Raw genomic sequence first — 57671 nt, 5'->3', positions numbered from 1 at the left:
GGCGCCGCGGGCCGCAAGACGCTGGCCCCAGCTCATCGACGGGCGCCGTGGTGCGAGAACGCTTCACGCAGGCATGCAACCTGCGGCCGTGGTGTCCGTCGTGGGCGTGGCCACGCGCATGGCGTGACCACGCCCCACGGCGCGGGTGCGCTCACTCGCACGCGGGCAGCGGATCCGGGCACGAACCCGGTCGCGGCAGCGTCATCGCGCAGCCGGCCACGTCCTCGAAGTCGTTGGTGACACCAAAGTCGACCGCGGCGCCTTCGTAGCCGAGCACGAACCCGTGACCCGCAGCGTGGGCGATGACGGTGTCGGTCACGAACGCGTTCGGCGGCGGCTGGGTCATGATCACGGCGCCCTCGTAGGCATCGATGTCGCTGCAGCTGAGCAGGATGCAGCCACAGTCGGCGCCGGTGTACTCGATGCGCGCGTGGGCGATCGCGGTGCGCGGGTCGACCACGCCCCCGAACCACAGACCGACCCAGTCACCGGGTGCAGGGGCCAAGGCGGCGGAGGTGAACACGATCGGTCGCTCGCTGGTGCCGACGGCCGACAGCGCGCCCGTGGCCGCGAAGTCGCCGGTGGCGAACTCGACCGCGAACTCCGTGCCGGGGAAGAACCGCAGCGTGACGCCTGGCTCGATCGTCAGCAGCACGGGCGGCGCGATGCGGTCGCCCCCGCCGACCACCAGACGATCGTTGCTCGCGTTGCCGACGCGATACGGCACGCCGCGGTCGTGGATCGTGCCAGACACCTGCAGGGGATCGAGGGGGTCGACGAAGATCTCGTCGATGGCGTTGCCGGTGAACGAACCCTCGGGGAGCGAGTCGAGCGCGTGCTCGTCGAGCTCGAGCGGGAACGGGTGCGCGTCGGATCCACAGTCGCGCACGACCAGCGCGGTCGAGCCCGGCGCGAACGCGGTCTTGCGCATCAGCGAGACCCCAGCGCCGGCGGAGTCCTCGATCGTGACGTGGTCGACGAACAGGCCCTGCGCGAGCGGCAGCGTGCCGGTGCCCGCCGCCGCGATGGTTGCGCCAGACGGATCGGTCGCGCCGCCGCCGGTCAACGTGACGTACGCGAGGCGTGCGTCGCCGGGCGCCGCGATGAAGATGCGGCCCCACGGCGCAGGACCGGCGGGCTCGAAGCGAATCGGTCGATCGACGGTGCCCTCGGCGACGAGATGACCGCTGTTGGGCGTACCCGGGAACGCCACGTCGAGCTCGACGTCGGCGGCGAGCCGCACCACCGCGCACGGCTCGATCTCGAGGGTCGCACCCGATCGAATCGCGAGGCTCGCGTCGACGAAATGCGGGCCATCCTCGGCGCGCCACACGGTGTCGACGTCGATGTTCTCGGCGTGTCGAACGCCTGGGCCGGTCTGCGCCGGGCACTGCAGCACGTCGCCGGAGTCGGAGCTCGAGCCGTCGTCGTCGTCGGAGGTGCTGCCGGCCTCGCCGCCTTCGTCGGGCGGGTCACTGCAGGCAGGCAACGCGAGGGAGCACAACAGGCACAGGATCGTAGAGGTACGCATGGTCGTGGTCTTTCTTTCGTGGGCGCGCGAGGGGTTCACTTCATCGCCGGCATGGTCGCCATGCGGCTCCAAGTCATGTCCGTCCCCGCCTGGCAGGCGGGCTTGGTGGGATCGGGGTTGCTCCAACCACCGCTGATGTCGCGGGCCTGGTAGCCGACACGCGGCGCTCCGCCGGGCGTCAGCGCCAGCGACGGGCTGTGCAGGAACCATGCGCCGACGTTGCAGTTCTCCCACAGGAAGATCTCGTCGGGCTTCATCTCGCTGCCCGACTCGACGGCATCGCTCGTCCACTCCGCCTCGGCGGCGTTGCACGGCTCGTCGTCGCAGCTCGCGATCGCGATGTTGTAGTCCAAGGTGTAGACGAAGCGCGGGTGGTCGTCGGCATCGAGCGCGAGGTCGACACCGGGGCCCAGCTCGTCGTCGTCGCTCAGGATGGTGCCGTTCCACTGCGCGGTGGCGCAGTCGTCGTCGCAGCTGGTGTACACGAGGTTGCGGTGGCCCGACTCGTCCTCGCCGAGCAGGACGATGCGGGGCGCCCCCGACTCGGTGGTCGCCAACGCGATGCTCGGGGCGATCGACACCGCGTCGGTCTCGCTCGAGAACGCGGGGTAGATCGACTGCGCGTGCCAGCTCGCCGGGTCGTCACAGTCGTCGAGGCACTCGGCGTACGCGCCCATGTCGACGGTCCCCGCGGGGTCGGCGACCATCGCCACGGTGGCGACGCGGGCGTGGCCGTCGGCGTCGATCTCGAGCTGCGACGAGCGCCAGATCTGATCGCTGATCTGGACCGCGTTCCAGCTCGCCGGATCCGTGCAAGCGTCGTCACAGCCGACGTACCACGTCGCGGGGGTGTCCTGGCCGATGCCGAGATACGCCACGTAGGTGTGCATCAAGAACCGCGGATGGCCGGCGGGATCGAGCGCGAACGCTTCGCCGGTGACCTCGCGCTCGTTGTCGTGCTTCAAGATCTCGCTCGTGGTCCACGCGCTCGCCTCGGTGCAGTCGCCCGTGCAGGTGGCGTGGATCACACTCGCGAACGTCGACAGCAGCACCTGGGGTCGACCGTCGGCGTGCAGGGCGATCATCGCGTTCGCCACCGTGGTGTCGGTGGGCAGTCGCACGACCTCGACGTCGTCGGTGCCGGCACAGCCCGCGCCGCAGTAGGCGTAGTAGGCATCGCCGCCGGCGTACGCGGGATAGACCGCATGGGTCGCGCCGTCGCGATCGACCACGACGGTCGGCGCGCTGGTGTTGTCGGGCTCGCCGGTGGGCAGGAAGAAGGGGTGGACGTCGCGCTGCGCGTGCTCGCCGGCATCACCGGCGGCGTCGCCGACGGGTTCGCAGGCGACGAGGATCGAGGCGGCCAGGAGGGCGTTCGTCTTCATTGCCCGCTTGGTGTGCGTGCTCGACCGCGTCCGTCTCGCTCCGCCTCCGGGGGGCCCGTCGGCTCGCTCACGCACGCGGGGTGAAGGTCGCCGCGGCGACCGACCATGGCCGGCGCGGCTCGGGCCTTGCGCGCGCACACTCGCGCCCGCGGATCCGGCATCATCCGCGCCCCGTGATCGCCGGTGCGCTCCTGTTCGTCGTCGCGGCCGAGCTGCCGCTCGAGTGGACCGCGCCCGCAGCGTGCCCGACCCGCGCCGACGTCGAGGCCCACGCCCGCGCGTACCTGGGGCGCGAGCTCGCGGCCGACGACGCCGTGCTGCGCGCGCGCGCGACCATCGTGCCGAGCGAGGCCACGGGTGGCTTTCGACTCGAGCTCGAGCTCGAGGCTGGCAGCGGCGCCGAGCACTTCGCCGTCGAGGACGACGACTGTGGGGTGCTCGCCGAGGTGGTCGGGCTCAAGCTCGCGCTGGCGATCGACGCGATCGACGTCGTCGAGGCACCGCCGCCCCCTGCACCACCCGTGGCATCGGTGGTCTCGCCGCCGCCGCTTCCGGTCCCCGCGAAGCCACCCGCCGAGGTCGCAGCGGTCGCGCCCTCACCCGCACGACGACACGCGATCGTGCCGCTCACGATCGGCGTGCGTTGGGGCGTCGCGCCCAGCTTCGGACCGGTGCTCGCGCTCGGCGTCGGGATCGGCGCTCGACGCTGGCGCGCATGGGCGCAGGGCAGCAGCGATCTACCTCGCACCGTTGCGCTCGGCGACGGCGATCGACGGCTGCGACTCGACGCCACCACCGGCGCCGTCGGTGCGCGCGGCTGCATCGTCGCGCCGGGGCGGCGCATCGCACTCGCCGCGTGCGGTGGCGCCGACGCGGGCGTGATGCGGGGCCGTGCACGCGACGTCGCGCACGCGCGCACGAGCCATGAGCCGTGGGTCGCCGCGGTGATCGGCCTGGGCTTCGAGTGGTGGGTGCACCCCGCGCTCGCGGTCACGGCGCGCGCGGGCCTGCTCGCCAACGTGGTGCGACCCGGCTTCCGACTGACGGTCGGCGCCGATCTCTACCGCACGCCCGCCGCCGCCGCCGAGCTCGCCATGGGGCTGCAGATGCGCCTTCCGAGCCCGCGCAGTGGGCTTTCGCGAAAAAAGCTCCGGCCCCGCGACGGATCCGGCCGAGGCCGCACATGACGAGCTCGGTGCCCGACGCCGCCACTGCGCTCGCTTCGCCCGTCACCGCCGATGTCGCCGGCGTGCCGACGTTGACCGAGCTGTTTCGCACCCACCATCCGTTCGTGTGGCGCATGGTTCGACACCTCGGGATCCCGCCGTCGTCACTCGATGACGCCACGCAGGAGGTCTTCGTGATCGCCGGACGCAAGCTGCCCGAGCTCCCCTCGCTGGCGCAGCCACGCGCGTGGCTGTTCGGCATCGCGCGCGGGCTCGCGGCGAACTGGCGCCGCTCGAGTGAGCGTCGTCGTGCACGTGAGGACGCGTGGGTACAGGCCGAGCCGAGTCCGCTGGCCCAACCCGATCGCGAGCTCGAGCGGCGCCAGGCCGCGGCGAGCGTCGAGACGTTCCTCGCCGAGCTCGGTGAGCCCTTCGCAACCACGCTCGTGCTCGTCGACGTCGAGGGACTCTCGGCGCCCGAGGTGGCCGAGGCCACCGGCGCCGCGCTCAACACCGTGTACTCGCGCCTCCGCACCGCGCGGCAGCGCTTCGATCGTTTCGTCGAGTCACTCGACGCGGGGGCACCATGAGCGTCGATGGCGAGCTCGGTTCGAAGGCAAAGCAGATGCTCGCGGACTTTCGCGGCGAGCACTCGCCGCCCGTGGGGGCCGCGGATGCGATGCTCGCGGGGATCCAGGCGCGGCTCGCCGAGCCCGCGCCGCTCGATACCGGGCCCGGCAGCGCTTCGCGCCTCGCACGTCTGCGAGGGTGGGTGATCGTTGGTGGCCTCGCCATCGCGGGCACGTGGGCGGGCGTGGCGGCACGCGGCGACGAGGTGACCTCGACGGCCGCGCCCAGCCGCGTCGAGAACGTCGAGGCTCCCGAGGAGCCCGCGCGCACGATCGCGGCGCCACCGCTCGCGGCACGGACGAACGCCGAGGTGCCAACGCAGGCAGCGGCGGCAGCGTCGCCGGCACCATCGAGTGCGACGCCCGCTCCCGCCGTGGACCCGAGTCCCGAGGCGAGCCCGCGCCGCGCCGCGCCGCGCCGCGCGACCCTCGAGCCCGCCGCCGCCGCGCCCGTCGACGGCGCGACCCTCAAGGAAGAGCTCGCGCTGCTGCGCCGCGCCCAGCAAGCGATCGCGCGGGACGATGCCGCGGGTGCACGCGCAGCGCTCGACGAGCACGAGCAGCGCTTCGCCGACGGCAAGCTCGCGGGCGAGCGCGAGGCGACCCGCATCCTGGTGGTGTGCGCCGAGGATCCGATCCGTGGTCGCGCGGCGCTCGATCGCTACCTTTCTTCGCACCCGCGCTCGCCCTACGTCGAGCGTCTGCGCACGAGCTGTGGCGCGAAGGATTCGAACGCCGATGCACTCGACACCGGCGATGCTCCCCACTGACGCCACCGTTTCGATGTCGCGCGCTGCCACCCTTCTCGTGCTCTTCGCCGTCGCGTGCTCACCGACCGCCGGTGTGGTCGGTGACGACGGCTTCGCTTCGCTCAGCGGCGACACCTTCGCCGACGGCAGCACCACCGCCGTCGCCAGCACCAGCAGCAGCAGCGGCGGTTCGACGAGCACTGGCAGCACCACCAGCGACGACGAGGGCGTCGAGACCACCGCGGCGCCGAACTTCGACGTCGGTGCGTTCGACCTGCCGATGCTGCCGCCCGGCACCTGCGAGTGCGCGCCGCATACGGACCTCATCCTACTGTTGTCGGCGGGCGGGGACCTGCTGTCGTTCGATCCCGAGAGCCTCGCGTTCGAGACCCTGGTGCCCACGATCATGGACGAGACCGGCGACCCGGTCGTGATGCCCTACTCGATCGCGGTGTCGCGCTCGGGTCGCGCGTGGGTGCAGCGCAACCTCGCGCCGGGCGTCTTGCCTGGCACGATGGCGCTGTGCTCGCTCGACATCAACCAAGGCGGCGAGTGCGAGTACGCCGACGGCTTCGGTCTGTTCGGCTGGGACATCAACGGCACCACCCCCGGCGAGCTGGGGCTCGGCAACTACGGCACCGCGTTCGTGACCCGCGATGAAGCGGTCGAAGGCGAGCCCTGCGAGGACCTGTTCCTGCACAGCTACCGCACCGAGGACGAAGAGGGCGACGCGATCGGTGACCTCGCGCGCATGGACTTCGACACCATGCGCCTGGTCGAGCTCGCCGCGACCGACTACGGCCGCGCCGAGCTCACCGGCACCGGCGATGGGCGCCTGTTCGCGTTCGGCGGCGCCGCGCCGGCCAAGCTGGTCGAGTACGACAAGGCCACCGGCGCACCGATCGAGACCGTCGCGCTCGACGGCCTCGAGCTGACCAACGCGTGGGCGGTCGCCTTCTGGGGCGGCGACTTCTACTTCTTCACGGGCTCCGACACGACGCCGGGCGTCTCGAAGGTCAGCCGCTACGACTACGACGGCGACCTCTCGCTCGATGTCATCGTCGACGCGACCCCGACTCCGATCGTCGGCGCCGGCACATCGACCTGCGTGGCCACCGGCCCGCAGGGCTGAGGTGCGGGGCCGCGTGCGTGACGTCGAAGGCATCGGCGTTGGCGTTGGTGATCCCCAAGGACCCACCGCCCGGTATGACGGTGCGCGTGGGCGCGGCGCTACGGCTTCGCGCGGGCGCCCTGTCGCTGCGCCATCGCCCGCTCGAAGCGCGCGACCGTCGATGCGATGAGCGGCCGATAAAGCCGCCGCAGCAACCACCCCGGCACCCACTGCCCGCGCTCCTCGAGGGCCACGCGCGCCCGCGGATGCACCATGAAGCGCAGGCCGAAGGGTCGATAGTTGGCGTCGCTGCGCCAGAACTCGATCCGATCGAGGTGCTTCACGCTCTTGTAGCCGTAGTGTGCCGGCGCCACCAGGCGCAGCGGCGCGCCGTGCTCGACCGACAGCGGCGCACCATCGAGGCGATCGGCCAAGAGCACGTCGTCGGCGAGCAGGTCCTCGAGCGGCAGGCTGGTGCGCGCGCCGTCTTGCGCGCGCAGCACGACGAAGGTGGCGTCCGCGGCCGGCTGGGCCTGCGGCACCACGATGCGCTCGAAGAACTCCGCGAAGCGCACGCCGGACCACGCGAGTGAGCGCCGCGTCCACGTCGTCACGCAGTGGAAATCCGAGACCTGCGTCACCCGCTCGAGGCCCGCCATCGCGTCGTCGAGCGCGAGCGGTACCTCGACGTCACCCGAGATCCGCAGCCGCGGCGCGTCGATCGAGGCCGGGAATCGCTCCGCGAACGGCGTCAGCCCGAAGCGCGGGAAGTCGGGGCGCTCGCGCTGCCCGGGAGGGAGCTCGGTCATGCGCGGGAGACGAGTCACGACCGGCCGATGCTACCGCCGCCGGCCGCAATCTCAGTAGAAGCCCTCGCGCCGCGCGTAGCGGGCGGCTCGCTCCTCGTCGTACTTCGCGGCATCGAACGCCGGGTCGGCCTGCAGCAGCTGCAAGATCTCGCCGCTGCTCGGCAAGATTGCACGCTCGACGAAGCCCGCCGGGTCCCACAGCGACGCGCCGATCGACGCCTTGGAGCAGTGGGTGAACGCGGCCTCGATGTCCACGAGGATCCCGAGCGCCGGCACCTTGCCCTCGACCGCACAAGGGCGCGAGCAGGTCGCGATCGGTGGTGATGGTCGCGCGCCCGTTGACGCGGAAGGTATCGCCGACCCCGGGGATCACAACCACGCCAGCGGGTAGTCGTCGTAGCTGAACGGAACCTCCGAGACTACACGATCGATCGACTCACCTTCCGGCCACACCATGTCCCGGTAGATGCGCTTCGAATCCAAGAGAATCGCGAAACCCTCTTGCAGTAATCCGTTCGTGCTCGGAAGCGCAGTCCCATGGATCGCGTGTGCCAACTCGTGCTCGTGCACGAGCGAATCATCGCTGGTGATGAGCGATCCCCCAGAGACACACCGCGTTCGTCCGACACCAGTGACCGAGAGCTGTTCCGCAGGTGGCATCAGCCACTCGAATCGAACGAACCGTCGATCCGGTGGCTCTTCGCCCAAGAGCGCCATGCCGGATTCGATGAAGCGGTCGAAGTACGCCGCCGTCCCGCCGCAGATCGGCTCGTCGCGCAGCGTCGCGATCTCCACATACCGCCCCCGCGCCACCACCGGCAACGATCCATCCGCCGGCGAACACCCGCAGGCGATCGCCAGCACCAAGCCGGATCCCCAGCCATTCGCAGCAACCGTCGTCCGCCCCCGACGCACGCCGCCGACGTACCACGAACACGCGGCGTCCTCAGCGGCGCTCGTCCACCGGGCGCGCGACCACGCGCGCCCCAGCTACAGCCCGACCAGCACGTCGGCCTGCCGTTCCAATCGCACGAACGTCCGCACGAACTGCCGCATCGCGGCCCCCACGACCGATTCGACGTCGTCCGCCATCCCGCGGTCGATCCACCGCACCAATCGCACCTGGCTCATCGCGGTCGCGGTGCGGGCACACAGCTCGGGGTCGTCGGGCTCGAGCAGGCCCTCGGCCATGCCGCTGCGAAAGCCCGCGATGAGCATCTGCAGCCCGGCCTCCCAGGCGCGGGTCTGCTCGGGCGTGCGCAGCTCGTCGGTGGTGCCCCACGGCACGTGCTCGCGAAGCTGCATCTTCAGGAAGTTCGGGTGCTCGATGTGGAAGCGCAGGTAGCCCTCGATGCCGAGGCGCAGGCGATCGAAGCTGGTGCGCGCGGCCATCACCGCGGTGCCGACCTCGCGCATCAGGATCGCGAGACGATCCTCCTGCACCGCGCGAAAGACCTCCCACTTGCCGGGGAACGCCGCGTAGAAGGTGGCCAGGGAGACGCCCGCCCGCCGCGCGATCGACTGCACCTTCACGCCGTCGTACCCCGCCGCCGCGAACTCGACCTCGGCGGCCTCCACGAGCGCCGAGCGGTAGAGCTCCCGACGGGCCTGCAGCATGCGGGCACGCCCATCGGAGGCCTCGTTGCGAGCCGAGCTTGACACGGTCTGGCGAGCAGAATACGAGATTCCCGTTCCAGAATCCAGATTCTGCCCCGCTGACGCGGCGTCGAATCAGGCCTGGACGGGCCCACTTCGGGCCCAGGAGCACGAGCACCATGGACCACTTCAGCGGTCACGCCTCCGCCCCACCACCGGACTTCGAGCACGCCAAGAACCGCCGCCAGAAGGCGCGCGCGTCGGGCCTCGATCCCAACTACTGGTACGCGGCGCTGCAGAGCAAGCACTTGTTGCCCGGCGCACACACCGAGGTGAAGTTCCTCGGCCGCTCCATCGCGGTCTTCCGCGGCGACGACGGCCGCCTGCGCGCGGTCGAGAACCGCTGCGCCCACCGCCACGTCAAGCTCACAGAGGGCCAGGTGGTCGGCTGCCGGCTGGTGTGCCCGTACCACGGCTGGTCCTACGACGGCGAGGGCAAGGCCGAGATCCCCCACGACCTGTTCGGGCACAAGGCACCCAACATCCGCATCGATTCGGTGCCGGTGCGCGAGCGTTACGGCCTCATCTTCGTGTTCCCGGGCGACCCGGCGCTCGCCACCACCCGCGACATCCCCTCGATTCCCGAGCTCGAGGGCGACCGGCCCTGGCCCCACGCCTTCGTGCAATTCGATTCACCGGGCCACTTCTCGATGTTGCTCGAGAACGTCTCGGATTTCACGCACGGATTCCTCCATCGCAAGTACCAGCCCTTCGCGGGCACCGATCTACTGCGGTGCGAGACCGTCGGTGATCGCGTCGAGCTCGAGTACCGCTCGAAGATCGCCGCCGGCCGATTGCAGGATTGGTTCATCGATCGGTCCGAGTCGGGCTGCGATCACATGCTGGCTTGCTACGACTACCCGTATCACTGGTCGAATACGGACAATCGCATCAAGCACTTCCTCTTCACGTTGCCGTGGGACGGCAGCAACAATCGACACATCTTCATCTTCTATCTCCGCCCCGACGTGATCCGCGTCCCCAAGCTCGGCTGGAAACTGCCCTATTGGTTGGTCAGTCGGATGATGCGGGCGCAACGCGTGCTGACGCTGCAGCCATTGTTGGGCCAGGACGTGTGGGTCATCGGCCACGAACAGCGCGGTTGGGAGCAGTTCTGGGACAAGCCCGCGCCCGAGCTCTCGCCGGTGGTGAAGGCGTTCCAGGACCTGACGATTCGCAAGTGGGAAGAACATCTGGCCACCCGTGCGCCGAGGGCACACGCGGGGGCCGAAGCGGGCTGCGGCAACGTGGTCCCGGCCAGGGAGTTGATCCGATGAGCGCCGCCGACAACGTCGTCGACATCCGTGCCGCCGACGGCCGCACGATCCGTTGCTTCGATCCCGCCGCCCGGGCGCCGCTGGGCACCGTGCCGGTCGACACGCCCGAGCAGGTGAAGGCCGCCATCGAGCGGGCCCGCGCCGCGCAGATCGGCTGGGCCGAGACCGACTTCGCCAAGCGCCGCGCGGTGCTCGGACGCATGATCGACCACCTGCTGTCGCACGCGCACGAGCTGGTCGACGTGGTCGTGAAGGACGCCGGCAAGACCCGCGAGAACGCGCTGGTCGGCGAGATCTGGCCGGTGCTCGAGAAGCTGCGCTGGACCATCGCCAACGGCGAGAAGTGGCTGTCACCGGAGCCGGTGAGCTCGGGCGTGCTCGTGCACAAGCGGGCGCGCCTCGAGTTCCACCCGCTCGGGGTCGTCGGCGCGATCATCCCGTGGAACTATCCGCTGCAGAACATCTTGAACCCGCTGGTGCCGGCGCTCATGGCCGGCAACGCAGTGGTGATCAAGCCCTCGGAGTGGGTGGCGTGGTCGGCCGAGCGCGTGGTGGAGATCGCCCGCGACGCGCTGCGGGCCGAGGGCTGCTCGCCCGAGCTCGTGCAGCTGGTGCAGGGCTACGGCGAGACCGGCCAGGCGCTGATCGAGAACGGCATCGATTCGCTCATCTTCATCGGCTCGGTGCACAACGGCCAGCGGGTGCTGGCGTCGGCCGCCAAGGCGCTGATCCCGGTGACGCTCGAGCTCGGCGGCAAGGATCCGCTCATCGTCTGCGACGACGCGCACATCGAGCAGGCCGCCCACGCCGCGATGGCCGGCTGCTTCATCAACGCCGGCCAGAACTGCGTCGCCTGCGAGCGCATCCTGGTGTTCGACACGGTCTACGACCGCTTCGCCGACACCGTCGGCGCGCTGGCCCGCAGCCTGGTCCAGGGCGACCCCAAGCAGGGCGTGGTCGACGTCGGCGCGATGGTGACCCCGCTGCAGCTCGGCATCGTCGAGCGCCTGGTCGACGACGCGGTTGCCAAGGGCGCGCGCGTGCTCGCCGGGGGCAAGCGCGTGCTCGCCGAGCAGGGCGATTTCTTCGCCCCGACGGTGCTGGCCGACGTCACGCCCGAGATGGACATCATGCAGCAGGAGACCTTCGGGCCCGTGATGCTGCTGTCGCGCGTGCGCGACGAGCACGAGGCGGTCGCGGTCGCCAACGGCACCGGCTTCGCGCTGGGCTCGGCGGTGTTCAGCCGCGACCACGCCAAGGCGCGTCGCATCGCGTCGCGCCTGCAGGCCGGCATGACCGCGATCAACGACTTCGGCGGCGTGACGTACATGGCCCAGGATCTGACCTTCGGCGGCGTGAAGCAGTCGGGCTTCGGGCGCATGAACGGCCGCGACGGCCTGCGCTCGTTCTGCAACGTCAAGGCGGTGCTCGACGATCGCTTCCCGGTTCACTTCCCGAGCAAGGTGTTCCCGGTCGCCGACGGCGATTTCGATCGCATGCTCGGCGTCGTGAAGCTGCTCTACGGCCGCAGCCTGCGCCAGCGCGTGGGCGCGGCGGTCGAGCTCATCCGCGGCGCGTTCGGCCGCAAGTCGGGCAAGCAGGCACAGCCGTGAACGAGCGCTTCGACTACGTGGTGCTGGGCGGTGGCTCGGCGGGATGTGTGGTGGCCGGGCGACTGGCGCACGAGAGCGACGCGAAGGTCCTCGTGCTCGAGGCCGGCCCCGCGGCCGAGGCCTATCCCGAGACGCTGTCGGCCGACGGCTACAAGTACGCGTTCGCGAACGACCGCGTGATGTGGGAGCGTTTCACGGTGCCGCAGCGGCACAGCGAGGGTCAGCGCTTCTTCGTCGGCACCGGCTCGGTGTCGGGTGGTAGTGGCTCGGTCAACGGCATGGTCTACACCCGCGGCGCCAAGCAGGACTACGCCGAGTGGCCGCAGGGCTGGCGCTGGGACGACGTGGTGCCGGACTTCGAGCGGCTCGAGGCGCGCCTGCGTCCGCGTCGACGCGCGCCGACCCGCTGGACCGAGGCCTGCATCTCGGCCGCGGTCGCGTGCGGCATGGAGCGCCGCGAGGATCTCAACGACGGCATGCTCTCGAACGTCGTCGGCTACGAGTGGATGACCTACGAGGGCGGCGACCGCCGCAGCTCGTACGTCGCGTTCGTGAAGGAGCCGGGCCCGCGCGACAACCTGGTGTTCCGCAACGGCGCCCGCGTGCACCGCATCGTGTTCGACGAGCGCAAGCGGGCGGTCGCGGTCGAGTACGAGCACGACGGCGTGAACGCCCGCGTCGAGGTCGACCGCGAGGTGGTGCTGTGCGCCGGCGCGCTCGAGACCCCCAAGCTGCTGATGCTCTCCGGCATCGGCCCCGATCAGGCGCTGCGCGCGGCCGGCATTTCGCCGGTGCACACCGCCGCCGCGATCGGACAGAACCTGCACGACCACCCCAATGTGCCGCTCTTCTTCGTGTCGCGCGGTCTGGTCGATTGTCAGTACCCGCAGCTGTACAGCTTCTATCGCACGCGTCCGCAGGCCGACCTGCCGCCGGGCCAGAGCGACACCTGTTACGTGTTCTGGCCCGCCCCGAGCGCCATGAAGCAGGCCATGCAGCGCATGCTGCCGGGCAAGGTGTTGCCGGCGTCGATGTACGACGGCCCGCTCAAGCAGGCGATCCGCTCGGGCCTCGACCTCGCGTTCGGCATCGGTGCGACCAACCGCATCGTCGAGCACCTCTACGGCATCGTGGTGATCCTCGGCAAGCCCAAGAGCCGCGGCAGCGTACGCCTGGGCAGCGGCGATCCGCGGACCCCGGTGGTCGTCGATCCGGCGTACTTCTCGGACCCCGAAGACATGGACACGATGGTCGACGGCATCGCGTTCGCACGGCGCCTCAGCAAGGCCGGTGGCCTCGGGGCCTGGCGCAGCCAGGAGTTGATGCCGGGCGCGTGGAATCAGAGCCGCGAGGCGCTGGCGAAGTGGGTCGGCAAGAATGCGATCACGACGTACCACTTCGCCGGCACCGCACGCATGGGCGAGTCGCCTTCGGCGGCCGTCGACACGCGACTGCGACTGCGCGGCGTGACCGGGGTACGCATCGCCGATGCCTCGGCGGTGCCGTTCACCCCGGTGTCGGCGATGAACGCCCCGAGCATGCTGGTGGGCTACCGCGCCGCGGGCTACTGCCTCGACGAGCGCGGGTAGCCGCAGGACGCGGCCCTTGCCGCGGCGTGATGCGACGGCGGCCCCCCGCGGCGAGGAGTGTGCCGTCGCCTCGGGCCCGCGCTAACATGCTGATCGCATGCCCTCGTCGGACGATCGCGCAGCCTTCCGCCGCACCCACTGGGAGGGCGCGCCGATCGAGGCGGGCGCCCCGAAGCGCGATCTGTACGCGAGCCTGTCACCGGCGCAGCGCCTCGCTGCACTCGCAGCGCTGAATCGCCGCGCGTGGCTCGCAGCCGGGCACGCCACGCCGCCCCCGCTGCCCCGCGCCGACTGGCCCGGCGAGGTGTTCGAGATCGGTGACCGAGGACGCGGTGGCTGATCTCGACCTGCCCGGCGACTACGTCGACCTCCTGCGCGCGTTCGTCGACGCCGGCGTCGACGCTGATAGACTGGTGATGTGACGATCTTGCGGTGGGCGTGGACCTCGGGCGCACTCGCGCTCGTCGTGTCGGCCTGCGGGCCCACCGTCGGCGACCCGGCGAACTCCGGCGGCGACGGGGAGGGCTCGACGGCCGACGGCAGCGCATCGTCCGACGATCACACCGGCGGTGGCCCCGGCGCGGGTGGCCCGAGTTGTGGTGACGGCGTGATCGACCCCGGCGAGAGCTGCGACGAGCGCGGTGCGACGCCTTCGTGCAACGAGTACTGCCGCGTACCCGGCTCGCTGCTGCAGGAGACGACGGGCCCCGGCTGTGGTGGCAAGGACGTGCGCGGTGACGCCAACGGTGACGTCGTGGTGCACGGATACGGCTGCATCACCGGCACCAATGCGCTGTCCGTCCAGCTGACGCGCCTCGATGCCCGCGGTGAGGTGCTGTGGACGCAGGCGTGGACCGACCCCGAGACCTCGTACGCGAGCGGGCAGGCGCTCGCACTCGATGCGGCCGGCAACGCGTTCGTCGTCGGCACTGCGCGCGGTGGCAACATCACCAGCTCCGAGCTCGGCTATGCGTGGACCCGCAAGCACGCCGCCGACGGGACGCTGCTGTGGATGGATGTCCACGTGCGCTCGGCTGGACTCGCCACCGATGCCTTCGACGTCGCCACCGACGGTGGCGGCCATGCACTGGTGGCGGGCGCCACCGCCGACGTCGCGTGGCTGCGCAAGCTCGACGCCGACGGCGAGTTGGTATGGGAACTCGAGCGCGACCTCGAAAACGGCCTTGCGCACACCACCCACGTCGCATCGAACGAGGCGGGCACCATCGCGCTCGCGATGAACCGACAGCCCGCGGATCTCGGCTGGGTCACCGGCGTCACCGCCTACGCCGGCGACGGTGCTGCGGTCTGGGATGCGACACTCGATCACCTCGTCGGCGGTCGCGACCTGCCCAGCGCACTCGCGATGGCAAGCGATGGCACCCTCGCGGTGCTCGGCGAGTTCGAGAGCCCGACGTCGCACCGCAACACCGTGTTCGTGCACACCCTCACCGGCGACGGCGCGACCGCGTGGTCGTGGGAGCACGACACGCCGGCCGACGACTGCGGCGTCGCCATCGACGGCGGCGGCAGCGTCTTCGCGCTGTGGGCCGACACCGGCGACGACGGCGAGCGTCTCGTGCTCGCCCGCTTCGCACCGGACGGCGCGCTCGCGTGGCAATCCACGATCGCCGGCCCCGGCGACATCGGACTCAACTGCGGCGTCGGCCTCGACGCCGACCAGAACCCCGTCGTGGCGGCGACCCCCTCGCCCTCACAGACGTGGGTGGCTTGGTTCGCGCGATAGCGCGGTCGAACGCGGGTACGTGGGATCACTTCGAGCGCCAGGGGCTCACCGGACCACGCACTCGTCATTGCGCTCGACGAACTCGAGCAGGAGCGAAAGCGACGGCGACTCTTCCGCGGTCGCCGTCGTCTCCAGCACCACCGCATAGTCACCTGCCGGCACGCAGATGTTTCCGTAGTCGACGTCGTCGCCGTCCTTGGGGTCGACCGGTAGCGGGATCAGACCAAAGTCGAAGTGGGTCGGCGTGTCGCCGTAGTTCATGCAGCTCTGGCCGCACGTTCGCGTTTCGACGTTCCACGGCATCGTTCCGCCCTTCGTTTCCACTACGATGTGGTACCAGGCGCTCTGCTGCACGTGCAGCCGGAACGTCTGCCGTCGCCGGCCGTCGACGACGCCGAAGACCTCCGCGTCGCCGCACGCCAGCTGCTGCTCGATCACCGTCGGCATCCCCTCGTCGGCCCCCGAGAGCTCGATGAACTCGCCGAGACAATCGAAGTTCGTGTCACGAAACATCGCGCCATCGCAGGCGTCCGGGTAGTCGCTCTCGTAGCGCTGCACCACGGTCTGCAGCGGCTCGCCGAGCGCGTCGGCGAAGACCTCCTGCGTCCGCGGCCAGTCGTCGTTCCAGTCGGACGTCGCACGGAGTGCAACGAGCGCGTCTTCGCCGTAGGCGTAGCGAACGAACGACGCGAAGTGTCCGGCGCGGCCGTAGAGCTCAGGGGGTATGAGCTTTCCACTGCCGAAGTCCCGCAGCATGTTCGTGACGTCGCCCTCCAGTGGGTAGGTCCCCGCCGGCGCTCGCCCGTAGAGTTCCGCGATCCCTTCTTCGACGGGACTCTGCGCGGGCACTGCGGTGCCGCGCGCAGCATGGGTGAGCTCATGCGGGGACACGACCACTTGCGAGAAGGCTTCGGGAGCGCCCGCACAGGCCGAGTATGGCCCGCAGAACTCTTCAATCTCGTCTTCGTCGACCCAGTACGTGCTCACGAACGCATCGGGATTCCCGAACACCCCGCCCACGTAGCCGACGAATCGATCCGCCCACGGCAGCGTCCCCGCACAAACCTCATCGAGTGAGTGCTCCGTACCCAATTCGAGGTGCTCACCGCTCCACACGACGGGCGGTCGAACCGGCGCCGCCGAACCGCCCGGCTCGTCCGGACCGCACGCCGCGACGAGTTGGACGCACCAGAGCCATCTCCACCGCCTCGACGCGCGTCGCCTCTCTGCTCTCATGGCGCCCAGACAATCGCCGGCACATCGACCTCCCAGTGTCCGCCTGTCACGTCGTCGTATTGCAACGTGAACGCTCGACTGCCGAGGCAGCCAGCAGCTGCGCTGCTCGGACAGCCGCTCGCCCCCCGTTTCACCTTGTAGAACGACACCGGGTTCTTGTTGGTCGCGACCACCGAACTACCTGCGCCGTCGATCTCGGCTCCCAGTATGAACGAAACGGCGCCCGCCGCACGCGTGTAGTATGTCGAGCCGCTCTTGGGGAAAGTCGATGCCGCACCCAGCTGAAGCTGGAAGGCAGCGACCTCGGACGTAACCGACGACGTCCCAGCGGTGATCGGTGCCGCCTCCACCATTGCCCACTCAGCAATCGACAGCTCAGTGGCGCTGACGAATGTGTAGGTAAGAGAGGATGCCTCGCTAAACTCCCCTGCAGCGTAAATCACCTCGCCCTGCCAGAGCGGTCCGACGAGCGTCGCTGGGGCATCTACTAGCGGAGAGACGAGACCGCCTCCGTCTCCGGGGGTTGCGCCGGTCGGCAGATCACCATCATTTCCCTGGCCACTGAAGCAAGCGACCACTCCTTCCTCGGGGAGTGGATCAAAGGCAACCGGTTGGACGTTGGAGACCAGGCTGAATTCGATGTCTCGCAGGCCCATTCCGAGCAGGCTATACATTCGTGGAACCTTCCACTTTGGGTGATGAAATGCGGGCCCGAACTGAGCACCGCAGAAGTCCTCGTTCTCACACAGACCGCCGCTCTGGCAGGTCGGATGCTCCGAGTCATCCGCGTACCACAGAGAATCGAAGCAGTGCTGCACCAGGTCTTGCTTGATGTCCTTTCCGGCCACATTCATGACGCCCGCACCGGTCCCGATCCCCTGGTCGCTACTATGGGTCTGGATCAGCGGCCCGACCGCTTTGCAGGCCTGCATGAGGAGATCGACATAGCAGGCACGGTGGATCTCCATCGCGCAAGTGTTCGCCACGTCCTCAGGTTGATCACTGCAACATGCCATGACCAAGGGATGTTCGTACGAACTGTCGTTCACCGCATTGACGTTGATGTTGATGGCGTGGTCAAACGGACTCCCAAACGTCGGGACGAAAGTCATATCTATTCCAATGTCAAATTCAGCGTCGCACTGAAACCTCTTAGCGGGCAGGACCTCAGGCCACTGCGGATCCACGAGACAGAAGCCAGGCTCAGGCGTGCCTCCGCTCTCGTCCGCGCCGGACGGACCGGATGAGCCGTCGGCACCCGGGGTCACTGTGATCACCCCGCCGGTCGTGTCGAGGTGTGACTGCTCGTCCTCATGCACGCACGCGAGCGTGACGAACAGAGAACCGAGAACCGAGAACCGAGAACCGAGAACCGAGAACCGAGAACCGAGAACCGAGAACCGAGAACCGAGAACCGAGAACCGAGAACCGAGAACCGAGAACCGAGAACCGAGAACCGAGAACCGAGAACCGAGAACCGAGAACCGATGAAGCGACTTCCTGTGCTGTTCACACGACCAAGCTACAGGGCCGGTGTAGTCCTGTCCACGCAAATGTGACCCGCGTGAGCGCGCCGCGCCCGACGCCGCACGGGCCATTCGGACACCTGGACCCTGACGGCCTCTCTACCCTCGCCAACGCGTCAAGTGACGGGCCCATCGTGCCCATCGTGACGCGCACGCGGGCGTCAGGCATCCCGCCCCAGCCCCCCGATCAAGGTTCGATGTACCGCCACACCCCCGAGGCCCACATCGTGCCGACGAAGATCTGGTGCTCGCCGTCGCTGGTCACGGCGATGTGATTCGCACCGATGATGAGCTCCGGTGGCACCGCGGGCGTGGTCCAGTCGTCGCCGGCCAGCGAGGCGGTGCTGAAGCTGGCGCCCAGATCGCACTGCGAGCAGGCCCAGCCCCACATCGAGTACACGCGGGTCGGCGAGCCCCACACGATACCGACGTTGGGATCGAACACCCGCGTGAAGCTCTCGCCGAAGTCGGTGCTGCGATAGACGCCGCTGCCCGGCCCCGCGACACCGCCGGCGTAGACGAGGTCGCCCTGCTGGAAGATCTGCGCGTTGCCGTGGCCGTGCTGCAGGCCCTCGATGCCCGATGGGATCGACCAGCTCGCGCCGCCATCGCGGGTCACGGTCGCGCTGCCACCGTCCTGCGCGATCGCGAACCATGTGCCGCGGGTGCCCTCGGCGTCGCCGCTGTCGAGGAAGAACGGGTACCAGGACTTGCCGCCCGCCGGGAAGCCGGGGCCATCGACGTAGGCCCACGTGACGCCACCGTCGGTCGACTCGACGATGCCGTCGGCCTCGTGCAGGCCACTCACCAGGTGATCGTCGTCGTACGGATCGAGCGCGATCGAGTACAGCTCGGCGGGAAAATCGAACGGCAGCTCCTCGAAGCTCACGCCGCCGTCGGTCGAGCGCAGCGTGACCTGATAGCCAGCGACCCAGATCGTCGCCGGCTCGGTGCCCGCGACCGCGAGGATGAGGCCCATCGGCACGTAGCCGATGCTGTCGTTGATGCGGGTCCAGGTGTTGCCGTAGTCGCTCGACTTCCATAGGCCGTCGCCACCACCGCCCATGTACAAGTCGCTGGGGTGCTTCGGATCGACGACCACCGGCCCGGGCCCGAAGTCGAGCGGCGCGAGGTCGGGCGGCGTGACCTCGATCCACTCGCCGGGAGGACAGGTGCCCGCGGCGATGCACGGATCGGGCGGAAGGGGCTCACCACCGCTGCTGCTGCCGTCGTCGCTGCCCGCGGTCTCGCCGGTCGCGTCGCCGCCGGAGGCCGAGCTCGGGCCCGAGCTGCCCGCGGTGCTCGAGGCCCCGGTGGCGGTGCCCGCCGTCGTCGACGACGCGGCGGTGCCCGAGCCCTCGGCCGAGCCGCTGCTGTCGCCCGACTCGCCCGCCGCGGGCGCCTCGCCGCAGCCGTGCACGAGGGCGAGACCGAACAGGATCGAGGGCACGCGGGGCAACGAGGGCATGGTGGCAGGGTGATGCACCGGCAGCCGCCGATCTGTGACGCGATCGTGCGTGGCCGATCGCCCCCACCCGGCTAACGCAGCGAGGCGCGGTCAGGGCGGTGTTATGGCCCGTCACTATCGCTGTGTCGAGGTACTAGCGACGCTTGCGACCCTTGCGGCGCTTCTTGGTCGATCGCCGCACCGCGTCACCGCACTCGGGATCGCCCTCGCCACAGGCGAAGCGCACGTGCATGTGATCGTCGTGCCCGCCCCAGGCGCGCAACAACGCCTTCTTCTGCGCGCGCGCATTGGGTGCCAGCACCGAGAAGATCGCCGGCAGCCGCGAGGGCTCGACTCGGCCCATCGCGTACGGCAGCAGCTGCCGCTGCACCTGCGTGGCCATGAAGATCGACTCGACGGCGCCGCTAGCAACCAGGCGCTCGACCAAGCCCCAGGTCGCGGCCGCGTCGAGCGTGTCGAACGTGGCCACGGTGAAGCGATGGGCCGCGGGTGCCGTGCGCAGCACGTAGCCGACGTCGACGTCGCGCCCGCTGCAGTGCGACTTGTGGGGTCGCACGCGGCCGCCGGCCCGGCGCGAGAACTCGCCCAGCAGCACCGGCTGTGCCTCGGGGAAGCGCTCGCGCCACTCCCCCAGCGCCCCGGCCAGCGCCGACACGGTGCCGCGCGTGGCCCACGTGCGCGGGCGATAGCCCCGCAACACCCAGCCCTCGCCCTCGGGGAACGCGGCGGCGTGCTGGATGCGTCCGCGGTTGGGCGAACCCATCGAGCGTGACGGCGCGTCGGGATCGTGGCGGTACACCAGCACGCGCTGGCCGGGCTCGACACCGGCGTCGAGCTCGGGCGCGAGCGCGTGCAGCTCGTCGGTGGTGAGCCCGAAGCGCAGCGCCAGCTGCCGGCTCGACTCGCGGCGCGGCGCGGTCCAGTGCACCGCGTCGAGCACCACGGTCGCGCGCGGCTCGAACGGCACCACCGCGAAGCCGCGGGCCACCGTCGGCGCGGGCTCGTGCTCGAGCGACACCGCCGCGATCGTCGGCGTGTCGGTGAACGCCGCGCTCGAACCGAACGACCACGTCGCGGCCAGCGCGAGCGCGTGCATGCCGACGAACCGCACGACGACACGCTACCGACTTTCGCGGCGCGATGGGGCCACACGAACGGTCGCACCGCCGCGGGCACACGATCGTTTCGCGATCCGCTGCACAGCCTCGGCAGCTCGACTGCACCCGCCGTGATGCCGGTGACCGCCCGTGCGGCGGCCCCCGCGACCCGATCGCGTGACCGTCGCCCGATGTCGTGCCCGCAGGCGTTCGAGCGCAGACCCGGGCAGCCCCGCGATCGCGTCGGGAGCGGACCGGAGGCCCTGGTACGCTGGCGCCCGCTAGACCCGCCATGGCGCGCACCGACTCCGACTTCGCCGACGACGTGACCGTACAGGGCACGCTCGGCGCTGGCACCGGCCCCCGCCTGAGCACCGACGACGTGCTACCGCGGGGCGCGAGCGTAGGTCGCTACCTGGTGCTGCAGTGCATCGGCGTCGGTGGCATGGGCGTGGTCTACCTCGCGCTCGACCCCGATCTCGGCCGCAAGGTCGCGCTCAAGCTCGTGCGCGGCGAGGCGCGGGTCGAGGGCACGGACGGCATCGACGCGACCCCGCGCAGCACCGGCGGCCTCCGCCTGCTGCGCGAGGCCCAGGCGATGGCGCGGCTGCGGCACGCCAACGTCATCACCGTCTACGACGTCGGCACCCGGGGCCAAGACGTGTTCATCGCGATGGAGTACCTCGATGGCGGCACGCTGCGGCAGTGGCTCGAGGCCGCGCCGCGAACGCTCGCGAAGATCCTCGGGGTCTTCCGCGAGGCCGCCGCGGGGCTCGCGGCGGCCCACGCCGGTGGCCTCGTGCACCGCGACTTCAAGCCCGACAACGTGTTGCTCGGCACCGATGGCCGCGTGTGCGTGGTCGACTTCGGCATCTCGCGCGCCGCCGACGAGGCCGAGCTCACCGAGGTCTCCGGTGGCGGCATCGCGTCCGACGAGCTGCGACTGACGCGGACCGGCGCCATGATCGGCACCCCGGCGTACATGGCCCCCGAGCAGCACGCCGGTCGCGTGGCCGATGCCCGCAGCGATCAGTTCGCGCTGTGCGTCGCGCTCTACGAGGCGCTCTACCGTCAGCGACCGTTCGCCGGCGAGACCCAGGCCCACCTCGCGGCCAACGTGATCGAGGGCCACCTGCGCAGACCACCCGAGGGGCACGGCGTGCCCGCGTGGCTGTGGCCAGTCGTCGCGCGCGGGCTCGCGGTCGATCCGAGCCGTCGTTACGCCGACGTCGCGGCGCTGTTGGCCGCGCTCGGCGATGATCCGGCGCGCCGACGTCGGCGGTGGTGGTACGCCGGGGTCGCGGTCGCGCTGACGGCCGGCGCCGCGCTCGGGGTGACGGCGCTGGTGCGCCGGCAGGAGGGGCTGTGCTCGGGCGCCGCGGCCAGCTTCGCCGAGATCTGGAACGACGACGCCCGCGCGCGCGGCGAGCAGGCCTTCCGCGCGAGCGGCCGCGCCCACGCGCCGCAGGCCTGGACGGAGGCCGAGGCCGCGCTCGACAGCACCGCCCACGCGTGGATCGACAGCCACACCGAGGCCTGTCGCGCGACCACGCTGCGCGGCGAGCAATCGCAGGCGCTGCTCGACCGCCGCATGGTCTGCTTCGAGCGCCGGCGCGCCGAGGTCGCGTCGGTGATCGACGTGCTCGTCACCGCCGATGCGGGCGTGGTCGATCACACCGGCGAGCTGCTGGGCCAGATCGGCGACGTCGCCGGCTGCAACGACGCCGCCATGCTGCTCGCCGACGAGACCTCGGCGCCCTCCGACCCGGCCGAGGCCGCCGCGATCCGGGCCGAGATTGCCCGCGCACGCGCGCTGCGGATCGCCGCGCGCGACCAGGCGGTCGCCGACATCACCGACGCACTGCACGCGAGGGTCGACCGCCTCGACGATGCTGCCGTGCGGGCCGAGTGGCTGCACCTGCACGCGACCGTGCGGTCGGATCACGGCGACACCGCCGCGGCCACGCCGGCGCTGTACGAGGCCGCGAAGCTGGCGGCGGCCTCACACCACACCGCGCTCGAGCCCGCGATCTGGCTCTCGCTGGTGCGTCTGGTCGGTACGCTCGAGGATCGTCCACTCGAGCTGCCACCACTGGTCGAGGCCGCCAGCGTCGCGGTCGTGCGGGCCGGCGATCGTCCCGCCGATCGCGGTGCGCTCGCCACCGTGGTCGGCATGCAAGCGCTGATGCGCGGGCAGTTCGGCGACGGCGAGCAGCAGCTGCGCACCGCGGTGGCTCTGCTCACGCAGGTCCACGGCGCAGACGGGCTCGACACCCTCGAGGCCCGCGAGTTGCTCGCACTGTGCCTGCACGGCCAGCAGCGCTACGACGAGGCCGCGACGATGCTGACGGCGGTCGCCGACGACGTCGAGCGCACGCTCGGCGCGACCCATCCGCGCCTGGGCACGATCGTCGCCAACCTCGCGCGCGTGCAGGCGGCCAAGGGTGATCTCGAGGGCGCCCGTGCGACCTACGAGCGCGCGCTCGTGGTGCTCTCGGCGGGCTTCGGCGCCGATCATCAGGTCGTCGCAACCGGCCACGCCAACCTCGCCACCACGCTGCGCAAGCTCGGCCGCTACGACGAGGCCGCCATCGAGATCGATCGCGCATTGGCGATCGAGCGGGTGCGCTTCGGCGAGCAGAGCCCACGCATCGCCGACAACATCCACGGTCGCGCCCAGATCGCGCTCATGCGCGGTCGCCCGGCCGAGGCCCTGCCCGACTACCGCGCCGCGTTGCGGATGTGGCAGCAGACCCTGGGCGCCGACGACCCCCGTCTGGCCTACGCGCTGGTCGGCATCGGCAAGGCGGAGCTGGCCGTCGGCGGCAGCGTCGATGTCGCCGGCCTCGAGCGCGCGCTGGCGCTGCGCTCGTCCACACCCGACGTGAGCGCCGACGATCTGGCCGAGACCCGCTTCGTGCTGGCGCAGGCGCTGCGTCGCAACGGACGCGAGCCCGAGCGCAGCCGCGAGCTCGCGACGCAGGCGATGGCCGCGTACCTCGAGCTGCACGACGACGCCCGCGTGCGTGCGATCGAAGGCTGGCTCGCCGCCGCGAAGTGACGCGGCAATGTGCTGCCGGACGATCGAATGGCCACCTCGCTCGGCCCACTTCGGGGCGGCCCAGGATCGGCCGCGATCGTGGCCACGTGCCCCGGCCCGCCCCACGAACCGGGCGTGACTGCCCTCGAAGTGGTTCGCTCCGGTTCGCGACCGACCCTCGACGAGTCGTTCGCGCTCGCTCTGCAGGAGTGCTACGCGCGGCACGGCGTGCAGGAATTCGTGCCGCCGGTCGCCCATGACGAGCACCCGCTGGTGCGGTTGGTGATCGTGCGCGACGACAACGGCGTGCTGTTGGGCGGCGGCCGCGTGCACGCCCACCACGCTCGGCTCGGGTTCCCCGCCGAGACCACGCTGCGACACTTCCCGGAGCCGCGCGCGTGGGTGCGTTCGCTCGGCCAGGACGGCTCGGCCGAGCTCTCCGCGCTGTGGGTCCGCAGCAACTCGGGCGGCATCGCGCGTCTGGTGGTGCAGGCCTGCATCGCGACCGCGATCGCGCTCGGCAAGCGCACCGTGTTCACGCTCTCCCACGAGCGCTTCGGGGGCGTGCTCGCGACCGCCGGCATGATGCCCGTCGGCGCCTGCCCCGAGCTGCCGTTGCCCGGCCCCGGCTGGCGCGCGCGCCTGTTCGCTGCCGAGCTGCCGGGCTGCGCCCGCGCAAGCCGCTTCGATCGCGAGATCATCTCGACCATTGCGGCGCAGGTCTCCCGCGGCGCCGAGCACATGCTGCTCAACCAGCTCACGTCGATCGAGCAGGGCTACACCGGCTGGACCGTCCGGCGCACGACCACGCGGATGCGCGGGGTCGCGTGAGCCGCCGCGGCGACCGAGCTACTCCTGCGCCGTCGCGACCGCGTCCACCATCGGCGCCCCTGCGTCCGCCACGCGTGCGCGCTCGAGACTGAGGTCGGCCACGAGGTTGTCGAGCTCGATGCCGAGCTCGAGACGTCGGGTCTCGAGATCGCTGATCTCGGCCGCCGCGGTGTCGAGGTTGTCGCCGAGCGTGCGCATGCGCTTGGCGAGGTGGCCCGACAGCGCCTGCGCGCGGCCGACCTTGCGTAGGGCCACGAGCTGCTCGGAGAGCTCGCCGACCCGCAGGCGCAGGGTCTCGACGGCCGCGCGCCGGGTCGCCAGCGTGTCGTCGATCGCGACCACCCGCCGCTGCGCCGCGAGGATCGCCTCCAGCTCGCCGCGCAGGTCGGCGTCGAGCTTGCCATGGTCGAGGAAGACCTGCACCGCGGTCAGGCCGGTGGCCTGATGGAGATCGATCGCGGTGGTGATCGGCATCGACTCCTCGATCACCAGCTTGACGGTGCGGCCGCGGGCGACCGACACCGGCAGCAGCAAGTCGCCCTGCATCCGCTCGAGGTCCGCAGGTGCGTCGCGCAGCGTCCAGCCGGTCGCCACCCGGTGGCGCACGAACACCCGCGCATCGGCGTGCCCCCGATTGCTGACCTCGAGCTCGGTCCGACGGATGCGCTGGGTCTGGGTGGTCGCGATGCCACGCTCGACCTTCGTGAGTTGCTCGATCTCCTCGCGGGTCGCCACGGTGGGCTCGATCACCAGCGATCGGTCGACGCCGAACGGCACCAATGCGGCGGCCTTGGGCGGGATCGGCTCGGTCAGACCCTCGCCGAGGAACTGCTTGCCGGCGTAGACGGTGATGGGCCCGCTGTCGAGGGTGTTGTTGGTGGGGTTGGTCAGGCGCACCGCGTTGAAGGCGTAGCGCTGCGAGCCACGCTCCGACACCGGGTCATAGAGATACGTGCGCTCGGCCTGGGTCTGACCGTCGAACAACGTCACCATCGCGGAGTGCCCGGCCTTGATCGTCATCGGCGCGTCGGCAATGAAGTGCGCGACGCCCCGCGGCCCGTCGTCGCGATCGGCCTCGCGGGCCTGCACCGGCCGCGACGGCTCGTCGACCGCGATCACGCGCACGAGCTGCTGCGCGCCGGCGACCTCGCGGTGACCGACGACGTCGATGCGATCGGCGGCGATGCCCGATGCGATCATGCGATCGCGCAGCGTGTTGGCGCGACGCAGACCGGCCTCGTCGTCGCCGGCCTCGCCCGGCAACGCCCAGCCTTCGATGCGGACGCGCTGCGTGTTGCCGGCCAAGCCGGCGACGACGGACTCGAGGCCGCTACGGGGTGGCGCGGCCACGCCCGCGGCCGCGCCCGCGACCCCACCCACGGTGCCGCCCGCGACGCCGGCGGCCTGCCCCGACTTGCTGCCGGACTTGCCGCGACGTCGGGCCTTGCCACGGCGCGGCGCATCGACGTTGGCGCCCGCGACGGCGTAGTCGGCCTCGGCGGCGGTGCTGCCCGCGAGCGTGAGCGCGCGGCTCTCGACCACCGACGTGAAATCGCGACCACCGATGGCGCCGGCCGGGAGGTTGCGGAACTCGTCGGTCGCGACGGCGAGCGCGTCGACCTCGTCGCCCGACAGCCCCGCCAGCAGGCGCACGTTGCCGCCGTCGACCGCGTAGGGACTGCCGCCCTGCGGCGGTGCGGCGGCGACCTTGGTGCCGCCATCGATGGTCTCGCGCTCGACCAGCTGCACGCTGTGCAGGTCGTAACGAAACGACATCGCCGAGGTCGAACCGACCCCGACGATCACGTTGCGCCAGCTCTCGTCGGAGACGTTGTCGACCACGGCCCACGACTGCAGGCGTGCATGTCCGTGGTCGTCGAGCATCACGCGGTACGAGGGCTTCCACGCCGGACTCTCGGTGACGTAGGCGATGCGAACGTCACGGCGCCCCTTGGGCAGCTCGATGGTCATCGCGACATTCCCGTTGGCGCCGCCGCCGGTGGTCGGATACGAGATCGGCAGCGGCTTGTCGGTCTTGGCGTCGATGACCGTCAGCGACTTGAGGAAGTCGTCGACGCGTGCGGCCGGCACCTGCAGCGTCAGCTCGTCCTCCACGAACGCACGGCGCTCGAAGTACGCCACGCCGTTGCGATAGATGATGACGCGACCGAGCGCAGCGTCCGGCACCTCGACAGCGGGCTTTTGCCGCACGCAGCCGGGCGCCGCAACGATGGCGAGCGCCATCAGGGCCGTGATCGTGATCGCGTGGGTTCGCTGCTTCGACATCGACGAGCTCGCTTCCACCCCGGGGGGCTTGGGGCGACCTCGTAACGACCGCACGCGACGCCGCTGACACCGGCGTCGCGCAAGTGCACTAGCAGTTCGTCATGGAGCGCAGTCAGCAGGGGCGGCCGACGCCGGTCACTGCGCGGCTTCGTGGTCGAGGTTCGCCGGCACCGAGACGAGCACCGCGCGGTCGATCATGCCCTGGTCGGCGAAGAACTCGTAGGCCGCCTGCACCGCCTCGCGGATGCTGGTCGGGCGCCAGCCGAGCTCGCCCTGGGCACGCGACGTGTCGGCGCGGCGCTGCATGGTGAGGATGCGGATCGAGCCCGGCGTGAGGCGCTGCGGCACGTTGGGGAAGAACCGCGACAGCGCGCCGGAGTACACGCTCGAGACCGCCGACATGAGCCCCGCGGGGATCTTGAGCGGGCGACTGCGCGGGCCCACGCACTCGCGCCACATCTCGATGAGATCGCCCAGCGTGTGGAAGTGCGTCGCGAACACGTACTTGTGCCCGCGACGACCGCGGGCCATCGCCGCGACGTGGCCCTCGGCGATGTCGCGCCCGGCCACGAACTCGAAGCCACCCGGCACCCACGCGCGGACCTTGCCCTTGGCGAAGTCACACATCGTGCGGCCCATGCGAGAGGGGAAGTAGTCCCACGCGCCGATGCACGAGCACGAGGTCGCGATCACGGCGTCGAGCCCGTCGGCCACGACCTTGAGCATCTCGTGCTCGGCCAGCGCCTTGCTGCGGGCGTAGGGCATCACGCCGGAGTCGTAGGGCCAGTGCGGCATCTCGTCGGTGCTGGGCTTGCTCGGGTCGTCGGGATCGTAGCCGACCGCCGAGAACGAACCGGTGAGCACTGCACGCTGCACGCCGTTGGCGTGCGCCGCCCGCATGACGTTGCGCGCACCCAGCACGTTGATCGAGAAGATGTCCTTGAACTCGTTGGCGCTGGGGCTGAGGATCGAGATCTTCGCGGCCACGTGGTAGACGCGGTTGCAGCCCGCGATCACGCGGGTCATCGCGTCCTCGTCGCGGATGTCGCCCTCGACGAGCTCGACCGGCAGGCCCTCGAACGCGCGCCGATCACCGCCGGGCTCGACCAGGCAGCGGATGTCCTCGCCGTCCTGCAACAGGCGCCGCACCAGGTGTGCGCCGACGTGGCCGGAGCCGCCGGTGACGAACACCTTGCCGCTGCGCACGCCGATGATCTCGGGGTTCGTCGGGCTCTCGTGGGTTGCGCTCATGGTCGATCGTCTTTCGTCCAGGGGCCGTCGGCACCCCCGGCGAGAAGGGGGTTACCACCGACGGCGCAGCGCTGTCCATGCATGGCCTGTCGCGCCGCGCCGGCCCTGCTATACCCCTGCCCGGCCGCGACGTCGGTCACCGCACGATGCACGCGCCCGACATCGACCACGCCGCGCGGCTGCTCGCCGCCGGCGGCCTGGTCGCGTTCCCCACCGAGACCGTCTACGGGCTCGGCGCCGACGCGAGCCTGCCGACCGCGGTCGCGCGCGTGTTCGCGGTCAAGCGACGTCCGGTCGATCACCCGCTCATCATCCACCTCGCCGACGCCGACGCGCTGTCGCGATGGGCCGCCGACGTGCCCGCAGCGGCGCAGACCCTCGCCGGCGCGCTGTGGCCGGGCCCGCTCACGCTCGTGCTGCGCAAGGCCGAGCACGTCGGCATGCATGTCACCGGCGGACTGTCGACGGTGGGCCTGCGGGTGCCCGCGCATCCCGTCGCGCTCGCGCTGCTGCGTGCGCACGGTGGTGGCATCGCAGCGCCGTCGGCCAATCGCTTCGGCAGCGTCAGCCCCACCACCGCCGCCCATGTGCGACGCGACCTCGGCGACGACATCGATCTCGTGCTCGACGGCGGCCCCTGCGAGGTCGGCATCGAGTCGACCATCGTCGACCTCTCGCGCGGCGACGACGACCCGGTGATCCTCCGCCCCGGTGGCGTCTCGCGCGAGCGCATCGAGGCGTTGCTCGGTCGCGCGGTGCCGGTGCGCGAGGGCGGCGAGGTCCGCAGTCCCGGGCAGCTGCCCTCGCACTACGCCCCCACCGCCCGCGTGATCGTCACCAGCCCGGCACGGCTCGCGGCGACCGTGGCGGAACAGCTCCGGGTGAACCCCGAGGCGAAGCTCGGCGTGATCGCGGCCGCCGAAGGTGTCACACCGCCGCGATGGACGCGGGGCGAGCACGGTGTGGCCGTGCGCATCGAGCTCGATCCCCACGTCGAGCTGGCGCGGCACCTCTACGGCTGCCTGCGTCAGCTGGACGACGAGCACTGCACGGTGATCGTCGCGACGCTGCCGCCGCCGGCGGAGCTCGGCCTGGCGATCGCCGACCGCATGCGCCGCGCCGCAGGGCCGCGCGACGGTGACGGTCGCGACGCTTGACCACACTCGCCTGCCCCGCTTAGAACCTGCCGGCGCCATGACGACCTTGTTCGATCCGCACGAGCTGCACGCACTGGCCACGGGCTGCCTCGAACGCCCGATCGACGAGATCCTGCCGCTGTTGCACACGCGCCTGCGCGAGCGCTACGGCAAGCACATCCATCCCAATCCACCGTGGATGTTCAACAACGCCGGCGGTGCGATGGGCAGCATGTGGGTGCTGCACATGTCGATGACGGAGTACCTCATCGTGTTCGGCTCCGCGATCGGCACCGAGGGTCACACCGGTCGCTTCCTCGCCGACGACTGGTTCGTGATCCTCGACGGCGAGCAGTGGGCCTTCGATGCCGGCTCGCTGTCGCGACAGGAGTTCAAGCCCGGCGACATGCACCACCTGCCCCGCGGCACCGCCCGCGGCTATCGCATCCCGGATCACTGCTGGGCGCTCGAGTACGCCCGCGGCTTCATCCCCGGCATGCTGCCGTTCGGGCTCGCCGACGGGCTCAGCTCCACGCTCGACGTGCGGACCCTCGGTCAGACCATCGGCCACGCCGCCAAGTCGATCACCGGCGAGTTGCTGCGCGGCAAGCTGTAGCGGCGCCGCCGCGCCCGCCGGTCAAGCCGAGGCGCCGCGCGGACGATGGTGCCCGGCATGAACGTCACGGGTGCGGGCGCGTTCGCGAGCGCGAGCGCAGGACTGGCACGGGCCAGCGCGCGGTTCGACGCGGCTGCGACGCGCATGACGACCGCGGCCGTCGACGACGACGGCGATCTGGTGGGCGCGAGCATCGACCAACACCTCGCCCGGGCAGACATGCAGGCCCAGATCGCGGTCGTGCACGCCGTCGATGAGATGACGGGCACACTCATCGACACGTTCGCGTGAGGCCACGCGCATCGGCGGACGGCGGCGGCGTGCTCGATGCCGGCGCCAGGCTTGGCATACTCCGGCGCCGAGATGTCCCGCAACGATGACGGGCGCCGCTTCGAGGCGCGCGACCTCCTGCTCTATCCGTGGTCGGTCGTGGTCTGGGGCGTAGGCCTCGGCTGGCTGGGATTCCTCGCCGTGTCGGCGATGCCGATCACGCTGTTCGTGCCATTCGAGCGGTTCCAGAACCTGTGGATCCACCCCGGCATCGGCGCGATCCTGCGGCTCGCCGGCTGCCGCGTCCGCATCACGATCGACCCGCGCTTCCGGGGTCGGCGCGGCGTGATGTTCGTGCAGAACCACGTCAGCATGATGGATGCGTACGCTGCGTGCGCGGCGATCCCCGTGCCGCTGTGCGGCCTCGAGAACGCATCGCACCTGCTGGTGCCCGGCTACGGCTGGATGATGCGCATGGCCAACGCGGTGCCGGTGACCCGCGGCAGCGGCCGCTTCGCGAAGATCGCCGAGGCGATCCGCGAGCGGGTCTCGCGTGGCATCTCGGTGCTGACCTTCCCCGAGGCGCACCGGACCACCGACGGCAAGCTGCAGCCATTCAAGCGTGGCGTGTTCCAGATCGCCCGCGACGCCGGCATCCCGGTGGTGCCGCTGGCGGTGCGCGGGCTCTACGAGGTGCTGCCCAAGGGTCGCTTCCTCGTGCGCCCGCACGACGTCGAGATCTACCTCGGCCCGCCGCTCGAGACCGAGGGCCTCGACGACGAGGCCCTCGATCGGCTGTCGGCGCGGGTCGGTGAGATCATCACCGGCTGGCTCGAGCACCGCGAAGTGGCGAGCGACGCCGACGTCCCAGCCGGTCAGTACGGCGCGCAGCAGGCGTAGAGGACCTCGGACGGCACGTCGTCGCCGATGACGATCCCGCGAAAGTCGAAGCTGCCGACGATGTCGACGCCTTGCGACCCTCCATAGACCGACGTCGCCCCAGCGTTGCACGAGCCGCGGCCCGCGACGCCGAACAGCCCCGGGGCCAGCACCTCGTTGCGCGTGACGTCGGCGACGCAGTCGCTCGCGATCCACCACATCGACGGATCGGTGCCGGTGGTGTCGGTGCCGAAGTCGTCGAGCAGGTACACCTGGGCGGGCACGGCGTCGCCCGTCATCGCGGGATCGACCTCGAGCTCGATCAACACCGCGAGCGCGGCGTCGACGTCCTGGAACATCAGCCACGTCGAGCCTGCGCTGGTGCTACCCGCCAGCGCACCGCAGCTGGCCAGCCACGGCGACGCGTCCCAGTCGAGCGTCGCGTCGAGCCCACCGCGCAGGGTCATCGTCAGCTGCGAGGGCTCGCTGTCCTCGAAGCAGGCGCCGCCGTCCCAGCCATCGTCACCGACGCCGTCGTCGGCACCGGCATCGACCTCGAGCTGCCAGTCGCCGGCGTCGAGGCAGCGCGGGTCGCCGCACGAGACGGGGATCTCGGTGTCGTCGCTGCCGCTGTCGATGCGACGCGTGAGCGACTCCCCCCCGGGCAGGTACACCGTCACGTCGACGATCGATTGCTTGCGCGCGGGCAGACAGAACTCGCCGTCGGCGCCCGACACCGCCGAGGCGTCGCCGAGGTAGTCGACGCCGTTGCCGATCACGTACGCACCGGCGATCCCGACCCCGTTGCGGTCGCGCACGTGGCCCGACACACAGGTGGCCTCGAGCGGCTGATCGCAGTTCCACGGCGACAGGTGGCCGATGGTGCCGACGTAGACCCCACGTGCGAGGTCGAGCGTCGCGACGCCCTCCTCGGTCCAGACCCCGGCGCCTTCGTCGAACCCCCACAGCGCGATGGTCTCGGGCGGTGACGCGGTGGCGCCGTCGGACTCGGCGGGCAGCGGGAACTCGACCGTCACGCCCATGCCCGGCGCAATCGTGAGGTCGGTATCACCCTGCCGCACCGTCACGTCGACCACGCCGAAGCTCTCGAGCTGCACGGTGCCACCGGCGCTCGTGCGCGCACGGCCGTCACCCGGATACGCGGCCAGCTCGGCCGGCACGGCCGGATCGAGCGGCGTCAGATGGATGTCGACCATGCCGGTGATCGGCTGGCCGGCCCGATCGACGAACGCATGCGGCGGGGCGTCGAGGCTGGCGCCGCGATCGCCCTGCACGCGACCACCGGCGTCGGCGTCGAACGGGATCGCGGGTGCCTGCGCGCGCAGCTGTACGCGCAGAGCCGTGGCGGCGTCGGCCACCTGCACCCGCTCGAGGCCCCGCACGAAGCCCGGAGCCTCGAACGCGAGCACGACGATCGCGTCGGCTGCGGCCATCACCGTGAAGCGACCCGAGGCGTCGGTGCGGCCCCGCTCGACACCGTCTTGCATGACCGCCACGCCGGCCACCGCGTCGCCATCGCCGTCGACGACGCGGCCCTCGATGCGCGGGCCACCGTGGGCGGCGGCGGTGTCCGCCGCGGGTACCGTGCACGCGCTCGACGTGATCGCGACCATCGCGAGCGACACGCACGCCAACGCGCCGTGGAAGACGTCGAGACCGACCGAACACCTGGACCGGGATGAGCGCTGCATGGCCGCCGCAGACGGTGGGTTCGCCCCCCGCCATTCACCACGCATGGCCTCGGGACCGCCGATCGGCCGCAAAATGCAGTGGATGCTGTAGCGCCCGTGGGGCTCGCCCGACCCGGCCCACTACAGCACCTGCTGCAATCCCCTGGGCACCCGGGTTACCATGCCCGTCCACGATTCCGACCGACGCCGACGCGGACGGTCGCACCGGAAAAGAGTCCCCATGGCCCAGCTCGTCGATCGCATCGCCGCCCTCCAGGACTACAAGAGGTACGAGGACCTGCACTGGCAGGGTTCCTTCGAGGAGTATCTCGAGCTCGTGCGCAAGAACCCTCGCGTGGCCCGCACGGCCCACGAGCGGCTCTACGACATGATCATCAGCTACGGCAGCGAGGAGTACGTCGACAACAAGAAGAAGGTCACGCACTACTGCTTCTTCGACGACGAGACCCACGGTGGCCGCGACGCGATCTTCGGCCTCGACATCCCGCTGATGCGCCTGGTCGCGGTGCTCAAGGCCGCGGCCATGCGCTACGGCACCGAGAAGCGCATCCTGCTGCTGCACGGCCCGGTCGGCTCGGCCAAGAGCACCATCGTGCGCCTGCTGAAGCAGGGCATCGAGGAGTACAGCCGCACCCCCGAGGGCGCGCTGTTCACCTACGAGTGGGTGCTGCCGCCCGAGCTGCGCTACCTGACCGCCGGCAACGAGATCTTCCCGTCGTCGATGCACGAGGAGCCGCTCAAGCTGATCCCGCCGGAGTGGCGCGAGAACGCCATCACCGAGCTCGGGCTCGAGCGCGACGGCTATCGCCCGCACATCCGCGGCGAGCTCAACCCGGCGTGTCGCTACATCTTCGCGGACCTGCTCAAGCACTACAAAGGTGACTGGGGCAAGGTCGTCAAGCACATCCGCGTCAAGCGCCTGCTCATCAGCGAGCAAGACCGCATCGGCATCGGCACGTTCCAGCCCAAGGACGAGAAGAACCAGGACTCGACCGAGCTCACCGGCGAGATCAACTACCGCCGCATCGCCGAGTACGGCAGCGACTCCGATCCGCGCGCGTTCAACTTCGACGGCGAGTTCAACGTCGCCAACCGCGGCATCATCGAGTTCGTCGAGATCTTGAAGCTCGACGTGGCGTTCCTCTACGACCTGCTGGGCGCGACCCAGGAGCAGAAGATCAAGCCCAAGAAGTTCGCGCAGACCGACATCGACGAGGTCATCATCGGTCACACCAACGAGGCCGAGTACCAGCGCCTGCTCGAGAACCGCTTCATGGAGGCGCTGCGTGACCGTACGGTGAAGATCGACATCCCGTACATCACCAAGCTGTCCGAAGAGCGGAAGATCTACACCAAGGACTACAACCCCAAGAAGGTCCGCGGCCGCTTCATCGCGCCGCACACCCTCGAGATGGCGGCGATGTGGGCCGTGCTCACCCGCCTCGAGGAGCCCAAGAAGCACCAGCTCTCGCTGCTGCAGAAGCTCAAGCTCTACGACGGCAAGACCCTGCCCGGCTTCACGCAGGACACCGTGAAGGAGCTGCGCAAGGAGGCCAACCGCGAGGGCATGGACGGCATCAGCGCCCGCTACGTGCAGGACAAGATCGCCAACTGCCTGGTCAGCGACCGCGGTCAGATGAGCATCAACCCGTTCATGGTCATGAACGAGCTCGACTCGGGCCTGCGCAGCCACAGCCTCATCACCAACGAGGACGACCGCAAGCGCTACACCGAGCTGCTCGCAGTGGTGAAGCAGGAGTACGAGGACATCGTGAAGAACGAGGTCCAGCGGGCGATCAGTGCCGACGACGAGGCGATCTCGCGCCTGTGCGGCAACTACATCGACAACGTCAAGGCCTATACCCAGCGCGAGAAGGTCAAGAACCCGTACACCGGCCAGGACGAGGAGCCCGACGAGCGACTCATGCGGTCGATCGAGACCAAGATCGACATCCCGGAGAGCCGCAAGGACGACTTCCGGCGCGAGATCATGAACTACATCGGCGCGCTGGCCATCGAGGGCAAGCAGTTCGACTTCCGCACCAACGAGCGCTTGTACAAGGCCCTCGAGCTCAAGCTGTTCGAGGATCAGAAGGACAGCATCAAGCTCACGAGCCTGGTGTCGAACGTGGTCGACAAGGAAGCCCAGGAGAAGATCGAGGTCGTGAAGCAGCGCCTGATGCGCGACTACGGCTACGACGAGATCAGCGCCACCGACGTGCTGACCTACGTCGCGTCGATCTTCGCCCGCGGCGAGATCAAGGGCGACTAGCACCGTCCGCGCGCGCGGCCGGACCCATCCGGGCCGCGCGCCCCGGTTCTCGCTCAAGGCGCGCGCCGGTGCGGGCGATGTGCGGGCAGGATCCCGCCGCCGCCCGGGCGGCGCTCGCGATGGCGCTCGTCCCCGACAAGACCCTGCACCGCATCTGGCGGGCCCTGCCCGCACAGTTCAGCTCGGTGGTCGGCGAGGAGGCGAAGCTCGGCGAGCCCACGCTCGCGCGCAGCTGGGAGCCTGGCGGCGCCCGCTACTTCGCCGAGCTCGAGCTGGTCGAGCCCCGCGTGGGCAAGCTCTACATGGTGTTCGAGCTGCCGCTGGCGATCGCCTGCGCCGGGCGGCTGATGGTCCGCCCGCCCGGGGCCATCCGCGACAACGTCGCGTCGTCGACCTTCGACGGCGACGATCTCGACGCGATGGGCGAGTGCGTGAACACGTTCTGCGCCGCGGTCAACGACGGCGTGCGCTCGAGCCTCGGCGACGAGTACCGGGTGGTGTTCCGGGTCGGCTCCCGCGAGCCGCCGGATCTCGCCGCGCTGGGCCCCATCGGTGTTGCGACGGCGCGCCTGGACCTCGGCGGACTGGCCCACGGCGCGCTCGAGTTCCTGGTGCCCGAGTCGACGCTGCCGTGGGTCACCGACGACGGCAGTGACGCGGCGGACGACGACGACGACGACGACGACGACGACGACGACGACGACGACGACGACGACGCGGCAGCCGGCGCGGATGCGCCTGGCGGCGGCAAGGGCGAGCGCAAGCGCAAGCGCAAGCGCAAGGGCAAGCGCAAGGGCAAGCGCGGCGGCGGCGGCGAGGCCGGCGAGGGCACCGACGAGGGCCCACTGCTCACGCCCGAGGAGCTCGCCGCGATCCGTCAGGCGACCCAGAGCAGCGTGCGCGGACCGACCATGATCGTGGCGCCGCGCGAGAGCGAGCGCGAGCGCTGGCGTGAGGAGCTGGCCGACACCGGCATCGAGATCGACTTCGTCGCCGACCACCACCAGCTGCTCGCGGCGTGCCGCGAGCGGGCGATCGACGTGGTGGTCATCGACGCCGACGCCTGCCCCTCGGGCGGGCTCACGCTGCTGGCCGCGATCCGTGGCCGCGCCGATGCACCGTCGCGAAGGGTGGTGGTGGCCTCGCAGCCCACGCGACGCCACCTCGTCGCCTGCCTCGGCGGAGGTGCCAGCGAGTACCTGTGTCGTCCACTCGACCCCGCCGCGATCGCCCGCCTGGCAGGTGGGTGATCGCCCTGGCGAACGAGGGTCGGCGTGACGGCCTCGCCGCGACGCACGGGCGCACGCCGAACGCGAAGAAGCGCCCGCCGCGGGCCTCCCGAGCCGCCCGCGTGCGCGGGGGCGAGGGAGGCCAGCGACGGACGCCGGCAGACCTGGCCGTCGAACCGACGGACTGCTTCGCAGCCCGTCGTGAAGCTCGCGGGCCCCTAGGCCGCGCGCAGCGGCGCGAGGGCCTTCTCGAAGTCCTCGGCCTTGAACGGCTTGACGATGAGGAACAGCGCGCCCGCCTCGACCGCCTTGGCCCGCATCGCGTCCGAACCCTCGGAGGTCACGAACCCGAACGGGATCTGGTTGCCCGCCGCACGGAGCTCCGTGAGCAGCTCGATGCCGGTCTTGTTCGGCATGTTCCAGTCCGACAGCACCGCGTTGGGTGCCGCCGCGGCGATCTGTGCGAGGGCCTCGGTGCCGTCTGCGGCTTCGACCACCTCGGCGTCGCCGAACCCCGCTTCCCGGAGGGTCTTCTTCACGATCTGTCGCATCACCTTGCTGTCGTCGACGACTAGAATCTTCATGGCCGGTGTCCTGCTGCTGTCATCGTCGCTCGGGCCCCGCTCGCGAGCATCACTTTGGGCCACGCACTCGATCTTCGCACCCCGCGGCCGAAGGAAAGCCTCGCGGGGGTACGACAACGTACCTCTACTCCAAGGAGCCCTACGATGGAGCAGCAAGGCGTTCAACTCAGCCGGTGGATCGAGGTCGCGACGCAGTGCGTGGCCGAGGTCTCCGAGTCGTCCCTCTCGACGCCGGTGAGCGTCAGCGTGGAGCCACCACCGGCGTCCGGCCTCTGGGGCAGCCTGGTCGCGCTCGTCAGCGGCAACAACGTCACGTGCGTGGGGATCTCCTCGACGCCGGAGGGTTGTCGCACGCTCGCGGGGGCCATGCTCGGCATGGAGCCCGCCGACGCGGCCGATCTCAGCCACGACGACGTGCGCGACTCCATCGGCGAGCTGGTGAACATCCTCGCCGGCGCGATGAAGACCAAGCTCTCGAACGAAGACCCCGCGCTCACGCTGGGCCTGCCGCTCTTCATCGACGGCATGTACGAGTCCGATAGCCGCTCGCTGACCGCCAATGTGGTGTGCGACGTCGGCGAGACCCGTTGCGTGCTGACGGTGCTGGTCGGCGCGCAGCAGCGACGCCAGGCCGCCTGAGCCCTTGCGCGGGCCGCCGTCGGCCACCGCCAGGCCACCGCCAGTTGCGGCAACGATGCCCGCAGGTGGCGGGCGTCGGCGGCGACGCGCCCGCGCCGAGATGACGGACGCCGGGCGCCGCGCCGCGCTGCGCTGCATAGCGGGGGCGACGTGCCTGCGACGCGGCGAGATATCGAACTTCCACGCCGCGGCTCGACCCTGTGCGCAGCGGCTGCGCCTCGCGTTCGACCACCTCAGGTGGCGAGCGTCAGCTCGAGCAACGCGACGTACGCCACCGAGAGCTCGACCAGCTGATCGGGCCGCAGCAGCCCCATGCGACTCACGACCTCGATCGCGTGACGCCGCGTCCGCTGCTGCATTCCGAGGCCGTCCTCGAGCTGCCGCATGCTGATGTAGCCGCACCGCACCGCGAGCTGACCGAACTTCTCGGTCGGCGCGTCGGCCTGCAGCTCGAGCACATGCATGATCTGCCGCACCGACAGCATGCCGGACTGCATCAGCAGCTGACCAATCGGCACCCGCTCACCCTCGCAGGCGCGCCGGACCTCGGCCGCCTGGGCGGCATCGATGGCCTCGCGATCCAGCAGGAATTGCGCGAAGTCGAAGGGGGTGATGGGGTCTCGGGCAGCGGCTCCGCTCGGCATCTCGACGAACCTCGTCCACGCCCATTCGTGCACTCGTGGTCGCGCGAGTGCAAGCATATCGCCCCATCTTGCCACGTGCGGGTGGTCCAACATCGTTCGCCGCGGCGCACGATCGTTCGATCATGGACCGCGGCACCGGTCACCACCGGCCTGCGTTCGGATTCGGGCCGCGGGCTCGAGTCGACGACGGGTCCGGCCGAAGTGATGATCGGAGCATCGTGGCCAGCATCGCGTCGCAGCAACGTCGTGGGTGGGTGTTCGCGTGGGCGGTGCTGGGCAACCTGGCGTTGTTGGGCGACGCCTCGCACCGCATGCTCGACGCCGCGGCACGGCACGCGGGTAGCTCGACGTGGCCGACCGCGGAGCTGGTGCTCGCGGTGGTGTTCGCGGTCGGCTTCGCGTGGGGCGAGGGCCACCACGCGCTGGCGCGACGCTTCGTGCCGATGCTGGTCGAACGCGCCGAGGCCTTGCGCGCCGAGCCGCCGTCGTGGCGCGACGTGCTCGCGCCATTGTGCGTCGCCGGCCTGGTCGCAGCGCCACGTGCCCGCCTGCTGCGCTCGTGGGGGCTGGTGGTCGGCATCGTCGCGATGGTGGTGGCGATCCGAGCCCTGCCTTCGGGCATCCGCGCCGGCATCGACCTCGGCGTTGGACTGGCGCTGGCCTGGGGTGCGCTCGCGCTGCTGCGCTTGGCGGCGGCACGTGTGCGCGCGCCCGCGATCGTGCTACGCACCGATGCACGATGAGCTTCGACCCTCGCGCGACCCTCCCCGCCGGCGACGCCCCGCCGATGCAGATCGAGATCCCCGGCAAGACCGCGATGCTGCTGGTGACGCTGGCGCAGGAGCTCGGCGCGAAGACGCCGGGTGAGGTGATCGGGCAGGCGCTCGGCCTGCTGCAGATGGTGCGGCAGGCCAAGACCCGCGGGCAGCGGATCCTGCTGCGCGACCCCGACAGTGGGCGAGAGATCGACCTCGCGCTTTGAGGGCACCGGCGGCCTTGCTACGATGATCGGGATGGCCGCCGACACCGATGCGATCGCGTTTCTCTACCTGACCTTCGCCCACGCCACCGACGGTGCGCTCAGCGGCGAGGAGATGCGCACGCTGGCGGAGAAGCTGCGCGGCTGGCGGCCCGACGCCGGGCTCGACGTGATCGGCGAGCAGATCAAGGCCACGGTCGCGCGCTACAAGGGACTCGCGGGTCGCGAGCAGCGTGTGGCCGCGGCCACACGACACGCCGACGCGCTGGCGTCCTCGCTGTCGGTCGCCGAGCGTCAGCGCGTGCTCGACGATCTGCAGGCGATCGCCGATGTCGACGGCGGGACCGCCGACGAGGAGCAGGCGTTCCTCTCGGCGGTGCGCGCAAAGCTGGGGGTGTGAGTTGCCATTCGCGGGGTGATCCGCAGGCATCGTGATCGTCGAGCTGTGCCAGCGCACCATCGCACCGTCTAGCCCTGCCATGCATTGCCGCGCCCCCTCGCCCACCCGCCTCGCCCTCACACTCGCATCGCTGGGGGCGTGTCTCACCGCGTGTCCGCAACCTGTCGATCCCGGGCTCACGCCCGGTGGCGAGTTCGAACGCGACCCCACCTGCACGTTGACCGGCACGCTCACGATCGAGATCGGTGAGGGCTCCGGCGGCTTCACACCGCTGGCGGCGAACGCCAGCCCGGAGGTCCACTACGGCTCGCAGGGCGCACAGCACATCTTCGTCGGTGTGCGCGTGTCGGGACTCGCGCTCGATCGCTACGACACGTTGCGCACCTTGCTCACGTGGTACCCGGCGTCGGAGTGCCCGACCCTGGGCGAGCCCTGCCAGGGCGAGTACTACGGCTACAACGAGTGGGTGCTCGGCGACGTCGCGCCGCTCGAGATCGTCGACGACGACACCATCGAGCAGGGCGATCTACGGCTGGTGCTCGAGGGCGGGGGCGACATCATCGTGCAGGCCGAAGTCGAAGATCCCTGCGGTCGACGCGGCCTCGCGCAGCTGCCGATGTCGCAGTGAGCCACGGCCGCGAGGCCCCCCTTGCCGTCAGCGACGACGCGCGAGCGCGGCCGCGGCCGGCCGCACCAGCACACGCTGCCGCTGCGCCCAACGTGGCCGCGTCGACGGCCGACCGTGCACCGCCGGATGGGGCAGCTGCAGCTTGCGCGCGGCCATCTCCCGCGCGCGCGGCGAGGCCATGATGCCGAGGTCGTCCAGGATCGCGGTCGCGACCAGCAGTCCGGTCTCGGCGGCGCCCTCCATGAAGCCCTGGAACTCGAGCGAGGTGTGCTCGCCGCAGAAGTGCACGTTGCCCTCGCGCGCGCCTTCGAGCCCGTAGAACGCCCACTGCCCCGGGCGGTAGCAGGCGTAGCTGCCGAGGGTGTGCGGGTGCGTGGGCCAGTGCATGCGCACCGCGGACGACGGGACGTAGGCGGCCGCCGAGCCGGGGAAGATGGTCTCGAGATCGTCGAGTGCGACCTCGACGAACCACTCCTCGGCGGTACCACCACCGCTGGCGACGCCCTGATCGCCGCCGAGGAAGTTGGTGGCGATCGCCGAGCTGCCCGCCTGGCCCACCGAGGTGTCCCAGAACTGCTGCGCGGCGAGATCGGTCGTCACGCTGCCCGACGCGCTGTGCTGCGTCCGCCACACCCGCTCGGTGAAGCCACCCATCACCTTCGCATTGGTGCCGTAGCCGAGCTCGTCGATGATGGTGCGCTTGTCCGCCGAGAGCGTGAGGCCGCCGAGATCGACCTCGCGCAGCTTCGTGAACGGCAGCGCGAACACCACGTGTTCGCACTCGACGGACTCGCCGTCGGCGAAACCGAGCACGAAGCCGCCGCCGTCGCGATCCGCCGCCGTGGTCAGCACCTTGCCGGTCACGACGTGGCCCTCGAGCGCGGCCGCCAGCGCGGTGGTGAAGGTGTCGTTGCCGAGGTGGGTGTGGAAGCGCTCGTCGGAGATGCCGAAGATGTGGAACTCGTCGGGCGTGTCGGAGCCGATGAGATAGATGAGGTTCAGCGCCGACTGCTCGTCGTTCTCGAGCCCGTACTCGCCGCGGTAGGCCGACGCGAGGATCGCGTGCAGCTCGGGGTAGTCCGCCGCCGGTACGACGTCGTCGAGCCACTGCGACAACGGCGTGTTGTCGAGCATGTCATAGGCCGCGTCGTCCTCGTCCGCCATCGTGACCTGGTCGGCGATGGTCGCCGCGACCTCGGAGAACTGCGCGACCACGGTTGCGTCGGGCACCGCGACGCCACCCACGTACCAGGTGTCGCGCAGCGTCGTCACGTCGAAGCTGTCCTCGCGATCGTCGAGCTCGATGGCGAATTCATCGGCGAGGTCGAACAGCGTCTGGTGCACGCTGTCGATGAACTCGCCGCCCAGCTCGGCCACCTGTTCGTCGGCGAACATGCCCCGTGCGGTGAACATGCGCCCGCCGGTGCGATCGCTGGCCTCGTAGACGGTCGCGTCGACGCCGACCTCGCGCAGGCGATGGGCGCAGTGCAGGCCCGCCATGCCGCCGCCGATGATCGCGACGCGCACCGGCGTGTCACCGCCCGAGCTGCTGTCGGCGCCGCCGCTGCTGCTGCTGCCCTCGGCGCCGCCGCTGCTCCCGCTGCCGCTGCCGGTCGCGCTGCCGCTGCCACCACTCGAGCCCGCGCTGCCACTGCTGCCGCCGCCGTCGTTGCCGTCGCCGTCGCCGCAGCCCGCCACCGCGGCGGCGGCGGCACCCAGGATCACGCGCTGCGTGAACGCGCGGCGCGAGTGCGTGCGAACGAACGCAGAGATCGCCTGGGGATCGGCGCATCCCGCTGCGCGAGCCTCGTGGGTGAGCTGGGCGAGTCGACGTAGACGTGCGAACAGACGCGTACGAGCCATGGGTACGTGATTTCTAACATGGTCCCCGGTGCGCTTGCGCGGCGGCGGCATTTGGCGGCAGCGTGGGGGCGCCGTTGCCCCTCCATCTGCACCGCAGCAATCGCGTCGACGTGCTCGCGCACGCGCTCGGCGACGTGCTGGAGGCCGCCCCGCTGCCGCCACTCGTCGGTGAGCTCGTGCTCGTGCACGGGCGCCCGATCGCGAGCTGGCTGTCGATGCGGCTGGCCCAGCGCTTCGGCATCTGGGCCCACGCCAGCTTCCCGTTCCCACGCCGCTTCGTGCTGCAGGTGATGCGGGCGGTGCTCGGTGAGGCCGCCGACGCCCTCGCGCTCGACGATGCGGCTAGCTTGCAGTGGCTGCTGCTCCCCGCGCTCGACCGCCGGCTCGACGACCCCGGCTTCGTCGAGCTGCGTCGCTACTGCCGCGATGACCCCACCGGCATCGCGCGCTTCCAGCTCGCGGCCCGCACCGCTGCACTGTTCGAGTCGTACCTCGTACACCGACCGGCGATGATGCTGGGCTGGGAGCAGGGCGACGACGACCAGTGGCAGGCGCAGCTGTGGCGCGACGTGGTTGCCCGCCGCGGCCCGCAGCACTTCGCGCGCCTGCACCAGGCGTGCGTCGAGGCGCTGCACCGCGGCGAGGGTCCGATCGCGGGCCTACCACCGCGGGTGAACCTGTTCGGCGTCGCCAGCATGCCGCCGTCGCACCTCACGTTGGTGACGGCGTTGGCCCGGCGCATCGACGTGCACCTGTTCGTGCCGTCGCCGTCGCGCGCGTGGTGGGCCGAGCTACGCTCCCACCGTCGGGCGGTGCGGGCCCGCGACCCCGCCGCGGTGTTGGCCAGCGACGAGGGCCACCCGCTGTTGGCGTCGCTCGGCACGCTGGGCCGCGAGTTCCAGGGCCTGCTCGAGGACACCGGCGACTACCGCGAGCCGCGCGAGCTCTACGTCGAGCCCGACGCGCCCGAGCGGGCACTCGGGGTCCTGCAGGGCGACATCTTGGATCTGCGCGTGCGCGGCGAGGGCACCTCGCTGCCGGCGATGCCGCTGGCGGACGACGACGACTCGATCGCGGTGTTCTCGTGCCACTCGCGCCTGCGCGAGGTCGAGGTGCTGCACGATCGTCTGCACGCGCTACTCGCCGCCGATCCCTCGCTGCAGCCGCGCGACATCGTCGTCTACCTGACCGACGTCGACGCATACGCGCCGCTGGTCGAGGCGGTGTTCGAGCGCGAGCGCGACGACCCCACCGCGATCCCCTGCTCGATCGCCGATCGGTCGCCGCGCGCGGAGAGCCCCACGCTCGAGGCGTGGCTACGGCTGCTGGCGCTGGTCGAAGGCCGCATGAGCGCCAGCGACGTGCTCGATCTGCTGGTGCTGGAGCCGGTCGCGCTGCGTTTCGGCTTCACCCCCGACGAGCTCGACACCATCGCGGAATGGGTCGCCAACGCTGGCATCCGCTGGGGCATCGACGCCGCGCACCGTCGCAGCCACGGCCAGCCCGGCCGCGAAGAGACCACGTGGGCGTTCGGCCTGCGGCGCATGCTGCTCGGCTACGCCATGCCAGGACACCAGCGCGACATGTTCGCGGGCGTGCTGCCGTTCGATGACATCGAGGGCTCGCGGGCCGAGCTGCTCGGTCGCCTGTGCGCCGCGATGGACACGCTCTTTCGCCTGGTGTCGGCGCTCGCAGCCCCGCGGTGCATCGCCGACTGGCGCATCGCGCTGGACGGCTCGCTGTCCGACGTGCTGGCACCGCGACCGACGGCGCAGTGGGAGCTCGACGATCTTCGCGCGGCGATCGCCGCGGTCGACGACAGCGCCGCGCGGGCCGAGTACGACGGCGGCGTGCCGCTGGCGGTCATGCGCGACGCCGTGTTGGCCGCGATCGACGGCGCCAACGCGGGCGGAGGTCTGCGGGCTGGGCGCGCCAGCGGCGTGTGCTTCTGCGCGCTGGCGCCGATGCGGGTCATGCCGGCCGAGGTCGTGTGCGTGCTGGGGCTCTCCGACGGCGCGTTCCCCCGCGGTAGCGGTGGCGTCGACTTCGACCTCATGCGCCGCGCACCCGCGCCCGGCGACCGTCACCTGCGCGACGACGATCGCTACGCGTTCCTCGAGGCGTTGATGGCCGCGCGCCGGCGGCTGCTGCTCGGCTACGTCGGCCAGAGCAGCCAGGACGATCGCGATCTCCCGCCCTCGGTGGTGCTGGCCGAGCTCCTCGATCTGTTGGGCGCGACGATGGTGGTGCCGGGCACCGAAGCACTCGGTCCGGTCGCCCGCGCGGCCGCGCTGCGCCGGCGCGTGGTGGTGCGGCAGCCGATGCAACCCTTCAGCCCGCGGAACTTCGGTGGCGACGACGATCCGCGGCTGTTCTCGTTCGAGGCGTCGTGGTGCGCCGGCGCCAACGCCCTGCAGCAGGGCCGACCGGCGGCGACCCCCGGGCTGTTCGCGCGCCCGCTGTCGCCGTGGCCCGACGACGAGCCGGTGCAGCTCGAGCGGCTGGTGCGGATGTTCCAGGCGCCGCAGCACGAGCTGCTGAAGCGGCGGCTGCAGGTCAACCTCCGCGAGTGGGAGCGCGAGCGCAGCGATCGCGAGCCGATGGAGCTCGACGGTCTGAACCGCTGGCGACTCGGTGGTCAGCTGCTCGGGCAACGGCTCGAGGGCCTCACGCGCGCGCAGTCCCATGCGCTGCTGGCCAGCTCGGGCGCGCTGCCGCTGGGCGCGGTCGGAGACGCCGAGCTCGATGCGCTGCTGCTGGAGGTCGATCCGATCGCGGCCGTGGCCCGCGAGGCCTGCGGCGGCGACGTGCACGCGCCGGTGGTCGAGGTCGATCTCACGATCGGCGCTCGGCGCCTGCTCGGTCACCTGCGCGACCGCCACAGCCACGGCCTGGTGGTGTCGCAGTACTCGCGACCGGCCGCGAAGCACATCGTCGCGCTGTGGATCCACCACCTGGTCGCGTGCGCGCTGGCGCCGGGCGAGCCGGTCGCGAGCGTGTTGTTCGGCCGCGACGAGAAGGACGGCGGCGTGGTCGAGGTGCGGTTCGAGACCGAGCCGGCGCCGCTGCCCCTGCTGGCGAACCTCATCGAGCGCTGGAGCATCGGCATGCGCGAGCCGCTGCTGTTCTTCCCGCGGGCCTCGCTGGCCTTCTGCGAACGCTTCGCCGAGGCGCCCGAGACCTCGTTCGCGCCGGCCATGACAGCCGCCCGCAACAGCTACCGCAGCCGCAACGGCGAGGGCGAAGACGAGGCCGTGCGTCGCATCTTCGGCGACGCCGATCCACTGGCGCCGGGCTTCACGCTGTTCGACGCGCCCATGAGCGGCGGCGACTTCGTGACCCTCGCGATCGAGCTGTGCGCCCCCCTGGTGAGTCGCCGACGATGACCGACGCCCTCGATCCGCTCACGCTGCCGTTGTCGGGCACCAGCCTCATCGAGGCCAGTGCCGGCACCGGCAAGACCCACGCGATCGCGACGCTGTTCCTGCGGCTGCTGCTCGAGCGCGAGCTCGCGGTCGACGAGATCCTCGTGGTCACGTTCACCGAGGCCGCCGCCGCCGAGCTCCGCGACCGCATCCGTGCGCGCCTGCGCTCGGCGCTGGCCGAGCTGGCGGCGCCGGGCGAGGCCGACGCCGACGTGCAGCGCCTGTTGGCGCAGCGTCGCGCCGCTGGACACGACGACCGCGCGCGCCTGACCGCGGCCCTGCGGGCGTTCGACCTCGCGAGCATCTCGACGATCCACGGCTTCTGCCAGGGCGTGCTACAGCGGCAGGCGTTCGAGACCGGCGTCGCGCTGTCGACCGAGCTGTTGGTCGACGACCGCGCGGTCGTCGAGACGGTGGTGCGCGACTACTGGGCGCGCGCGCTGTACGATGCCGACCCTCGCTTTGCCGCCGCGGTGCAGGACGCCGGGCTGTATCCGCCCAAGCTCATGCGGCTGGCGCGACAGGTCGCGGCCCACCCCGATCTCGAGCTGTTCCCCGCCACCAGCCCTCCGTCCAATCCGCCGGCACCCGACGAGTACGTCGCGGCCTATCGCGAGGCGCGGGCCATCTGGACCCGGGAGTCCGCGCAGGTGCAGGAGCTGCTGCGCAGCAGCGCCAACCTGCTCAAGAGCTTCGACATCGCGCAGCTGCCCGCGCGCGCCAAGCTCATGGACGCCTTCTTGCGCGACCCGAACCCCGGCGCGCAGCTCCAACTCGAGCTGCTCGACGCCTTCTGCAGCGGCTCGCTGCTCGAGAAGACCCGTGCGGCGGCACGGCGTGCCGGGCTCACGCCCAAGCACGCCTTCTTCGACGCCTGTCAGCTGCTGCGCGACGCGAGCGCCCCGCTGCGGCGGCACCAGGTCGCGAAGCTGGTCGACTTCAAGCTGCAGCTGGCCGCCTACGTGCGACGCGAGCTGCCCAAGCGCAAGCGCGCCGCGGCGGTGCAGGCGTTCGACGATCTCCTGCTGCAACTCGACGCCGCCCTGCGCGGCCGCGGTGGCAAACAGCTCGCCGAGCGCATCCGGGCCCGCTTTCGCGCCGCGCTGATCGACGAGTTCCAGGACACCGATCCGCTGCAGTACCGCATCTTCAAGACCGTGTTCGGCCACCGCGGCGGCTCGCTGCTGCTGATCGGCGATCCCAAGCAGGCCATCTACGCGTTCCGCGGCGCCGACGTCTACGCGTATCTCGACGCCGCGCGCAGCATCGGTGGACGACGCGTGACGATGCGGCACAACTGGCGCTCGGATCCACCGCTGCTGGCTGCGATCGCGCGATTGTTCGACGTCGAGCGCCCGTTCGCGCTCGACGAGATCGAGATGCCCGAGATCCTGCCCCGCCCCGGCGCCCACGCGCGGCTGCTGCAGGACGGCCGAACGATGCCGGCCATGACGATCGACCTGCTGCGGCGCGACGGCGCCGACCTGCAACGCAACGCCGCCAAGCGCGAGTGGGCCGACCAGGTGATCCCCAGCCACGTGGGCGACGCAATCGCGAGCTTGCTGAGCAGCGGCGCGACGCTCGACGACGGCGTCGCCAGCCGGCCGATCCACGCCGGCGACATCGCCGTGCTCACCCGCAAGAACGCGCAGGCACTCTCGGTGCAGAAGGCACTGCGCGAGCGCGGTATCCCGAGCGTGGTATACGGCGATTCGACGGTGTTCGAGAGCGACGAGGCCACCGAGCTCGCGCGAGTGCTGGCCTCGATCGCGGAGCCCAGCCACGCCGCGGCGCTGCGCAGTGCGCTCGCGACCGAGCTGCTGGGCAGCAGCGCCGACGAGCTGGTCGACATCGATCGCGACGAGGCGCTGTGGGAGCGGTGGGTCGAGCTCTTCCGCGACCTGCACGAGCTCTGGACCGGCCGCGGCTTCGTGCAGATGTTCCGCGCGCTGCTGGCCCGGACCGGCGCGCCCGCCCGCCTGCTGGCGCGCAGCGGCGGCGAGCGCAGCATGACGAACCTGCTGCACACCGCCGAGCTGCTGCACGCGGCCGCCAGCGAGCAGCACCTCGGCCCCGCCGGTGTGCTGCGGTGGTTCGACGAGCAGCGCAACGCCGGCAACAACAGCGTCGAGGCCTTCAAGCTTCGACTCGAGCGCGACGACCGGGCCGTACAGCTCATCACCGTGCACAGCAGCAAGGGCCTCGAGTACCCCATCGTGTACTGCCCGTTCGCGTGGGAGGCCGAGGACCTCTTCGGTGAAGAGAAAGAGGACACCATCTATCATGATCCCGAGCACGAGCTCGGCGCCGTGCTCGACGTGCGCCCCAGCAAGGACCCCGACAAGAAGACCGCGCTGGAGCTGGCCGGGCGTGAGCGCACCGCAGAGGCGCTACGTCTGCTCTACGTGGCGGTGACACGCGCGCGTCATCGCTGCGTGCTCACCTGGGTGCCGGGCACGCGCACGGCCCGCTCCCCGCTCTCGCAGCTGTTGTTTTCACCGCCGGCACCCGCCGCCCAGGTGGCGCCGAGCGTGATCCAGTCTCGCGTGGAGAACAGCAGCGACGACGAGCTCATCGCTGCGTTCGTGGCCCGTGGCGGCGGCGCCTGGTCGGTCGAAGCCAGCGCAGCCGTCCCCACCACCGGCCCAGCGGTTGCGAGCGCAGCGGCGCCAGAGCCCGACACGTCGGGACTGCGGGCCCAGCTGCCGCGCGCGAGCATCGACCGCCTGTGGCGCACCTCGAGTTTTTCGCACATGGCCTCGGCGCAGGCGATCGCCGCCCCATTGTTCGTCGAGCTCGCCCAGCGGCCGCGGGGTGTCGGCACGATCGCGCTCACGGCCCGCAGCGAGCAGGCCGACTTCGCCGATGCGCGCGCCCACGATGAAGCGCTGTCGCGCACCGCGACGTGGTCGAGCGATGACGAACTCGATCGCGCGCTGGCACCGGCGGCGCCCACCGTCACGCTGGCAGGCTTCCCCCGCGGCGTGCGGGCCGGCAACTTCTTCCACGACGTGCTCGAGCACCTCGACTTCGCCGCCGACGCGCCGACCACGGACGCATTGGTGCAGGGCCGGCTGCGCGAGCACGGCTTCGTCGACGACGGCGCGTGGGCCGAGGTCGTGGTCGCGGGCCTGCAGCAGGTGGTCGCGACCCCGCTGCTGGGGCCGGGGTCGTTCGCGCTGCGCGACGTGCCGCGGACGCAGCGGCTCGACGAGCTCGAGTTCCTGCTGCCGGTCGCCGACGCCGACAGCTCGCTGGGCCGCCGGGCACTGGCCGCGGTGTTCCGCGACCACCCCGAGGGTCTGCCGCCCGGCTATGCCGAGCGCGTCGCCGCGCTGGGCTTCTCGCCGCTGCGCGGCTTCCTGAAGGGCTTCATCGATCTCGTGTTCGAACACGACGGTCGCTGGTACGTGCTCGACTACAAGACCAATCACCTCGGCGATCACGCGGACGACTACGACACCGCACGCCTGGCCACGGTGATGGCCGACGATCACTACGTGCTGCAGTACCACCTCTACACGCTCGCGCTGGTGCGCATGCTCGCGCAGCGCCAGCCCGGCTTCGACTACGAGCGCGACTTCGGTGGCGTGATGTACCTGTTCCTGCGCGGCATGGCCCCGGGGCAAGACACCGGCATCTGGCGCGAGCGGCCGCCGGCGGCCCGCATCGCCGCGCTGTCGAACCTGCTGCAGCGCCCGGGGGCGGCATGACCGACGTGCTCGCAAAGCTCGCCGCAGCCGGCGTGTTCGCACCGCTCGACGTCGCCCTGGCGCGCACGCTCGGTGCGCTCGCACCCGGCAGCCCCCCCGCGGTGCTGCTCGGTGCCGCGTTCGCCTCGCGTGCGGTCGCGGCCGGACACGTGTGCGCCGATCTGCGGCGCGTGCTCGCGCGACCGCTGCAGGACGCCGATGGCGAGCCCATCGACGGCGTGCGACTGCCGACGCAGTTCGAGTGGGTGATGGCGCTCGGCGAGGCCACCAACGCGCCCGGCAGCCTCATCGGTGACGGGCGCACGCACACGCCGCTGGTGTTCGACGGCGAGGCAAGGCTCTACCTGCGCCGCTACTTCGCGTACCAGAGCCTGGTCGCCGACGCGCTGCGACGCCGGGCCGCGCACACGCAGGTGCCGAGTCAGCCGCTCGCACCGCTGCTCGCGCGACTGTTCGCCGAGCGGCCCGACTTCCGCCCCGACGGGCGCCAGCGCGAGGCCGCCGCGGTTGCGGCGCTGCGCGACTTCATGGTCCTGAGCGGCGGGCCGGGCACCGGCAAGACCACCACCTTGGTGCGCATGCTCGCGGCGTTGCAGACCCTTGCGCTGCGCGGCGGGGGCTCGCCGCTGCGCATGGCCCTGGCGGCGCCGACCGGCAAGGCCGCGGCCCGCATGATCGAGACCATCACCGCCCAGCTCGCGCAGCTCGACTGCGACGACGACGTGCGCGCCGCGATGCCGCGCACTGCGACGACGATCCATCGCCTGCTCGGCTTCCGACCCGGCTCGCGCACACGCTTCCTCCACGACGCTGCCCTGCCGCTGGCGGCGGACGTCGTGCTGGTCGACGAGGCGTCGATGATCGATTTGGCGTTGCTCGCCAAGCTGATCGACGCGGTGCCGCCCGGCGCCAAGCTCATCCTCGTCGGCGACAAGCACCAGCTCGCCAGCGTCGAGGCCGGTGCGATCCTCGGCGACATCTGCGATGCCGGCGGCCGCGAGGGTGGCGACCGCTCGCCAGCGTTTGCCGAGTTGCTCGCGCGCGAGGCCGGCATCTCTGCTTCGGTCGCCGCCGCCGCGCCACCGATCGCCGATTGCTTGGTCGAGCTCGTGCACAGCCATCGATTCGACGACGGACGCGGCATCGGCGGCTTCGCGTCGGCGGTCAAACGTGGCCGCGTCGACGCGGCGCTCGAGGTCTTGCGCGCCGGCACCGACGAGCTGTCGCTGGTCGCCGTCGACGACCCGGCGCGCCTGCCCGGCGTGCTGCGGCAGCTCGTGGTGGCGGGCTACGACGACTACCTGCGCGCGCGCGAACCCGAGGCGCGGCTCGCCGCGCTGACGCGCTTCCGGCTGTTGTGCGCCCACCGCCGCGGGGCGTTCGGCGTCGAGCGCATCAATCCGTTGATCGAGCGCTTGCTGGCGCAGTCGGGCCGACTCGCGATCGACGGCCCCTGGTACGACGGTCGACCGATCATGATCACTGCGAACGACTACCAGCTGCAGCTGTGGAACGGCGACGTCGGCGTGGTCGCGGCGGATCGCAGCGGCCACCTGCGCGCGTACTTCCCCACCGAGGACGGCCTGCGCGCGCTGCCGCCGTCGCGGCTGCCCGCAGCCGAGACCGTCTTCGCGATGACGGTGCACAAGAGTCAGGGTTCCGAGTTCGACGAGGTCGCGCTGCTGCTGCCGGGCTCGGGCTCGGCGCTGGTGACCCGCGAGCTGCTCTACACCGGGGTCACGCGCGCGCGCAGCCGCGTGGTCGTGCTGGGCACGCCGCAGGTCGTCGCCGAGGCGATCGGCCGCCGCGTCGAGCGGGCCTCGGGCCTGCGCGACGCGCTGTGGCGCGACCGCTGAAGCGAGCAACCGGCTACGATGGGCGCCGATGACCGACGGCTCGACGTCTCGCGTCCGAGTCTATCTCGGCTGCTCGCTCGACGGCTGTGTGGCCGGCCCGGAGCACGACCTCTCGTTCCTCGAAGAGTTCACCCCACCGGCCGAGGCGCCCGAGGGTGGGCTCGGCTTCGCGGCCTTCATCGCGCAGGTCGGCGCGCTGCTGATGGGGCGCCGCACGTATCAAGTCCTGCTCGACTACGATGCTTGGCACTACGGTGAGCTGCCGGTGTTCGTGGCGACGCACCACGAGCTGCCGCCGGCGCCCCGAGGCGGACGCGCCTACGCTGTGAGCGGGCCGATCGACGCACTCGTCGCCCGAGCGAAGGCCGCCGCCGGTGGCAAGGACGTGTGTCTCGATGGCGGCGACCTCGTGCGGCAGGGCCTCGATGCCGGGCTCGTCGACGAGCTGTGCCTGACCCTCCTGCCCGTGATCCTCGGTCGCGGCATCCGTCTCTGGGAGGGCCTGCAGGCGCGCAACGATCTGCACTTCGATCCGCCCACGATGCACCAGGGGGCGATGGTGCAGGTCACTGCGCGGGTCGTGCGACCCCACGCGCGCGCGCAACGACCACGGTGATCGCTCCGCGGCGGCCCGCTGCGCCAGCGCCGGTCAGTCGTCGGCGGCCTCGAGCGCGGCGAGCTCGAGCTCGAACAGCGCCGTGTGATCCTGCGGTCGCGCGGGATCGTAGAAGACCACCAACGCGGGGCGATCGGGCAAGGCGCCCACCACCAGCGCGTCGTAGGTGCTCACCGAGCCCGAGTAGGACTGCCCGTCGACGTCGTACACGTAGCGGATGTTGTGATAGCCGCTGCCGCCCTCCGCGCTCATGATGCGCCCGCGCGTGGTGTGGCCGCCGACGTAGAGCTCGCGCGCTCGCGCGCGCTGCTTCCGCGCCACCACGACCCCGAGTGACACCCCGATCACCAGCAACGCCGCCGCGAGCACGAAGTTGCCGGTCGCGACCGCCACCACCAGCGCGAGCGATACCCCCGCAATACCCAGCGTGGGGCCACGCCAGCCGAACACGCGCGTACCCGAGAGCTTGGCGCTCACCGCCGGGCTCATCGTTCGTGGGCCGTCGGTGAGCCTGGGCGCAGTGCGATCGCGGCCGCGGCGTGCGATCGCGGTCATTTCGGGCGACAACGCGGCCAGCACGTCCTTGGCGGTGGCGAAGCGCCTGCCGGGATCGGGCTCGAGCATGCGCGCCAACACCTTCGCGAAGGGAGCGTCGATGCCGGTGCGATCGCGGAACGACAGCCGCAGATCATCGCCGATGAGCTCCGATGGGTGCGCATGCGTGAGCGCGTGCACCATCGTTGCGGCGAGCGCGAAGAGATCGGAGCGGGCATCGGCGCGCCCCATCGCTTGCTCGGGCGGCATGTAGCCGGCGGTGCCGACCACGGTCATGCCGCCGTCGGCCTGTCGGCCGGCGAGGTCTCGCACCGCACCGAAGTCGACCAGCATCGCGTGGCCGTCGGGGCCGATGACGATGTTGCCGGGCTTGATGTCGCGGTGGATGACCCGCGGTGACAACGAGTGCAGGTACGCCAGCGTCTGCAGCAGCCCGACGAGCAGCGCGCGTGCGTCGGGCTCGGTCCAACGATCGCCGCGCTCGATGCGGGCGGCCAGGGTCTCGCCGGGCGCGCGTTCGTACACGATGCACGCGTCGCCGCCTTCGAGCTCGAACGCGTCGACGAAGCGCGGGATGCCGGGGTGATCGAGCGCGCGCAGGACCCGAGCCTCACGCTCGAACTGCTCGAAGCGCTTCCAGTCCGGCTGCCCACGCAGCGCCAGGCGTTTGACCACGACCGCGCGTCCGCTCGCGCGCTCCGTGGCCGCCCACGTCACACCGAACGCGCCTTGGCCCAGACGCTCGTGCAGCTCGAAGCGCTCGATGAGCAGCTCGGCGTGGGGCTCGCTCGCGTTGGGCTCGTGCTCGGGCATGGCGCCTGGGCGTAGCGATGGCACCACGGTGCGGTGCCCTTGTCACGCGTCCGCGGCCACGCTGTGCTAGACCTCGGATCGCGGTCGCGACACCGCCTTCGTCCATGCGCTCCAAGCTCCCGCTCGCCGTGCTCGCCTTCGCCGTGCTCGAGCTGTGGTTGCTGGTCGTGCTCGGCCGCGCGATCGGGGGCGGCGCGGTGTTCCTGCTCGTGCTCGCGGGTGGCATCACGGGCCTGTCGCTCGCGCGCCGCCACGGCCGCGCCGCGCTGCAGGCATTCCAGCAGGGCGCCGTCGACGGCAACGTGCCCGCGGCGGTGCTGGCCGACCGCGCGATGTTGGTGGTCGCCGGCGTGGCGTTCATGATCCCGGGGGTGCTGAGCGACCTGCTCGCGCTGGGCCTGCTGCTGCCACCGGTGCGCCAGCGCATCGCGGGGCGCCTGCACGCCGGCATCGAGGCCAAGATCCGTCAGCGCGGCGTCGACCTCGTGCGCGGCGCGGCCCGGCGCGACCTCGGCGATCGCAGCGCGGTGATCGATGTCGATCCCGCCGACGTGCGCGAGCACGACGACTGAGCTGCGCTCGGGGCCACGCGGTGCAGCACCGGCGGCAGTGCATCGGCCCGCGTCGGCTCTCGCATCGCGGCGGCGGCGATGCGACGCACCTCGGTCGCCAGCTCGACCGGTGCGATCGACTCGATGCCGTCGGCGACCGAGACCAGACGTCGCGCGAGCTCTCGGCAGCTGCGATAGGCGACCCGTCGCAGCAGTCGCTGCCCGGGGATCAGCCACTGGTCGTGCTGCTCGGGGTGCCACTGCACCCGCGCCACCCAACGGGCGAGCGGGCCCTGCATCACGATCACGGCGGTCGCCGGGCGATCGACGTCGATGCCGAAGGCGGGCGGCACGTCGCCCCAGCGCGCGTCGTTGCCCGGCAGCGGCTTCGACGGCGGCTCGGACATCGGCTGCACCTCGTCGATCTGCGCCACGCGGAAGGTCCGTGCACCACCGCCGTCGCGTCGCCACGCGCGCAGGTACGCCGCGCCGTCGTGGATCCGCACCGCCCACGGCTCGAGCTCGTACCAACGCTCGCCCGCGTCGGGCTCGCGCCAGGGCGAGTCGTAGCGCACGCGCACGCAGGCGCGACCGCAGGCCAGCAACAACGCGCGCAGCACCCCTGGCTTGGTCGTGGTGCCGAGCGACAGCGTCGACGAGAGCAGACCAGTGCGCGGGATCTCGGTCCTCGACACGCCCGAGCTCGCGCACGCGCGCTGATCGAGCTCGGCGGCGAGTCGCTGGATGCGATCGACCAGGTCGGGGTCGGCGAACGACTCCACCAGCGCCTTCGCCAGCAGCGCCGCGACCACGTCGTCCGCCTGCGGAGCCGCGAGCGACAGCGAGAAGGGTCGCGACAGTCGCCACCGCGGCTCGGGTCCGAAGCGCTCGATCGGTGCCCCCGCCTCCTCGCGGAGCTGCTTCAGCGCGCGCTGCATCGACGGCGACGACGTGCGGCCGATCGCAGCGACGAGCTCGACCTTGGTGAGCCCGTGCTCACCGGCGCGGGCGAGGTGCTCGAGCACGAGCGGCTGCAGCTGCGCGACCGACAGGCCGCGGGTCGTGGGCGCCGGGGCGCTCGCGACTTCCGAGCGCACGCGCGGTGTCTTCGGGGCACGGGCCATGGCCACGATAGTTTCGACACGGGCTGACGGAGCGGTCAACACGTGCGCAGATGAGCGCGTGCGGCGATGTGGGCATCGCGACTCATGTCAGCAGATCACGGCGCCGGGCAGATCGGGCAGCGTCGGTGCACCGAGCATGCGCAGGCCGGGCAAGCGCGCACGCGTCGTGGCGCCGACCGGCCCGCAGTCGACCAGCACGACGCTATCGACCCGCGCGTCGATGACCTCGAGCACGCGACGTTCGAGCTCGGCCTGGGTGGTCGCGTCGAGTCGACAGACGAACACGCTGTACTGCAAGGGCTCGCCGAAGTCCCGGACCACGCGATGCACGCGGCGCAGGCGGCGGGCCTCGCGGACGTCGTAGCAGACGAGCAGATGACGACGGCCGCTCATCGGGTCCACATCGGCGTGTAGTGGCGGAGCTCGCCGGCGAAGACCTTGGCGAGGATGCGGACCTCGAGCTCCAGGAGACGGCGGTAGCTCATCCGGTAGCCGAACCGTGGATGGGTGGTCTGCTCGTCGCCGCGCCGTTCGTAGGCGCGGATCATCGCGCGACGGCCGGCGTCGCTCAGCTCCACACCGGCGAGCGAGCAGTGGAAGTCGTCGCGGACGATTCCCGCGGTCGCGATGAGCCGCAGGACTGCGGTGTCGACCCACGCGGCGCGCAGTGGTTCCATGAGATCGAGTGCGAGCGCGGGCCGGCCAGGGATCATGGTGTGGAAGACCCCGAGCATCGGGTCCAGGCCCACGCGGCCGCAGGCCGCGACTGCGTCGCGGACCAGCAGTGCGTAGCCGAAGCTGAGCATGGCGTTGATGCGATCCTGCGGCGGGCGTCGACTGCGGCCGCGCAGCTCGCCCCGCCAGGCGGCGGGGAGGATCGCCGGCAGGGCGCCGAAGTAGCACGCGGCGGCGTCGCCCTCGTGACCGCGGAGGCGGTCGACTTCGACCGCACGCGTCGCTGCAGCGAGCGCGTGCTGCATGCGGCCGAGGGCCTCGGCGACCGCGCCCTGAGCGTCGCGCCGCGCGTCCGCGACCTGGGGGTCGGGCCCGCCGGCCCAGTGCGGGAGGTCGCCGCCGAGCACCGCGTCGGAGATCACGGCGAGCCCCCGTCGGTGTCGCCGCAGCACCGTCCGCTGGTTGCGGATCTTGGCGACGACGAGCGCGCGGGCGATCTCGAGGCACGCCTGCGGATCGTCGACCACGCGGAACTGCGCGCGGCGCAGTCCGACGTTGCGCGTGAGCAGTGGCGCGGTGGTCCCGAGCAAGCGCCCCGCACCGGTGTGGTGGGAGATCGCGACGCCTTGGCGCAGCAGGTGCTGCACACAGGGCTGGGTGACATGCACGGGCCCGAAGAGCGCGAGATGGGCGACCTCGGGCAGGACGAACCGCTCGATCCCACCGCGGCGGTCCTCGACCACGAGCGCGTCGCCGTCCTTGCGCACGGTGCTGCCGGGCGTGAGCACGTGGACGACGCTGCGGGGCTCGAGCCCGGTGACGATGCGACGCACGGGTGCGTTGGCGGGCACACCGATCGCCACGGCGAGCGCCTCGTGGTCTTCGAGGGTCTGCGGCGCAGTGTTGGTCGCGTCGGCATCGCCCGTGGCGGCGGGGGGCAACGCGGGGTCGCGGCTCGCGTCCGGCTGCGGCGGCGCGGCGCGTGCGGCCTGCTCGGCGAGCAGTGCGTTGTGCTCATCGGGGAGGCAGTCATCGTGCAGCGAGCATCCGGGGCACTTGGGGCTGTCGACCAGCGGCGCGGGGGCGTGCTCGCACAGCGCGACCGCACGGGCCTGGGCGATGACGGCATGGACGAAGCGCTCGAGGTGATCGCTCCACGCCACGACGACGCTCTCGTGACTGCCGCGATAGACCAGCCGCGCCTGGTCGCAGGGCAGACCGTGGTCGCGCAGCAGCGCCATGTAGAGCACCACCTGGGCGAGATCCGCCGGCCACGCGCGCACCGGCAGCTCGTACGGCCCCCACCGGTGCGCGTCGGTCCGGGGAGCGCGGCCGCGCTTGGCTTCGACGACGACGACGCTGCCATCGTGGACCTCGACGAGATCAATCTCGCCGCGGATCCCGAGCCGCTCCGAGACCAACGCGAGGCGCCGCGGCAGGAGAGCGAAGAGGTCGTCGATGGTGCTGGCCGCGGCGGGCTCGTCGTCGATGACACGCAGCCGCGAGCCTCGACGCTTGGCGCGCTCGTGCTGGCCCTTGCCCTCGATGGTGTCGGCCGAGTGCCGGAAGACGCCTTGCACGTGCTCGAGGTGGAAGAGCCGAGGGCAATAGACCAGCTCGTTGCACATGCGCACGGGGATGAGGTCGGCGTGTTCGTGGGCGCTGGCATTGATGATCGTCTCGGTCATGGGGCTGCTCCGTGGTCGGCGCGGGTCGGGCCGGTGTGGAGCAGGGATGACGTGCAGCGTGTCGTGGGGATGATCTGCGGCAGATCATCGAATCGCGAGCGTCTCGCGACGCGCGGCGTCAGGGCGGAGCACGATGCGAAACGCTGTCACTCGGGGCACCGGGCGTGGTCGGGGCATGCGCAGGGCCGCGGCACGACCACGCCGGAGCGGGACGAGGTCGCGATGATCTTCGGCGGATCATGGGGGCGGCGGTGATGCGCAGGACGCGGCCGCACGATGAGCGGGTGGGCACCACGAGCACGGTGAGAGGCGAACGCGGTCGAGAGAGCTGCTCGAGTTGGGCGGGCCGGGCGGGCCAAGGTGCGGCGCGAGTACGTCGGCCGCGACGCCCGAGCGCGGTGTCGTGTACCGTGCCCGGCTTTCGAGCGAGAGCCGCACGCTCATGGCCGCCGCGCGGGCCGGCGCGCGAGAACGCGACCGAACCGCGAGTCGCTGGTCGACGGCACGTGCACCTGCGGTGCGGTCGGGGCAGTGGCGGCCGGCGTGGATGTCCCCTCTCGAGGACGAGCCGACGCCCCCGCAGTGGTACCATGCCGACGCACGCAGGGCCGCGCGTGAGCGCCTCCGGCCCTTGCGTGCATTCCATCGCAGACCGCCCCGAACAGGGCCCTGCGACGCTGCCTGAGAACCTGCATGTCGAACACGCAACGCCCACCACTCGCGGGGTTCGACCTCCCGCGTGCACGGGTGGGTGGGAAGGCGAAGGATCCTGTAAGGTTGCGAGACGGCTCTCTCCGCGTCGATCAC

At 71.2% G+C, this 57671-nt stretch carries 47 protein-coding genes; 27 read left to right on the top strand and 20 right to left on the bottom strand.

Annotation, left to right across the window (positions count from 1 at the left end):
• Positions 1-151: 151 nt before the first annotated feature.
• Together IPH07_00235 and IPH07_00230 are read right to left on the bottom strand one after the other, a co-directional pair.
• On the bottom strand, positions 152-1531 hold the full coding sequence (locus tag IPH07_00235) for a hypothetical protein (GenBank protein ID MBK6915802.1): 1380 nt from the start codon (positions 1529-1531) through the stop codon (positions 152-154).
• Between the two features lie 35 nt (positions 1532-1566).
• The gene (locus tag IPH07_00230) at positions 1567-2916 is read right to left on the bottom strand and encodes a hypothetical protein (protein ID MBK6915801.1); all 1350 of its coding nucleotides are present in this window, start codon (positions 2914-2916) and stop codon (positions 1567-1569) included.
• A 173-nt stretch (positions 2917-3089) separates the two neighbouring features.
• Here IPH07_00230 and IPH07_00225 point away from each other — a divergent pair, with 173 nt between their 5' ends.
• The 4 genes from IPH07_00225 to IPH07_00210 are packed head-to-tail and all read left to right on the top strand — an operon-like array spanning position 3090 to position 6592.
• Positions 3090-4103: a hypothetical protein gene (locus IPH07_00225; GenBank protein MBK6915800.1), complete on the top strand. Its 1014-nt coding sequence runs from the start codon at positions 3090-3092 to the stop codon at positions 4101-4103.
• On the top strand, positions 4100-4672 hold the full coding sequence (locus IPH07_00220) for an RNA polymerase sigma factor (protein MBK6915799.1): 573 nt from the start codon (positions 4100-4102) through the stop codon (positions 4670-4672). The genes IPH07_00225 and IPH07_00220 overlap by 4 nt, the downstream gene beginning before the upstream one ends.
• A complete protein-coding gene (locus IPH07_00215; GenBank protein MBK6915798.1) occupies positions 4669-5481 on the top strand; it encodes a hypothetical protein in 813 nt (270 codons plus the stop codon). Before IPH07_00220 ends, IPH07_00215 begins: the two co-directional genes overlap by 4 nt.
• Positions 5482-5518: 37 nt before the next feature.
• Entirely contained in the window at positions 5519-6592 is a 1074-nt protein-coding gene (locus IPH07_00210; GenBank protein ID MBK6915797.1) for a hypothetical protein, read from the top strand.
• 98 nt (positions 6593-6690) lie between these two features.
• Here the strand turns inward: IPH07_00210 and IPH07_00205 are convergent, their stop codons facing one another.
• The 4 genes from IPH07_00205 to IPH07_00190 form a co-directional block, all read right to left on the bottom strand.
• The gene (locus tag IPH07_00205; GenBank protein ID MBK6915796.1) at positions 6691-7380 is read right to left on the bottom strand and encodes a molybdopterin-dependent oxidoreductase; all 690 of its coding nucleotides are present in this window, start codon (positions 7378-7380) and stop codon (positions 6691-6693) included.
• A gap of 51 nt (positions 7381-7431) precedes the next feature.
• The gene (locus IPH07_00200; GenBank protein MBK6915795.1) at positions 7432-7656 is read right to left on the bottom strand and encodes a hypothetical protein; all 225 of its coding nucleotides are present in this window, start codon (positions 7654-7656) and stop codon (positions 7432-7434) included.
• A 93-nt stretch (positions 7657-7749) separates the two neighbouring features.
• Positions 7750-8247 carry a hypothetical protein gene (locus IPH07_00195; GenBank protein MBK6915794.1) on the bottom strand — a complete coding sequence of 166 codons (498 nt, stop codon included), beginning with the start codon at positions 8245-8247 and terminating at the stop codon, positions 7750-7752.
• A gap of 123 nt (positions 8248-8370) precedes the next feature.
• Positions 8371-9042: a TetR/AcrR family transcriptional regulator gene (locus IPH07_00190; protein ID MBK6915793.1), complete on the bottom strand. Its 672-nt coding sequence runs from the start codon at positions 9040-9042 to the stop codon at positions 8371-8373.
• Positions 9043-9155: 113 nt separating this feature from the next.
• Between IPH07_00190 and IPH07_00185 the strand changes: the two genes are divergently transcribed.
• The 5 genes from IPH07_00185 (at position 9156) to IPH07_00165 (ending at position 15262) form a co-directional block, all read left to right on the top strand.
• On the top strand, positions 9156-10313 hold the full coding sequence (locus tag IPH07_00185) for a Rieske 2Fe-2S domain-containing protein (GenBank protein ID MBK6915792.1): 1158 nt from the start codon (positions 9156-9158) through the stop codon (positions 10311-10313).
• Positions 10310-11926: an aldehyde dehydrogenase family protein gene (locus IPH07_00180; protein ID MBK6915791.1), complete on the top strand. Its 1617-nt coding sequence runs from the start codon at positions 10310-10312 to the stop codon at positions 11924-11926. The genes IPH07_00185 and IPH07_00180 overlap by 4 nt, the downstream gene beginning before the upstream one ends.
• Positions 11923-13515, top strand: coding sequence for a GMC family oxidoreductase (locus IPH07_00175; GenBank protein ID MBK6915790.1), 1593 nt, complete (start codon positions 11923-11925; stop codon positions 13513-13515). The genes IPH07_00180 and IPH07_00175 overlap by 4 nt, the downstream gene beginning before the upstream one ends.
• A 97-nt stretch (positions 13516-13612) precedes the next feature.
• Entirely contained in the window at positions 13613-13855 is a 243-nt protein-coding gene (locus tag IPH07_00170) for a hypothetical protein (protein MBK6915789.1), read from the top strand.
• 78 nt (positions 13856-13933) lie between these two features.
• The gene (locus IPH07_00165; GenBank protein ID MBK6915788.1) at positions 13934-15262 is read left to right on the top strand and encodes a hypothetical protein; all 1329 of its coding nucleotides are present in this window, start codon (positions 13934-13936) and stop codon (positions 15260-15262) included.
• A 45-nt stretch (positions 15263-15307) separates the two neighbouring features.
• Here the strand turns inward: IPH07_00165 and IPH07_00160 are convergent, their stop codons facing one another.
• The 4 genes from IPH07_00160 to IPH07_00145 all read right to left on the bottom strand — a co-directional run bounded on the left by IPH07_00160 (position 15308) and on the right by IPH07_00145 (position 20603).
• Complete coding sequence (locus IPH07_00160) at positions 15308-16378, bottom strand: hypothetical protein (GenBank protein MBK6915787.1); 1071 nt, start codon at positions 16376-16378, stop codon at positions 15308-15310.
• A gap of 116 nt (positions 16379-16494) precedes the next feature.
• Positions 16495-17817, bottom strand: a complete 1323-nt coding sequence (locus IPH07_00155) for a hypothetical protein (protein MBK6915786.1) — start codon at positions 17815-17817, stop codon at positions 16495-16497.
• A gap of 394 nt (positions 17818-18211) precedes the next feature.
• Positions 18212-19492: a hypothetical protein gene (locus tag IPH07_00150; GenBank protein ID MBK6915785.1), complete on the bottom strand. Its 1281-nt coding sequence runs from the start codon at positions 19490-19492 to the stop codon at positions 18212-18214.
• Positions 19493-19625: 133 nt separating this feature from the next.
• On the bottom strand, positions 19626-20603 hold the full coding sequence (locus IPH07_00145; protein ID MBK6915784.1) for a penicillin-insensitive murein endopeptidase: 978 nt from the start codon (positions 20601-20603) through the stop codon (positions 19626-19628).
• 278 nt (positions 20604-20881) lie between these two features.
• Here IPH07_00145 and IPH07_00140 point away from each other — a divergent pair, with 278 nt between their 5' ends.
• Positions 20882-23650, top strand: coding sequence for a serine/threonine protein kinase (locus IPH07_00140; protein ID MBK6915783.1), 2769 nt, complete (start codon positions 20882-20884; stop codon positions 23648-23650).
• Positions 23651-23764: 114 nt separating this feature from the next.
• Positions 23765-24460, top strand: coding sequence for a hypothetical protein (locus tag IPH07_00135; GenBank protein MBK6915782.1), 696 nt, complete (start codon positions 23765-23767; stop codon positions 24458-24460).
• 18 nt (positions 24461-24478) lie between these two features.
• On the opposite strand, the gene IPH07_00130 is transcribed toward IPH07_00135, so the two are convergent.
• Complete coding sequence (locus IPH07_00130; GenBank protein ID MBK6915781.1) at positions 24479-26746, bottom strand: hypothetical protein; 2268 nt, start codon at positions 26744-26746, stop codon at positions 24479-24481.
• Positions 26747-26881: 135 nt separating this feature from the next.
• Positions 26882-27997 (bottom strand): NAD-dependent epimerase/dehydratase family protein, encoded by a 1116-nt coding sequence (locus IPH07_00125; protein MBK6915780.1) that lies wholly within the window; start codon positions 27995-27997, stop codon positions 26882-26884.
• 146 nt (positions 27998-28143) lie between these two features.
• On the opposite strand from IPH07_00125, the gene IPH07_00120 reads away from it, so the two are divergent.
• The 4 genes from IPH07_00120 to IPH07_00105 all read left to right on the top strand — a co-directional run bounded on the left by IPH07_00120 (position 28144) and on the right by IPH07_00105 (position 30919).
• Complete coding sequence (locus tag IPH07_00120; GenBank protein ID MBK6915779.1) at positions 28144-29154, top strand: threonylcarbamoyl-AMP synthase; 1011 nt, start codon at positions 28144-28146, stop codon at positions 29152-29154.
• Positions 29155-29191: 37 nt separating this feature from the next.
• On the top strand, positions 29192-29749 hold the full coding sequence (locus IPH07_00115; GenBank protein ID MBK6915778.1) for a hypothetical protein: 558 nt from the start codon (positions 29192-29194) through the stop codon (positions 29747-29749).
• Between the two features lie 57 nt (positions 29750-29806).
• The gene (locus tag IPH07_00110; GenBank protein ID MBK6915777.1) at positions 29807-30040 is read left to right on the top strand and encodes a hypothetical protein; all 234 of its coding nucleotides are present in this window, start codon (positions 29807-29809) and stop codon (positions 30038-30040) included.
• 72 nt (positions 30041-30112) lie between these two features.
• Positions 30113-30919 (top strand): 1-acyl-sn-glycerol-3-phosphate acyltransferase, encoded by an 807-nt coding sequence (locus IPH07_00105; protein MBK6915776.1) that lies wholly within the window; start codon positions 30113-30115, stop codon positions 30917-30919.
• Here the strand turns inward: IPH07_00105 and IPH07_00100 are convergent.
• Positions 30895-32610, bottom strand: coding sequence for a carboxypeptidase regulatory-like domain-containing protein (locus IPH07_00100; protein MBK6915775.1), 1716 nt, complete (start codon positions 32608-32610; stop codon positions 30895-30897). The genes IPH07_00105 and IPH07_00100 overlap by 25 nt on opposite strands.
• Before the next feature lie 220 nt (positions 32611-32830).
• On the opposite strand from IPH07_00100, the gene IPH07_00095 reads away from it, so the two are divergent.
• Positions 32831-34882: a serine protein kinase gene (locus IPH07_00095; protein MBK6915774.1), complete on the top strand. Its 2052-nt coding sequence runs from the start codon at positions 32831-32833 to the stop codon at positions 34880-34882.
• Positions 34883-35001: 119 nt separating this feature from the next.
• On the top strand, positions 35002-36132 hold the full coding sequence (locus IPH07_00090) for a response regulator transcription factor (protein MBK6915773.1): 1131 nt from the start codon (positions 35002-35004) through the stop codon (positions 36130-36132).
• 197 nt (positions 36133-36329) lie between these two features.
• Here IPH07_00090 and IPH07_00085 read toward each other — a convergent pair whose 3' ends face one another.
• Positions 36330-36695 (bottom strand): response regulator, encoded by a 366-nt coding sequence (locus IPH07_00085; GenBank protein MBK6915772.1) that lies wholly within the window; start codon positions 36693-36695, stop codon positions 36330-36332.
• A 144-nt stretch (positions 36696-36839) separates the two neighbouring features.
• Between IPH07_00085 and IPH07_00080 the strand changes: the two genes are divergently transcribed.
• Positions 36840-37334 (top strand): chemotaxis protein CheX, encoded by a 495-nt coding sequence (locus tag IPH07_00080; protein ID MBK6915771.1) that lies wholly within the window; start codon positions 36840-36842, stop codon positions 37332-37334.
• A gap of 233 nt (positions 37335-37567) precedes the next feature.
• Here the strand turns inward: IPH07_00080 and IPH07_00075 are convergent, their stop codons facing one another.
• Positions 37568-37978, bottom strand: coding sequence for a hypothetical protein (locus IPH07_00075; GenBank protein ID MBK6915770.1), 411 nt, complete (start codon positions 37976-37978; stop codon positions 37568-37570).
• A gap of 218 nt (positions 37979-38196) precedes the next feature.
• On the opposite strand from IPH07_00075, the gene IPH07_00070 reads away from it, so the two are divergent.
• The 4 genes from IPH07_00070 (at position 38197) to IPH07_00055 (ending at position 39985) form a co-directional block, all read left to right on the top strand.
• Entirely contained in the window at positions 38197-38721 is a 525-nt protein-coding gene (locus IPH07_00070) for a hypothetical protein (protein ID MBK6915769.1), read from the top strand.
• Complete coding sequence (locus tag IPH07_00065; GenBank protein MBK6915768.1) at positions 38718-38960, top strand: hypothetical protein; 243 nt, start codon at positions 38718-38720, stop codon at positions 38958-38960. The genes IPH07_00070 and IPH07_00065 overlap by 4 nt, the downstream gene beginning before the upstream one ends.
• A 31-nt stretch (positions 38961-38991) precedes the next feature.
• Positions 38992-39357: a TerB family tellurite resistance protein gene (locus IPH07_00060; GenBank protein MBK6915767.1), complete on the top strand. Its 366-nt coding sequence runs from the start codon at positions 38992-38994 to the stop codon at positions 39355-39357.
• Positions 39358-39436: 79 nt separating this feature from the next.
• Positions 39437-39985, top strand: coding sequence for a hypothetical protein (locus tag IPH07_00055; protein MBK6915766.1), 549 nt, complete (start codon positions 39437-39439; stop codon positions 39983-39985).
• 27 nt (positions 39986-40012) lie between these two features.
• On the opposite strand, the gene IPH07_00050 is transcribed toward IPH07_00055, so the two are convergent.
• Positions 40013-41848: an FAD-dependent oxidoreductase gene (locus tag IPH07_00050; protein MBK6915765.1), complete on the bottom strand. Its 1836-nt coding sequence runs from the start codon at positions 41846-41848 to the stop codon at positions 40013-40015.
• A gap of 74 nt (positions 41849-41922) precedes the next feature.
• Between IPH07_00050 and recC the strand changes: the two genes are divergently transcribed.
• The 4 genes from recC to IPH07_00030 are packed head-to-tail and all read left to right on the top strand — an operon-like array spanning position 41923 to position 51458.
• A complete protein-coding gene (recC, locus tag IPH07_00045; protein ID MBK6915764.1) occupies positions 41923-45234 on the top strand; it encodes an exodeoxyribonuclease V subunit gamma in 3312 nt (1103 codons plus the stop codon).
• The gene (gene recB / locus IPH07_00040; protein MBK6915763.1) at positions 45231-48986 is read left to right on the top strand and encodes an exodeoxyribonuclease V subunit beta; all 3756 of its coding nucleotides are present in this window, start codon (positions 45231-45233) and stop codon (positions 48984-48986) included. The genes recC and recB overlap by 4 nt, the downstream gene beginning before the upstream one ends.
• Positions 48983-50842, top strand: coding sequence for an exodeoxyribonuclease V subunit alpha (gene recD / locus IPH07_00035; GenBank protein ID MBK6915762.1), 1860 nt, complete (start codon positions 48983-48985; stop codon positions 50840-50842). Before recB ends, recD begins: the two co-directional genes overlap by 4 nt.
• Before the next feature lie 28 nt (positions 50843-50870).
• Positions 50871-51458, top strand: a complete 588-nt coding sequence (locus IPH07_00030; GenBank protein MBK6915761.1) for a dihydrofolate reductase family protein — start codon at positions 50871-50873, stop codon at positions 51456-51458.
• Between the two features lie 33 nt (positions 51459-51491).
• Here IPH07_00030 and IPH07_00025 read toward each other — a convergent pair whose 3' ends face one another.
• Complete coding sequence (locus IPH07_00025) at positions 51492-52826, bottom strand: serine/threonine protein kinase (GenBank protein MBK6915760.1); 1335 nt, start codon at positions 52824-52826, stop codon at positions 51492-51494.
• Between the two features lie 104 nt (positions 52827-52930).
• Between IPH07_00025 and IPH07_00020 the strand changes: the two genes are divergently transcribed.
• Positions 52931-53398, top strand: coding sequence for an FxsA family protein (locus tag IPH07_00020; GenBank protein MBK6915759.1), 468 nt, complete (start codon positions 52931-52933; stop codon positions 53396-53398).
• On the opposite strand, the gene IPH07_00015 is transcribed toward IPH07_00020, so the two are convergent.
• The 3 genes from IPH07_00015 to cas1 all read right to left on the bottom strand — a co-directional run bounded on the left by IPH07_00015 (position 53293) and on the right by cas1 (position 56864).
• A complete protein-coding gene (locus tag IPH07_00015) occupies positions 53293-54474 on the bottom strand; it encodes a WYL domain-containing protein (protein ID MBK6915758.1) in 1182 nt (393 codons plus the stop codon). The two genes, IPH07_00020 and IPH07_00015, sit on opposite strands and share 106 nt — an antisense overlap.
• Positions 54475-54588: 114 nt before the next feature.
• Positions 54589-54894 carry a CRISPR-associated endonuclease Cas2 gene (cas2, locus tag IPH07_00010; GenBank protein ID MBK6915757.1) on the bottom strand — a complete coding sequence of 102 codons (306 nt, stop codon included), beginning with the start codon at positions 54892-54894 and terminating at the stop codon, positions 54589-54591.
• Positions 54891-56864, bottom strand: a complete 1974-nt coding sequence (gene cas1, locus IPH07_00005; protein MBK6915756.1) for a CRISPR-associated endonuclease Cas1 — start codon at positions 56862-56864, stop codon at positions 54891-54893. The genes cas2 and cas1 overlap by 4 nt, the downstream gene beginning before the upstream one ends.
• Positions 56865-57671: the final 807 nt, after the last annotated feature.

The organism is Deltaproteobacteria bacterium, assembly GCA_016709225.1.
Lineage (GTDB): Bacteria > Myxococcota_A > Polyangia > Nannocystales > Nannocystaceae > Xiheibacterium > Xiheibacterium phototrophicum.
This window is presented reverse-complemented; position numbering and strand designations above follow the sequence as displayed.

Excerpts from the sequence above, each read along its gene's own strand:
- recB (MBK6915763.1), top strand. The coding sequence starts at position 45,231 with ATGACCGACGCCCTCGATCCGCTCACGCTGCCGTTGTCGGGCACCAGC.
- IPH07_00110 (MBK6915777.1), top strand. The coding sequence starts at position 29,807 with ATGAACGTCACGGGTGCGGGCGCGTTCGCGAGCGCGAGCGCAGGACTG.
- IPH07_00170 (MBK6915789.1), top strand. The coding sequence starts at position 13,613 with ATGCCCTCGTCGGACGATCGCGCAGCCTTCCGCCGCACCCACTGGGAG.
- IPH07_00080 (MBK6915771.1), top strand. The coding sequence starts at position 36,840 with ATGGAGCAGCAAGGCGTTCAACTCAGCCGGTGGATCGAGGTCGCGACG.
- recD (MBK6915762.1), top strand. The coding sequence starts at position 48,983 with ATGACCGACGTGCTCGCAAAGCTCGCCGCAGCCGGCGTGTTCGCACCG.
- IPH07_00180 (MBK6915791.1), top strand. The coding sequence starts at position 10,310 with ATGAGCGCCGCCGACAACGTCGTCGACATCCGTGCCGCCGACGGCCGC.
- IPH07_00235 (MBK6915802.1), bottom strand. The coding sequence starts at position 1,531 with ATGCGTACCTCTACGATCCTGTGCCTGTTGTGCTCCCTCGCGTTGCCT.
- cas1 (MBK6915756.1), bottom strand. The coding sequence starts at position 56,864 with ATGACCGAGACGATCATCAATGCCAGCGCCCACGAACACGCCGACCTC.
- cas2 (MBK6915757.1), bottom strand. The coding sequence starts at position 54,894 with ATGAGCGGCCGTCGTCATCTGCTCGTCTGCTACGACGTCCGCGAGGCC.
- IPH07_00095 (MBK6915774.1), top strand. The coding sequence starts at position 32,831 with ATGGCCCAGCTCGTCGATCGCATCGCCGCCCTCCAGGACTACAAGAGG.
- IPH07_00220 (MBK6915799.1), top strand. The coding sequence starts at position 4,100 with ATGACGAGCTCGGTGCCCGACGCCGCCACTGCGCTCGCTTCGCCCGTC.
- IPH07_00140 (MBK6915783.1), top strand. The coding sequence starts at position 20,882 with ATGGCGCGCACCGACTCCGACTTCGCCGACGACGTGACCGTACAGGGC.
- IPH07_00185 (MBK6915792.1), top strand. The coding sequence starts at position 9,156 with ATGGACCACTTCAGCGGTCACGCCTCCGCCCCACCACCGGACTTCGAG.
- IPH07_00120 (MBK6915779.1), top strand. The coding sequence starts at position 28,144 with ATGCACGCGCCCGACATCGACCACGCCGCGCGGCTGCTCGCCGCCGGC.
- IPH07_00125 (MBK6915780.1), bottom strand. The coding sequence starts at position 27,997 with ATGAGCGCAACCCACGAGAGCCCGACGAACCCCGAGATCATCGGCGTG.
- IPH07_00030 (MBK6915761.1), top strand. The coding sequence starts at position 50,871 with ATGACCGACGGCTCGACGTCTCGCGTCCGAGTCTATCTCGGCTGCTCG.
- IPH07_00065 (MBK6915768.1), top strand. The coding sequence starts at position 38,718 with ATGAGCTTCGACCCTCGCGCGACCCTCCCCGCCGGCGACGCCCCGCCG.
- IPH07_00090 (MBK6915773.1), top strand. The coding sequence starts at position 35,002 with ATGGCGCTCGTCCCCGACAAGACCCTGCACCGCATCTGGCGGGCCCTG.
- IPH07_00025 (MBK6915760.1), bottom strand. The coding sequence starts at position 52,826 with ATGCCCGAGCACGAGCCCAACGCGAGCGAGCCCCACGCCGAGCTGCTC.
- IPH07_00085 (MBK6915772.1), bottom strand. The coding sequence starts at position 36,695 with ATGAAGATTCTAGTCGTCGACGACAGCAAGGTGATGCGACAGATCGTG.
- IPH07_00115 (MBK6915778.1), top strand. The coding sequence starts at position 29,192 with ATGACGACCTTGTTCGATCCGCACGAGCTGCACGCACTGGCCACGGGC.
- IPH07_00020 (MBK6915759.1), top strand. The coding sequence starts at position 52,931 with ATGCGCTCCAAGCTCCCGCTCGCCGTGCTCGCCTTCGCCGTGCTCGAG.
- IPH07_00075 (MBK6915770.1), bottom strand. The coding sequence starts at position 37,978 with ATGCCGAGCGGAGCCGCTGCCCGAGACCCCATCACCCCCTTCGACTTC.
- IPH07_00105 (MBK6915776.1), top strand. The coding sequence starts at position 30,113 with ATGTCCCGCAACGATGACGGGCGCCGCTTCGAGGCGCGCGACCTCCTG.
- IPH07_00205 (MBK6915796.1), bottom strand. The coding sequence starts at position 7,380 with ATGACCGAGCTCCCTCCCGGGCAGCGCGAGCGCCCCGACTTCCCGCGC.
- IPH07_00100 (MBK6915775.1), bottom strand. The coding sequence starts at position 32,610 with ATGCAGCGCTCATCCCGGTCCAGGTGTTCGGTCGGTCTCGACGTCTTC.
- IPH07_00055 (MBK6915766.1), top strand. The coding sequence starts at position 39,437 with ATGCATTGCCGCGCCCCCTCGCCCACCCGCCTCGCCCTCACACTCGCA.
- IPH07_00150 (MBK6915785.1), bottom strand. The coding sequence starts at position 19,492 with ATGCCCTCGTTGCCCCGCGTGCCCTCGATCCTGTTCGGTCTCGCCCTC.
- IPH07_00215 (MBK6915798.1), top strand. The coding sequence starts at position 4,669 with ATGAGCGTCGATGGCGAGCTCGGTTCGAAGGCAAAGCAGATGCTCGCG.
- IPH07_00060 (MBK6915767.1), top strand. The coding sequence starts at position 38,992 with ATGGCCGCCGACACCGATGCGATCGCGTTTCTCTACCTGACCTTCGCC.
- IPH07_00130 (MBK6915781.1), bottom strand. The coding sequence starts at position 26,746 with ATGTCGAAGCAGCGAACCCACGCGATCACGATCACGGCCCTGATGGCG.
- IPH07_00050 (MBK6915765.1), bottom strand. The coding sequence starts at position 41,848 with ATGGCTCGTACGCGTCTGTTCGCACGTCTACGTCGACTCGCCCAGCTC.
- IPH07_00230 (MBK6915801.1), bottom strand. The coding sequence starts at position 2,916 with ATGAAGACGAACGCCCTCCTGGCCGCCTCGATCCTCGTCGCCTGCGAA.